Genomic DNA, 46000 nt, shown 5'->3' with positions numbered 1-46000 from the left:
CAAACGCCAGATGTACGGCCGCGGAAAGATCGATCTTCTCCAGGCGCGTCTGATCGGCGCGCAATGATCTCAAATGTCAGCGGGATTGCGTCAGACCCAATATTGCGCGCCGTTTGACACCGTCCCTCTGGGGAGAGCTCGGCGAGATCGCGGGTTATAAGGGGCGGCGAAAGCACCTCAACGACGCCTTCACCCCGATCATCGATCACCTCGAAGGAGCGAACCGTGCGCCCCTCGATGTCGTCGCTGGTGATGCGTTGTCGACTTTCGACAGCGATGGCGTGCATACGGTCTGGACCAAAGCCTTGGCGCGGCGAACAACGGATCCCGAGGGCGCGATCACCATGGCCCGAACTCTGCTGGAGACGGTCTGCAAGCGCGTGCTCGACGAGCGGAATGAGACCTATGACGATCGGGCGGATCTGCCGGATCTGTACAAGGCGGTGGCCACCTCACTAAATCTAGCGCCTGACCAGCACACTGAGGCACGAATCAAGGCGATCCTTGGCAGCGCCATGAATTTGGTCAACGGCCTCGGCACTCTGCGGAACAGGCTGTCGGATTCGCACGGCCGCGGCGGCAAGATTCCAGTGAAACCCTCGCAGCGCCATGCCAGCCTTGCAGTCAACATGGCCGGAGCCCTGGCGGCCTTCATCGTGGAGACGCATCAAGAAAAAGCAGCCACCTAAATCGGCGGCAGCCTGGATGCGAAGTAATCGAAGTCGGCTGCGGCTTTCTCAAGCTCCGACCTTGCATTGAGGCTCTTGAATTCCGCGAACGCCCGGGCCGGGCAGTTGACCTGCTTCTCGGGGTTGAACTCATGAACGTCCTGCTCGGCGGCATCCTCTGGATCCAAAGCGACCGATCGCATTCCGTATAGCGGGCCACGGCAATCGCTCGATCTGGGGAAGCGAGGCAGGGCGAGATGTTGATCTTTCCCGGAAGAGGAGAGGCGGGAACTGGCCAGCGCCTCATAGGCACCTATCGAGGTCCGCCTGACATTCCCCCGCCGGAGCCATCACCATCATCCGGTTCATCGTGGATATTGAGGTGATCTTCCAACCCCGCCACGAGCACATCCGGGCTTGGGAGTGCTCTCGCAATTTCCGGCGGCAGCACCGTGTACTCCGATACGGCCATCGGCTTGTTCACGCCCCGCAGTGCATATTCCACGACGAGGCCGTTCTTCCCCCGGCAAAGGATCAGCCCGATGCTGGGGCTATCGCCTTCGGTCCGCAGCTTGTCGTCGACCCCCGCCAGGTAAAAGTTCATCTTCCCGGCGAACTCCGGTTCGAACTCGCCCATCTTCAGGTCGATGACAACGTGGCTGTGAAGCTTGGTGTGGTAGAAAAGGAGATCGAGGTAGTAGTCCTGGCCTCCAATATCGAGATGATACTGGCTTCCCATGAAGGAGAAGCCCTTCCCGAGTTCGAGCAGAAGATCCTTGATGCGATCGATCAGTGTCTTCTCGAGATGTCGTTCGTGCGCATCGCCTGCAATCTCGACGAAGTCGAGAACGTAGGGATCCTTGAACAGATTGATCGGCATCGGCCGGGAGACGTCATGGTCGATGTGAAGTTCGTGATCGCGCGACCTTGGCGATCATAGAGCTTCGTTTCAATTTGGTGCTTAAGGATATTGCGGCTCCAGCCGTGCTCGACCGCCGCTCGTGCGTACCAGAGCCGCTGCGCTTCGTCGGGGACGCTGTCGAGAAGCAGAACGTTCTGGCCCCAAGGCAATTGTGCAACAACCTGTTGCACAATTGCGGAATCTCCCCATTCCTGGGCGAATTTCCTCATATATTTCAGATTTCTAGGGGAGAACCCTTTGACGTCCGGGAACTCCGAATGAAGATCGGCGAGTTGATCGATGACGCGGGCACCCCAGCCATGGGTGGCCTGGCGCTCGAGAATCTCTCGCCCAATCCGCCAGTAAAGCAGGATCAGTTCGCTGTTGACGGCGAGGGCAGCACGATGCCGGGCCTGCTGGATCTCGCCCTTCAGGTTGCGTAGCCATTCGAGGTATTCGGGCGGGGTCGTCTGGAGAGGCATGCTTCGCTTTCGCGCTATTTTCCGCGCCATCATGCCATCCGGTTCGGCATCAGACCACGGGTCTGACCGCTGCTGGAACCGCGCTGGCAGTCTCGTGGTCGGAAAACCGCTCCATTGGCCAACCCGAAATCAGGCACTGCCTCGGCAAAGCGCCGATGCGACCCGGATCAGACGCGGTTCACGCCGCGGTAGCGCGCGAAGCTTGTCCGGCCCGACGATCCGAACAGGACGACCTCGTAGCTGTCCGGCGCCTTGCCGACGACCTCCATGCCGGGAGAACCCATCGGCATTCCCCGAACGGCGAGGCCGCGAGCCTGCGGCTTCTCGGCCAGGAGGCGCTTGACGGCGTCAGCCGGCACATGACCCTCGACGACGTAACCGGACACCTCCGCCGTGTGACAGGAGGCAAGGTCGCCCGGCACGCCGAGGCGGAGCTTCACTTGGTCGACGTCGGAGGATGTGACGACCTCGACGGGGAAGCCGGCGGCCTTCATGTGCTCCACCCAGCCACCGCAGCAGCCGCAGTTCGGATCCTTGGTCACGATCACCTTCGGCAGGTTGGCCTGCGCAAAGGCTCGTCCGGCCATCATCGCGGCCCCAGAGGTTCCGAGAACGGCGAGGAAGCTGCGGCGGTTGAGCATGAGCATCTCCTTCAGGCTGCGACCGGGGTATAGCCGGCCTTGGCGACGAGAGCCTTGATGGATGCCAGGTCGCTGCTCCCGCGGACGGACACCAACTTGGAAGCCGGATCGGCTTCGACCTGCGTGCCGGGCAGGCCCGTCTCGATCGCGTTCTTGATCGTGCCAGCGCAGTGACCGCAGGTCATGTCCTCGACCCGCAAGGTCAGGGCATTCGGATCACGTTCGGCCGCCTGATCCGGCCGGGAGGAGTGGTTGTTGCATCCGCACATGGAATGATCTCCGTTTCTCATCGACGTTGAGAGCAGCCTGCACCTTCCCATTATGGCAAGGTCAAGCGGCGTTTCATCACGACGCGCCGATGTCGCGACGGCACGTACCTTTCGAGGATGCCCTTGCGAGGCGCCAACCCCGTGTCCGCCCGCTTTCATCGGTTCGGAGCAGGACCTCGTTGCGAGCCAGGCTCCATCCGGGGTGGCGTATCAATGCTTGTTCGCGGTGTCGTCGTCAGAGCCGTCGGATCCGGGCATCATGGCGCCGCCGGGTCCCATCATTCCCCGACCCATCATGCCTTGCCCCATCATGCCTCGGCTGCCCATCCGGACGAGTGCCGGCAGCCGCCGCTTTTGGGCCTCGTCGAGGGTCGCGTGGAGCGGCGCGGCAGCGTCCGCGAGCTTGCGCATGGCGTCGGATCCCTGGCTCATATGGTCGGCCATGGTGCGCAGCATGTTCACCGGATCGTTTGCCGTCATCCCTCCTGTCTGGCGCATGGCCTGCATATGGCTGAGGTGGAGGGTCGCCAGGTTCCGGAGCGCGGTTTCGACAGGGGGCCATAGCTTTTCCTGGTCGGCGGTCAGCCTCAGCCCGGCATGGATGGACGCGATATGGGCTTCGGCGAAGGCACTCATATCCTCCGCCGAGAATTGGCCCATCATCCCTTGGCTGCCGCCGAGCATGCCTTGACCCTGCATCATCTGGCCCATGGGCATCGGCATTCTGGATTGGCCGGGCATCGCCTGAGGTTTTCCCGGCGCCGTGGATTGGGCCTGCGCCTTGGGGGCTTTACCTGGATGGTGCGGGTCACTGGAAGTCGGCGCCTGGGCCAGCGCGGGCCCGGCAAGGGTAACCAGGACGGTCGCGAGAACGGACATCTTCATGGCGGTGTCTCCTTTGAGCGGTCAAAAAGGGCAAGAACGGCGTCGGCGCAGCTTTCGCGGAATGGCCGCAGGCAGCGCCGATCAGGTTTTCGTCGGGCGCAGCCATTGGTCCCGGGGCCGCAAGGGCCCCAATGTTCCCGGCCGGGCCGCAGACGGCCCGGCCTTGGGCGGTCACTCCCGCTTGTCGTGGTGGCCGTGGCCGCCGTGCATGAACAGATGCATCAGGGGGCAGGCCAGCAGCAGGAGGTAGGGCAGTGCGGTCACGATGTGGCCGCCGTGGTTCGCGAGGAGGTAGATGCCGAGAGCGGCCAACGCGAGCGAGCAGACCCAACCCAGGGGCGTGTTGATCAGCAGGGTCCGCCAGGTTCGTGGCGACTCGGGGGCAGGAGTCGGTGTGGTGGGCATGTCGATCTCTCCCGGTGCGGAGCGTGCCGATCTTGGACCTTGCTTGCGAATGGCGCCTTGAGCGAAATCAAGCGAGGTACCGGAAAGGCTCGTTCCGCCCACCCGGTCTGCTCCCGCTTCCTGACACCTAGCGGGCGGCGATGCCGTTCGGCCCCTTGCCCACCGGATAGGCCTTCCCGGCCGAGAGGCTGCCGAGATCGATCGCGGAGATGGTGTTGGCGTAGGTGTTCGTGACGTAGGCCGTGCGACCGTCGCGAGCGATGACGATGCCGTGCGCTCCCTTGCCGACCGTCACGTTCCGGATCAGCTTGCCGTCCTCGAGCGCGACGACCGACACCCGGTTGTCCGGCTTCGCCGCCGAGCCCTGGTTCGCGACCAGGGCGGCCTTGCCGTCCGGCGTAACGTAGACCTGCACGGGTCCGTTTCCGACGGAGGCCTTCCGCAGCACCTTGCGAGCGTCGACGTCGATGATGGCGACCTTGTCCTCGCCGTTGAGCGAGACCACGAGGATGCGGCCGCTCCGGTCGAACGCGACCTGGACCGGCCGCTTTCCGACGGAGATATGCATGGCCTTCTCCGGATTGCGCGTATCCACCAACGAGACCGTGTCGCTCTTCATGTTGGCGACCGCGAGCAGGTTGCCGTCCGGCGATAGGCGCAGTCCATGCGGGTAGTTCTGCACGGGGATGCGACCGGTTACCCTACGCCCCGGGATATCGACCACCACCACCGAGTTGGTTTCGGCGTCGGTCAGGTAGGCGAAATGCCCTTGTGCGTCGGGGACGACATGCGCCGGATGCCCTCCCACGGTCACGACCTGCGGCGCGCCGGGCGCGTCGCCAGCGACGTCCATGAGAATGAGCTGCCCGCCCGCGGAGCCGTGAGCCGCATGGCTGCCGGACTGTGCCGCAGGCATGCCGGTCGCCAGGATGAGGCGGCCATCGGCGGTGACGTCGACGTTGTGCGGCGAGATCGGAATCGCCGCCGTGGTGGTTTTCGAGGTCTGGGAGTCGATGATGGAGAGGCTCTGCCCGTTCTCGTTGGCGACGACGATCGTGTCGGCCCGGGCGCCGGCGGCACCAAGGGATGTGACGAGGGCGAGTGCAATCTGGGTTCTGCGTGCGAACATCGCATTGTCCTTCCGAAATTCGAATTGAACTGGGTCCCGGTGCCCACGCAGGCCGCGACATCACGGAAGCGGCGGGGTCGGGATTCGGTTGGGTTACGCGATGGATTTTGGCGGTTTGAATCGCACCTCCGGGATTGCCCCGGCCAGCATCAGGTCATTCCCGGGCTGGAGGCAGATGGGTTCGGGCCATCCCGGGAAAGGGGCACCGGCACGGATCATCGCCGGGGGCACGACGAGGCAGCTCGAGGAAGCGCCGAGACAGTCCTGGTCACAGGAAGGGCCGCCCGCCGTTCCCTCGGCGCTGTCTTGATCCGCGTTTCGGCCGTGATGGATGGAGGCCGCCGCCGGGTCGACGTGCCCATGCTCAATGACCAAGGACAGGTGCGTGGCAGGACCGGGCGCCGAAAAGGCAGGCGTCGCCATGCGACCGACCACGAGAACCATCGCGGCGACCGCGAGGAGCATGGCCATCAGCGGAGACAGAGCTTTTTTGCGACGCCTCTTCATTGCAGGAAGTCTACCCGGTTGGCGGACCGAAACCTTGCGCTGCATCAAACAGCCGGACGGACCGGGCGGCTCCCGATGGAACTGCCCGGCCCGGCAACTACAGTCGTACCGTGCGCAGGCGGATCGCGTTGCCGATCACGCTGACCGACGACAGGGCCATCGCGGCCGCCGCGATGATCGGCGACAGCAGGATGCCGAAGAACGGGAAGAGCACTCCCGCCGCCACCGGCACGCCGAGCGCGTTGTAGATGAAGGCGAAGAACAGGTTCTGACGGATGTTGCGCATCACGGCCTGCGACAGCCGTCGCGCCCGCACGATTCCGGTCAGGTCACCTTTCAGCAGGGTCACGCCCGCACTTTCCATCGCCACGTCGGTGCCCGTGCCCATGGCGATGCCGACATCCGCCGCCGCCAGCGCCGGCGCGTCGTTGACGCCGTCGCCCGCCATGGCGACCACCCTGCCGTCCGCCTTGTAACGCTGGACCACGGCACTCTTCTGGTCGGGCAGGACCTCGGCCTCGACCTCGTCGATTCCGAGCCGCCTGGCGACCGCCTTCGCGGTCGTCCAGTTGTCGCCGGTGAGCATCACGACCCAGATGCCTTCCGCCCTGAGCCCGGCGAGCGCCTCCGGCGTCGAAGTCTTGACCGGATCCGCAATGGCGATGGCACCCGCCGCCTTCCCGCCGATTCCGGCGAAGATCACCGTGGCGCCGTCCTCGCGCAACTTGTCCGCCTGGTCCGCCAGGCGAGCGGGATCGATGCCATGCTCGGTCAGGAAGGCCGCGTTGCCGAGCACGACGCGCCGTCCCTCGACGGTACCCAGCGCTCCCTTGCCGGTGGGCGAATCGAAATCGGCGACCGGCGCAGTGGCGATGCCTTGCTTGTCGGCGGCCGCGACGATGGCCAGCGCCAACGGATGTTCGCTCGCTCGCTCCACGCTGGCTGCCAGGCGCAGGATTTCGGCTTCGTCAAAGCCCGGAGCCGGAACCACGGCAGTCACGGATGGCTTGCCCTCCGTGAGGGTTCCGGTCTTGTCGACCACGAGGGTGTCGACCTTCTCCATGTGTTCCAAGGCCTCGGCATTCTTGATCAGAACGCCCGCCTGGGCGCCGCGGCCGACCCCCACCATGATCGACATCGGCGTGGCGAGACCAAGCGCGCATGGACAGGCGATGATGAGCACCGCCACGGCCGCAACGAGGCCGTAGGAAAACCGCGGCTCGGGACCCCAGAACGCCCATGCGATGAAGGCGAGTGCCGCAATGCCGATGACCGCGGGCACGAAGTAGCCCGAGACGTGATCGGCCAATCGCTGGATCGGGGCGCGGCTGCGCTGGGCCTCCGCCACCAGTTGGACGATCCGCGACAGCATCGTGTCGTGCCCAACCTTCTGCGCCTCGATCACGAGGCCGCCGGACTGGTTCATCGTGCCCCCGATGGCCGCGGCGCCGACTTCCTTGGTGACTGGCATCGACTCGCCAGTGACCATCGACTCGTCGACCGCGCTGCGCCCCTCGACGACGACACCATCGACGGGAACCTTCTCGCCCGGCCTCACCCGCAGGCGGTCGCCGACCTGCACGGTGTCGAGCTGGACCTCCTGCTCGGTGCCGTCGGGCATGATCCTGCGGGCCGTCTTGGGCGCGAGGTCGAGCAGGGCGCGAATGGCCCCGCTGGTGCTCTCCCGGGCCCGCAGTTCGAGCACCTGCCCGAGCAGGACGAGAACCGTGATGACGGAAGCCGCTTCGAAGTACACGGCCACCGAACCGTCATGGCCTCGGAACGCGGCCGGGAAGATCCCGGGCGCCAGCGTCGCCACCATGCTGTAGATCCAGGCCACGCCCGTGCCCATGGCGATGAGCGTGAACATGTTGAGGTTGCGCGAAACCAGCGACTGCCAGCCACGCTCGAAGAACGGCCAGCCTGCCCACAGCACGACAGGAGTCGCGAGCAGCATCTGGATCCAGTTCGAGGTCTGCTGGCCGACATAGTGGCCCAGACCCGTCAGGTGCCCGCCCATTTCCAACACGACCACGGGCAGGGAAAGCGCGAGTCCGATCCAGAACCGGCGCGTCATGTCGATCAGTTCGTGGCTGGGACCGGTCTCCGCCGTCGCGAGCACGGGTTCGAGCGCCATGCCGCAGATCGGGCAGGAACCCGGTCCCACCTGTCTGATCTGGGGATGCATCGGGCAGGTGTAGATCGTGCCTTCCGGCACGGGTTCAGCCTTCCGGGCCGCCGCCGGCTCGACGTATTTGGCGGGCTCAGCCATGAATTTCGACTGGCAGCCGGAGGAGCAGAAGTAATAGGGCTTGCCCTCGTACTGCGCCCGGTGCGTGGTCGCGTGCGGGTCGACCGTCATCCCGCAGACCGGGTCCTTCACCTGCCCGGCTGCTCCCTCATGCTCATGATGATGTCCCCCATGGAGGCCATGGTCATGATGATGGCCATGGTCCTTGCTGGTTGGGGTGTCGGTCATGACGGTTCTCCGGGCAGGCATCGATAAGCTGCGGCAAGGTTGGGGCTTCCCATGATGGGAAGGTCAAGCGCGTGCCTCCGGGGCTCCAGCCATCGACGCGATCGAGGCGGGTCTCGACCTCCGTGAACCACCTCAAGACTTGCCGCATCAAGGTGTCCCGAAGGGCCGATCCAGCGCAAGCAAACCGGTGAATGCCTGTGACCCGGATCGGCCGTTTAGGTCACTTCGCCTTTTGAAGCTTGGTGACCGTGATCTGGCCGTTGACGCGGTCTGCGTCGAACTTGATCTTGTCTCCGGCCTTCAGCCCTTTGAGCATGGCGGGATCGCCCGCGCGGAACACCATGGTCATGGCATCCATGTCGAGGTTCTTGATGGCGCCGTGGTTGATGGTGAGCTTGCCCTGGGCCTCGTCGACCTTGGTGACGGTGCCATTGACCGACTGGGCGGCAGCCGGCAGCGCGACCATCAGGAATGCGAGGGTGGCGGTGGTCTTCAGCATGGGATGATCCTTTCCTCTGACGCTTACTTGACGATGATCTTGCCGGTCATGCCCGCTTCGCGATGGCCGGGGATCAGGCAGGAGAAGTCGAACTCGCCCGCCTTGGTGAAGGCCCAGACGATCTCGCCCGTCTTCTTCGGCGCGAGCCGCTTGGCGTTCGGATCGTCGTGTTCCATGTCGGGATTCTTCTGCATCTCGATGGCATGCTTGAGGTTCTCCTCCAGCGTGGCCAGCACCAGCTCGTGGTCGAGTTCGCCGTTGGGGCGTCCTACAGCCGACCTCTTATCGCCTCCATCTGCTGGATCTCCTCGCGTTGTGCCTTCGTGATCGCCTCGCACAACCTCCTCAGATCCGGATTGGCGAGCTTCGCCTCACGACACATGAGGATCGCGCCGGAGTGATGCGGGATCATCGAGTCGACGAACTGGCGATCGTCGATCAGGGTCTGGCTTCGCGTTCCGTAAAACGATGCGACGGTGAGAAACGCAAGGGCGACGTAGTGAATGGTGTTGGCACTCTTGTTCGGGAACATGCCCGGCATCGTCGCCAGCATGAGGATGCCCATCGGCGCCCACATCGTGACCGCCATGTAGAACATGTTCAGATTGTTCCGGAAGTCGCGCCAGCCGTCGATCATCGAGAACATCACGACGTACATGACGATCAGGCCGAGGATCATGTTCAGCCAGAACATCAGATAAGATCTGCCATGCGAGCCGTGACCGCCTTGGGAAGGGCTGCCGTGGGCCCGGTGGTGGTTTTGCATATCCGTCTCCACTGGGCGTGAAAGCGGACGCCACACCCGTCGCGATGAGAACGAAGGTGGCCAGCGCCCGCAGGAAGCAGGGGCTACTGGCCCTTGGCTTTCAGCCATTGCTCGATCGTTTCGACCTCGCGCTGTTGACTGCTGACGATCTCACCCGCCAGCTTTTTGACCGATGGATCCTTGCCGTTCGCGAGTACGACCTTGGCCATCTCGATCGCGCCCTGGTGGTGAGCCTTCATCTGCGTCATGAAATCGACGTCGGCATCGCCCGTGAAGGTCGTCGGCATGGACTGCATCATGTGCATCATCGCCGCCTTGTATTCCTTGGTCGACGCGGAGTCCGAGGCATCCGGCATGATCATCTTCATGGGCATGTCGTGGCCCGTATCGGGCTTGGGAGCTGGCTGGGCGAATGCCACGGTCACGATCGATGCCGCAAGGCAGGCAATCACTGTGAGGTTTCTCATGTGAGTTCTCCCTAGGATAAGGAGGCGAGCGGCTATGCCGCCATCTTCCGGCAACTTTCGGCACACCGCCGACAGGCCCGGACGCAGTCGTCCATATCTCCGATCCGTTCGCATTCGTTGGCGCAGTCCTCGCAGATATCGGCGCACTCGGCGCAGAGATGCTTGTGATGCCGCGAGCCGATGATCATGACCTGGGCGCTGGCGCGACAAGTCTCGGCACAGGCGAGCATCAATTGGATGTGATCCAGGCTGGCATGGTCGCCACCGAGCTTGAGGCAATGGTTGGTGCTCATGCCCAGGCAGGCCTGGTAGCAGCGCAAACATTCGTCAATGCATGCCTGCATCTCGGGGGACGTTTGGTGCACGATCGTTCTCCCTGAAGCTGTTGCGGTTCCATTGAAGGGCTACTCGGGGAAGACGCGTGCGACTGTGAGGAGTTCCTGTCTGAAACAATCTGTAACAATGCGGCGCGGGACGCCCTCGACGGTTATTGACGAGCCGCAACGACGACGGTCGAAGGCCCTGCGATGACGAACTGTTGAAAGTTCCCTCCTTCCTCTGTTTTGGGCGCTGTGCCATTTTCGGTGTCATGAAGCTTCGGCTCGTTGCGCATTGTCTGATTCTGGCCCTGTTCGTCGCGGCCACCACGTTGGCTGCCTTCGTCAGCCCGGCGAGGGCCGGATTCGAGCGGGCCGATACCGTTGAAATGGCGATGCTGATGGACGGTGCCATGCCGTGCTGTCCGACGGATCACGACAAGGCCAAGGACTGCACGACCAACTGTCCGGCGCTGAGCTTCTGCCTGACCAAGTGCTTCGCCAGCGAGCCGACGTCGTTCGTCACGCTCGCCAGGGCGTTCGTCGCCGAGCTCGGCCTGACCGGAGACGAGGCCACGCGTCAGTCTCGTCCGTTCGAGCCACCCGCGCGACCTCCACGAAGCTGAGGCATCGCCGGCGCGAACCGCGCTGGCTTCGTCCGCACGGGACTTCCGGGCGGACGGTGAGCCGTGGCCAACGCCACGTCCGAGGCTGTGCGCCTGTGCGGCAGCCTGATGCACTCAGGACTACGAACATGACCCTCATCAACACGTTGCGCGTGCTTGCCGCAGCGCTTCCGCTCGCCGCCGTTTCGCTCCCGGCGCTCGCGGACATCAAGGATTACGAGTTCCGGCTCGTGCAGAACGAGATCAAGCAGGGCAACGGCGTCGTCGTCGCCGTGACGCTCATCGACAAGCGTTCGGGCAAGCCCGTCCCGGACGCGGTGATCTTCGCCCAGCGCATCGACATGGCACCCGACGGGATGGAGATGATGGCCTCGCCGATCGAGACGATGCCGTCGACCGAGTCGGGCACCTACCGCTTCAAGACGAACCTGACGATGGCCGGCGGTTGGCGGCTCTCGCTCGGCGCCAAGGTCCAGGGCGAAACCGGCACGCTCGAAAACAAGCTGATCCTCAAGGCCCTGCCATGAAACCCAACGCCCTCACGGGCCTCGCTCTCGCCGCCATGCTGGCGGCGGGAGGTGCGGGCTATTGGGCCGGACATCGCGGCCTTGCGGTCGGCTGGCGTGATTGGCTCGGCATCGAAGGTTCGCTCGCGGCAAACGAGCCTGCCGGAACCGGACCGATCATCTACTATCAGGATCCGGACCGGAAGCCGGTCTATTCGGCGCAGCCGCGCCAGACCGATGACGGCAGGCCCTTCACGGCCGTCCGCGCCAGCCAGGACGTCAGCTTCGAGGTGAAGCCTCCGAGCGAGGAGCGGATGGCGCAGGCCGACCCGAAGCGCGTTCTCTACTACCGCAATCCCATGGGGCTCCCGGATACGTCGCCGGTTCCGAAGAAGGACTCGATGGGGATGGACTATCTCCCCGTCTACGAAGGCGAGGGAAACGAGGACGGCGTCATCAAGCTCTCGCCCGGGCGCATCCAGCGCAGCGGCGTGCGCTCCGAACCCGTCCGGCGTCAGAACATCGTCCAGACGATTCACGTGCCCGGCGTGGTGCAACTCGACGAGCGACGGGTTTCGGTCGTGACGATCCGGGCGGATGCCTTCGTCCAGGAGGTCGCTCCGATCACGACCGGTGACCGCGTCACGAAGGGGACCAAACTGGCGCGGATCTATTCGCCGGAGATCAGCACCGCCGGCGCGCAGTTCATCACCGAGCTCAATGCCGCCGCGCGCGGCGTGCCCGAAGGCGGCGCAAGGCAGCGTCTCGAAAACCTCGGCGTCCCGCCGGAGGTCATCGCCGAGATCGAGCGCAGCCGAAAGGTGCCGCTGACGATCAACTGGTCGGCGCCGCGCGACGGCATCGTGCTGGAACGTTCGGTCAGTGACGGCATGAAGATGACGGCCGGCGGCAGTCTGTTCCGGCTCGCCGACATCTCGACGATCTGGGTTCTGGCCGATGTTCCGGAACGCCAACTGGCGGCCGTCGGCATCGGCGCGCCAGCCACGGTGCGATTGCGCGGCCGTCCGGGGAGTTCCTTCGAGGGACGCGTCAGCGTGATCTACCCGGAGATTGCCGAGGCGACGCGCACGGCAAAGGTCCGCATCGAGATCGGCAACCGCGACGGCATGCTGCTGCCGAACATGTATGCCGACGTCGATATCGGCTCCGATGACCCAGCTCCGCAGCTCGCGGTTACCGACAGCGCCGTGATCGACAGCGGCTCGCGCCGGGTCGTCATTCTTGATCTGGGCGAGGGTCGGTTCGAGCCGCGCGAGGTCAAGCTCGGCCGCCGCGGCGATGGCAGGGTCGCGATCACCGAGGGGGTCGCCGAGGGCGATCGCGTCGTCGTCTCGGCCAACTTCCTGATCGATGCCGAGAGCAACCTTAAGGCCGCCCTGGGCGGCTTCGCCCAGCCGGAGGCCAAGCCATGATCGCCCGCCTGATCGCCTGGTCGGCGCGCAACCTGATCCTCGTCTTCGTTGCCGCCGCCTTCGCTGTGGCGGCGGGTGTTTATGCGTTGAAGACCCTGCCGCTCGACGCGATCCCCGACCTCTCCGATGTCCAGGTCATCGTCTACACCGAGTACCCCGGCCAGGCACCTCAGGTGATCGAGGACCAGGTCACCTATCCGCTGACCACCTCGATGCTGACCGTGCCGAAGGCGCGCGTCGTGCGCGGCTTCTCCTTCTTCGGCGTCTCCTTCGTCTACGTCATCTTCGAGGACGGCACCGATCCCTATTGGGCGCGCTCGCGCGTGCTCGAATATCTCAATGCCGCCGCGCGGCGTCTCCCGACGGGCGTCTCGCCCACGCTCGGGCCCGATGCGACCGGCGTGGGCTGGGTCTACCAGTACGCGGTCCTCGCCAAGAACATGACCCTGGCGGAACTACGCTCGCTCCAGGACTGGGTCGTGCGCTTCGCGGCTTCTCGTGCCGAGGGGGTGGCCGAGGTCGCCAGCGTCGGCGGCTTCGTCAAGCAATACGCGATCATCGTCGATCCCGTGCGGCTGCGCGCCCAGGGCGTCTCGCTCGCGACGCTGCGCGAGGCGGTCCGCAGCAGCAATATGGACGTCGGCGGACGCACGGTCGAGCTTAGCGAGTTCGAGTTCATGGTTCGCGGCCGCGGCTACCTGAAGTCGATCGCCGATATCGAGAACATCGTCCTGAAGAGCGATCGGGGCGTGCCGCTGCGCCTCTCCGACGTCGCCCGTGTCGAACTCGGTCCGGATGAGCGGCGCGGCATCACCGAACTCAACGGCGAGGGGGAGGTCGCCAGCGGTATCATCCTGCAACGCTTCGGCGCCAACGCGCTCTCTGTGATCGAACACGCCAAGGCACGTCTTGCCGAGGTCGCGGCGAGCCTGCCGGGCGGGGCTGAGATCGTGCCGGTCTACGACCGCTCCGGGTTGATCGAGCGGGCGATCGAGACGCTGAAGGGCACGCTGATCGAGGAGAGCATCATCGTCGCGCTGGTCTGCATCGTCTTCCTACTGCATCTGCGCAGCGCCCTGGTCGCGATCATCATGCTGCCCGTCGGCATCCTGATGGCCTTCGCGGCGATGAAGGCTCTGGGGCTTGGCTCCAACATCATGAGCCTCGGCGGCATCGCCATCGCCGTCGGCGCGATGATCGACGCCGCCATCGTCATGATCGAGAACGCCCACAAGCACCTGGAACGGGCTCAGCCGGACAAGCCCCGCGTCGAGATCCTGATCGAGGCGGCGAGCGAGGTCGGCCCGGCGCTGTTCTTCAGCCTGCTCGTCATCACCGTCTCCTTCCTGCCGATCTTCACCCTGGAGGCCGAGGAAGGTCGCCTGTTCGGGCCGCTCGCCTACACCAAGACCTTCGCGATGGCGGCGGCCGCCTTCCTGTCGGTGACTTTGGTGCCGGCGCTGATGGTGGTCTTCATCCGGGGCAGGATCATCCCGGAGAGCCGGAACCCGATCAATCGCGGCCTGATCGCGCTCTACCGTCCGATGATCCGCGGCGTTCTCGGGGCCAAGACCCTGACGATCCTGCTGGCCATGGCGGTGCTGGCGCTCAGCCTCTGGCCCGCGCGGCAACTCGGCTCGGAATTCATGCCGACGCTGAACGAGGGCACGCTGATGTACATGCCCACGACCCTGCCGGGCATCTCCGTCACCAAGGCGGCCGAGCTGCTCCAGACGCAGAACCAGATCATCCGCTCCTTCCCGGAGGTCGCCTCGGTCTACGGCAAGGCCGGCCGCGCCCAGACCGCGACCGATCCGGCCCCGACCGAGATGTTCGAGACCATCATCAACCTGAAACCGAAGGCGGAATGGCGCGAAGGCGTCACGCTCGACAGCCTCAAGGCGGAGATGGACAAGGCGCTCCAGTTCCCCGGCGTCTCCAACGCCTGGACGCAGCCCATCCGCGCGCGCATCGACATGCTCGCGACCGGCATCCGCACCCCGATCGGCGTCAAGGTTTTTGGCGACGACCTGACCAAAATGGAAGGCGTCTCGCGCCAGATCGAGACCGTGCTCAAGAACGTGCCCGGCACCACCAGCGCCTATGCCGAGCGCGTCATCGGCGGCTACTTCCTCGACATCGTGCCGGACCGGATCGCGCTCGGACGCTACGGGCTCTCGGTCGGCGACGTGCAGGGCGCGGTCACGATGGCGCTGGGTGGCGAGACCGTCACCACGACGGTCGAGGGCCGCGAGCGCTACGGCGTCACCATCCGCTATCCGCGCGACCTGCGCTCGGATCCGCAGGCGATCGCGCGCGAGGTCCAGGTGACGATGCCGTCGGGCGGTTCGGTGCCGCTGGGCGAGGTCGCGACGATCGAGCGCAAGCGCGGCGCGACCACGATCCGCACCGAGAACGGCCAGCTCGCGATCTACATCTTCGTCGACATCGCCGGGCGCGATCTCGGCGGCTATGTCCGCGAGGCGCAAGGTGCGATCGCGCAGGCCGTCCAGCTTCCGGCCGGCTACCGCGTCGCCTGGAGCGGCCAGTTCGAATATCTCGAGCGGGCCGAGGCGCGGCTGAAGATCGTCGTTCCGGTGACGCTCGCGATCATCTTCCTGCTGCTCTACCTCAACTTCCGCCGGCTGACCGAGACGCTCATCGTCATGCTGTCGCTGCCCTTCGCGCTGGTCGGCGGAATCTGGCTGCTCTGGTGGCAGGGCTTCAACATGTCGGTGGCGGTCGCGGTCGGCTTCATCGCGCTCGCGGGCGTCGCGGCCGAGACCGGCGTGATCATGCTGATCTATCTCGACCAGGCCCTGAAGGAGGTGCGGGCGCGCTGCGCGGCGGAAGGACGAGCCTTCACCCGCGCCGATCTTCGCGACGCGATCATGCTCGGCGCGGTCGAGCGGCTTCGGCCAAAAATCATGACCGTGATCGCGATCATGGCGGGCCTGCTGCCGATCCTCTGGAACACCGGCACGGGCTCGGAGGTGATGCAGCGCATTGCCACCCCGATGATCGGCGGCATGGTCTCCTCGACCGTGCTGACGCTGTTGGTGATCCCGGCGATCTACGGGCTGGTCAAGGGCTGGGGGCTGCCGCCGGCGGCTGGGCTGTCCGGCCGTCATCCGACGGATGGCGGCGCCAATTCAGGCACGGTCGCCAGTTTGCCGATCGTGTCTGAGCCCGTCCAGTGAGCGATCAAGCGTCTTCAAGGCGGCGTCAGGCGACGACGCTTCGGGTCCGAGCATATCGAGCACGGGACATGGCGCGAGCGGCTCACTGGTGCAGCGCGCGACGGATGCGGCGAGGATACTCTCCAGCCTCGTCAGGTCTGCGAGCTTGCGACGCACCTCGGTGAGGTGCGTCGACGCGATGTCCTTGACCTCCGCGCAGGAGCCATGGCGGGGGTCGTTCAGGATCAGGAGGGCGCGAATCTCGTCGATGCTGAACCCCAGCTCGCGGCCTCGGCGAATGAAGGCCAGCCGCCTGACATGGGCGTCGTCGTAGACGCGATGGCCGCCCGACGTGCGCGGCGGCGCGGGCATCAGCCCGATAGTCTCATAGTAGCGGACCGTCTCGAGATTGACGCCTGCGGCTTGTGCAAGCTGTCCCGCGGCGATGCCTCGCGCCTTTGTGAGCATATGTGGCTTGATCCCGTAGTGGCTACGGGAGGCAGAGTGCCATGGATCGAAACGGAGCACCATTCATGTTCAGCGCGGAACTCGGAAAGTCGAGCACGACGGAGCCTCTCCCGGCGCCATCCACGCGCCTCCTGGCCGGGACGGGCGCGGTCGTTGGGATCGGCGCGCTGGTCGCATCCTCATGCTGCGTGCTGCCGATCGCGCTCGCGGGACTTGGAGCGACGGGGGCGGTCTTCAGCGGCCTTGCCTTCCTGGCCGATATCCGGCCGCTGCTTATTGCCGGCGCTGCGGGTATGCTGGCTCTCGGCTGGGCTTTTTTCTTCTGGCGAAGGCGCAGGCCGAGCTGTGATGGCGACACATGCGCCAAGCCAGGAACATCCCGCCGCACGATCGGACTGCTCGGCTTCGGCTCTCTGGTCGTCGGGCTGGCGCTCGTCTGGTCGCCCTATATCGAGCCGGCCCTGCTCAAGCTGACGCGGTGATCCTCATGCAGCTTGAATCGACTCTGACTTGTCCTCGCTGCGCCCATCAGGCGACTGAGACGATGCCGACGGACGCCTGCTGGTTTTTCTACGAATGCAAGAGCTGCGGAGTACTGCTGCGACCGCTTGAAGGCGATTGCTGCGTGTTCTGCTCTTATGGCGACGTGCCCTGTCCGCCGATTCAGGCCGCCAGCGATGGACAGCCGTCAGCGGCGGGCTGCTGTGCGCCTCGGATCGCGGCGCGAACCGGCTCCGGGGACGGATTTTAGGTCTGCGCCCAAGCGAGCTGTTTTCGGTTCGCGCCTGCCGGCCGACCCGCGTTCTCGCAGGCCGGCTGGAACCTCGTCAGCTCATGCGCTTGATCTCGGCATAGGCGCCTTTGGTGCGCAGGATGATGGTCACCGGCTTCGTGCCGCGGTTGCGCCAGAACCAGCCATGGCCGCCGTCGAATTCGGCGGTCAGCACGCCGGTATCGCCCGCTACCGCGCGGCCGGTCTTGTAGCTCTTCTCCTTGGCGCCGGGGCCGGGCGTGCCGTGCATGTCGTAGTTGACGACGCCGTCCTTGACGCTCCACTCGAAGGTGACCTTTGCGCCCTTGACCATGGTGAGCTTGTATTCGGTCCCCTTGGTCGGATCGAGCGTGATCACGGTCTCGTCGGTCTTCTCGGCCTGGGCGAGATCGAGCCGTTCGCCGGCCTGCGCAGGCGAGACGAGGAGCCCGGCCAGCGTGGTCAGCAGGCCGGAGCGCTGGTCCGGGGCCGGCGTCGCGGGGGCCGGTTGAATCGGCGTCGTGGAGAGGTCCTTCAGGCGGTCGGCCTCGGCTTCGGCTGCGAGCTGGGTCTTGATCTCGCCCATCTCGGTCAGCCTGAGCATGCGGCCGACGCCGGTGGGGTCGATCGCGTATTCGGCGGGCAGCACGATGGTCACGAGGATGCCGGCCGCCGCGACGATGGCGATGGCGGTCGAGCGCAGAAGCTGGGCGTTAGTCGGCAGTTCGGCGCGGGTCGGGATGTCGGTGTTGTACATGAGACGTGTGTCCTTGGGGTTCAGGAAACGAAATAGCCGGTGAGCTGGTAGCCGACGAGCACGAAGCCGGCGGTGAGCATCCAGACGTTTGCGGTGTAGGCATGACGCCAGAAGCTGGCCGTGCGCCGCCAGTAGCCCATGACGATCAGGATCATGCCGAGCGCCGTGAGCTGGCCGAGTTCGACGCCGACATTGAAGGCGAGCAGGTTCGGGATGAGCCCGTCCGGGGAGATCTGGTATTCCAGTATTTTGGTCGAGAGACCAAAACCATGGAACAGGCCGAAGATCAGCGTCGCCGCCTTGGTGTTCGGTTGGAAGCCAAGCCAGCGCTGGTAGGCGCCCATGTTGTCGAGCGCCTTGTAGACGACCGACAGCCCGATGATGGCGTCGATGAGGTAGCTGTTGATCCCGACGTTGAAATAGACGCCGAGCAGCATGGTCGTGGAGTGGCCGATCGCGAACAGGCTGACATAGAGCGCGATGTGCTTGAGGCGGTAGAGGAAGAAGATCACCCCGAACAGGAACAGGATGTGGTCGTAGCCCGTCACCATGTGCTTGGCGCCGAGATAGACGAACGGGAGCAGGTTCACCCCCGTGATCTCCTTGATGTAGCCCTTGTCGCCCTCGGCTACGGCGTGGGCCAGCGCCGCATCGATGCCCGGCATAACCAGGACGATCGCCAGTACGAGGGAAAGGAGCAGGCGCAAGGCTGCTTGTCGCAGCAGGCGCCGCCCTCCGGTGGAAGGTGGTTGCATGACTGATCCGATGGTTCGTCGTTGAAGGCTGCCGCGAGCGCGGCGCTGAGTTCAGGCGACGGCGGATCGAGGCGGGCGTTCCAGACCGCCGGGTCGCTCCGAGGCGGATCGCCGATGCTCGTGCCGGATCGGGGTCCGCACGAAGCGCGGCGTGCCGAGCTGGATCAGGCCGACGACATCCGCCGTCTCGTGGACATGGTCGGCGGTATTGTGCCCATGGACATGGCCTGGCAAGCGCTCGTCGGGCTCGCCCTCTTCATGGGCATGGCCGTGCTCGGCGATCGAAGCGGCGAGTTCCGCATGCCGTAAGACCTCGGCCTGCGCGATGGCGTAGGCGTTGTGCCCGGCAGAGACGTGCGCAGCCGAGAGCGTCATGCAGAGCGCCATCGCGAGGGCGATGACGAGGCTGAACCCGGCTCGAAGGCGGCGGCGCGACATGGGCAGAGCGTAGAGCCCTTCTTCTTGACGACAATTTGACCGGAGACGACGAACGACGAGTCACGTGACCGCATTGACGTATCCTACCCAGGAGGATACGGAAAGCCATGTCCGAGAGCCATCTCCACGCGACCCATCCCGCCATCGTCAAGCGGCTGAAGCGGGCCGACGGGCACCTGCGCAAGGTTATCGAGATGATCGAGGCCGGTCGTTCCTGCCTCGACATCGCCCAGCAATTGCAGGCTGTGGAGAGCGCGATCGGGCAGGCCAAGAAGACCCTGATCCAGGACCATCTCGACCACTGCCTCGACGAAGTCGTCGGGCCCTTGCCGCATAAGCAGCGCGAGGTGGTCGACGCCTTCAAGGCCATCGCGAAATACCTTTAGGGCCCACCCCATGCTGGCTATCCTCGCCAACCGGACCTATCGCCACCTCTTTCTCGCGCAGGTCATCGCGCTGGTCGGCACCGGCCTTGCGACGGTCGCGCTAGGTCTTCTCGCGTATGATCTCGCGGGTGCGAATGCGGGCATCGTGCTCGGCACAGCGCTGGCCATCAAGATGATCGCCTATGTCGGCGTCGCGCCGATCGCGTCCGCCTTCGCTGAGTGCCTGCCGCGCCGGAGCATGCTGGTGGGGCTCGATCTCGTTCGCGCGGCCGCGGCGCTGCTGCTGCCTTTCGTCACGGAGATCTGGCAGGTCTATATGCTGATCTTCGTGCTGCAGTCGGCCTCGGCCGCCTTCACGCCGACCTTCCAGGCGACGATTCCCGACATCCTGCCCGATGAGAAGGACTACACCCGGGCACTCTCGCTTTCGCGGCTGGCCTACGATCTGGAGAGCCTGCTGAGCCCGGCGCTAGCGGCGCTGCTGCTGACCGTGATCAGCTTCCACAACCTCTTCGCCGGCACGGTCATCGGCTTCATCGCCTCGGCCGCGCTGGTCGTGTCTGTCATTCTGCCGAACCCGAAGCCCGGCGAGCCGCGTGGCGTCTACGACCGCACCACGCGGGGCCTGCGGATTTACCTCGCGACGCCACGGCTGCGCGGGCTGCTGGCGCTGAGCCTCGCCGTCTCGGCGGCAGGCTCCATGGTCATCGTCAATACGGTGGTTCTGGTTCAGGCGACCTATGGCCTGACGCAGCAGGCGACCGCGCTCGCGCTGGCGATGTTCGGCGCGGGCTCGATGACGGCCGCCTTCGCGCTGCCGCGCCTGCTCGACCGCCTCGACGACCGCAGGCTGATGTTGATTGCCGGCGCTGCACTTCCGGTCCTATTGATGCTGGGCACGCTGGTTCCCGGCTTTTCCGTCCTGCTGCCGCTCTGGTTCGCGCTCGGCTTCTCCTACAGCCTGACCCAGACGCCGTCGGGTCGCCTTTTGCGGCGCTCTGCCCATCCGGAGGATCGGCCGGCGCTGTTCGCCGCCCAATTCGCCCTCTCGCATGCCTGCTGGCTGATAACCTACCCGGCGGCGGGCTGGCTGGGCGCGACGATCGGCTTGCCCGCGACATTCGTGGCGATGGCGATCATCGCCGGGCTGGCGCTGGCGATCGCCTTGCGTGTCTGGCCGGCGGGGGATCCCGACGAGATCGAACACGAGCATCCCGGCCTCGAAGCCGACCATCCGCATCTGGCGGGTGCGGGCAGGCGGCATCGGCATGCCTTCGTGATCGACCGAAATCATCTTGCCTGGCCGACGCGCGGCTGAGCGGCTTGAGCATGGGCCCGCTATCGGAAATCGTTCCTATTATCCGACATCTCGCCGCAGGCGAGACGCTGTTTGCGGCCGGGGACGAAACGCGCGGCTTCTTTATGGTGCGCACGGGACGCGTCAGGCTCGTGCGCTTCGGCGGCGATGGCCGTGAGACGGCGCTGTTCACCGCTGGGCCGGAAGAGCGCTTCGCCGAGGCCTCACTTTTCGCCGAGCGCTACCATTGCGACGCCATCGCCCTGAGTGAAGCCGTCGTCGCGTGCTTTCCCAAGGCCGCCAGCCTCGCGCTACTGGGCGATGATGCGACCGCACGGCTCGACCTGACGGCCGATCTCGCCCGGCAGGTGATGACGCTCCGCGCGCGGTTGACGGTGCGCGACATCCGCTCGGCGCGCGAGCGGGTGATCGCCTTCCTCGTCGCGGAAGCCAGCGAAGACGGACGCACGATCGCCTTTGACGGCTCGCTGCGGGACATCGCCGTCGCGATTGGCCTGACGCCCGGGGCGTTCTACCGGACGCTGGCCCGACTTGAGGCGCAGGGGACGATTTCACGGAAGACCGGCCACATCGTCCTGACATGATCTCGATCATGTCGCGATGTCACGATCTCCGGCAGGTTGGGCGCGAAGGAGAACCCCGATGAGCCGCCTCGCCTTGACCACCATACTCGTTTTGATCTCGGCAGGCCTCGCGTCGGCCGCGCCGGCATGGGGGCAGACGCACAGCTCCTATGCCGGCGAGCAGAGCCGGGCGATCAAGGCGCTGTCGCCCAAGGAGTTCGACGATCTCGCGCAAGGCCGCGGCATGGGCCTCGCCAAGGCAGCCGAACTCAACCGCTATCCCGGGCCGATGCACGCGCTCGAGCTTGCGGACCTGCTCAGCCTGTCAAGCCGTCAGCGACAAGCGTTGGAGTCGATCAAGGCGCGGATGAACGTCGAGGCGAAGGCGGTTGGCGGAGAGCTTCTGGGCCTCGAACGCGAACTGGACGCAGGCTTCGCCGCCCGCAAGATCGACGCGCAGCGCCTCAAGGCGCTGACGGAACGGATCGGCGTCAGGCAGGGAGCCCTGAGGGCGGTCCATCTCGTCGCCCATATCGAGACTGCGGCGGTGATGTCGGCGGAGCAGATCGCGCGATACGATCACCTGCGCGGCTATGGCGGCAATCGAATCGCGCCGATGCCGGAGTCAGGGCATGGCGGCCACGGTGCGCCCAAGCACTGACCGTCGATCGACCAAGCTCCGCGTCAACCGCTTGCAACGATGTCGTTCAAGGCGTCCACGAACAGGTCGATCTCATCCTCGGAATTGTAATAGTGCGGCGACACGCGCAGAACGGTCGGGAGATTCCGGGCGCTGGCGTCGAGAAGCGTGCTGTTCGGCTTCGAGACGCTGACGTTAATCGCCCGTTGAGTCAGCTCCGACCGGATCGCTTCCGAGGCAAGACCGCGGACCGCGAAGCTTACGATCGCAGCGCGATCACGTCCGAGATCGTGCAGTGTCACCCGTGGCAAGCGTTCGAGTTCCGCTTTTACATGGTCGGTGAGGTGCAGGCAGCGAGCCCTGATGGCGTCGAGGCCGAGACCGAGCGCGTAATCGACCGCGGCGCCCAGTCCAAGCCTTGCGGCGTAGTTCTTCTCCCATGTCTCGAACCGGCGCGCATCCGGCCTCAGCGCATAGCGGTCGGCGCCAACCCAGGGCGCGCCGAAGTGGTCGATCATCGCCGGTTCGAGTGTCTCGAGCATCGCCCGTCGGACGTAGAGGAACCCCGTGCCGCGCGGACCGCGCAGGAACTTGCGTCCCGTTGCGGCGAGCAGATCGCAACCGATCTCTTCGACATCGATCGGGAGCTGACCGACCGCCTGGCAGGCGTCAAGGAGGTAGGTCACGCCATGACGGCGCGCGATCTTCCCGACCGCAGCAGCAGGATTGATCAGCCCGCCATTTGTAGGGATCCAAGTGATGGCGATGAGCTTGACCCGCTCGTCCATCATCGCTGCGAGAGCATCCGGATCGAGAGCACCCGTCTCGTCGTCGGGCACGACCTCGATCGTGACGCCGGTTCGGCGCGCCATCTGGAGGAAAGCAACATAATTTGCAGCGTACTCGGCGCGAGCGGTCAGGATCCGATCGCCCGCCTGGAAGCGCTGCGCATAGAATGCCATCTGCCATGCGACGGTCGCGTTTTCCGTCAGCGCGATCTCGTCATCGCCGGCATTGATCAGCCTGGCGACGGAGGCATAGACGGCCGAGACGGCCTCTGCCCTCATGTCGGCGGCCTCGTAGCCGCCACGCATCGCTTCAAGATCGAGGTGATCCTTCATGGCCGCGATGACCGGCGCTGGCATGAGGCTGGCGCCGGCGTTGTTGAGATGGATGCGATGAGCGGTGCCGGGTGTGTCCGCGCGCAAGCTGGCGATATCCAGTCGGTTGATCTGATTCACGTGTCGATCGCCTTGCCGGTCAATGCCGGCTGCTGAACGTGTCGCCCTCGTCGCATGTGCAGTCGGCGTGTGTTTTCGCCTTGCCGCGCTTTTTCTCAGCAGGCGGTTGGCGGGCGTCGGGAAGTGCGAGATCGGCCAGGATCGGGCATTCGGGCCGGTCGTCGCCGTGGCAGGTCTGGGCCAGATGCCGGAGCGTCCGTGACATGGCCTGAAGCTCGTCGATCTTGGTCTCTAGATCGCGGACATGCTTCATCGCGAACGTCTTCACGTCGGCGCTGGCCCGGCTCTTGTCGCGCCACAGCGCCAGAAGTTCGCGGGCCTCCTCGATCGAGAAGCCCAGCGTGCGGGCCCGCTTGATGAAGCGAAGCTCGTGGATCTCCTCGGCCGTGTAGACCCGGTACCCAGCCTGGGTGCGGATTGGCGGCTCGATCAGGCCGATGCTCTCGTAGTAGCGGATCATCTTCGCGGTGACGCCCGATGCCGTCGCCGCCTGGCCGATGTTCATGTCGATAGCTCCTGGTTCTGCAACAGATTCATTCGGCGGGCGCGAGCTGCGCCGGGCGGGAGGGCTCCGGTTCGACCCGGGCCCGCCGGCCGAAGCGCTTCAGCCGCAGCGCATTCGCCAGCACGCTCACGCTGGAGAGCGCCATGGCGAGGCCGGCGAACATCGGCGACATCAGCACGCCGAAGGCCGGATACAGCGCACCGGCTGCAACGGGGATGAGCACGACGTTGTATCCGAAGGCCCAGACGAGGTTCTGGCGGATGTTGGCGATCGTGGCCTGCGACAGCGCGATGGCCGTGGCGACGCCGGAGAGATCGCCGGACATGAGCACGACGTCGGCGCTCTCGATCGCGATGTCAGTGCCGGTGCCGATCGCGATGCCGACATCGGCCTGCGCCAGCGCCGGCGCATCGTTGATCCCGTCACCGACGAAGGCGACGCGGACACCGCCGACCTGCAGCAACTTGACTACCTCGGCCTTGCCGGTGGGCAGCACCTCGGCCACGACCTCGTCGATTCCAAGCCGGGCCGCGATCGCCTTGGCCGTGCGCTCGTTGTCGCCGGTGATCATGACGACGCGCAGGCCGAGGCCATGCAGCGCGGCGATGGCGGCGGGCGTCGTCTCCTTCACGGGATCAGCGACCGCGATGATGGCCGCGAGCCGGCCGTCGATCGCAGCAAAGAGCGGCGTCTTGCCGGCGTCGCCAAGTTGCGCGGCCTGCTTGGCGAAGGGCGAAAGATCGAGACCAAGACGACGCATCAGCCGATCGGCGCCGACCTCGACGCGACGGCCATCGACACGCGCCGCCGCCCCGAATCCGGGCTCGCTGGAGAAGTCCGTCGGCTCGGCCAGCATCAGTCCGCGCTGCCTCGCACCGGCGACGATCGCCTCGGCCACGGGATGCTCCGAGAGGGTTTCAACCGTGGCCACGAGGCGCAGCACCTCGTCCTCCGCGAACCCGTCCGTCACCGCGATGTCGGTCAGTTCCGGCCGGCCCTTCGTCAGCGTGCCCGTCTTGTCGAGCGCGATGACCTTTGAGTCCTTGAGGCTCTGCAGCGCTTGCCCCTGCCGAAACAGGATGCCGAGCTCGGCGCCCTTGCCGGTGCCGACCATGATCGAGGTCGGCGTCGCCAGGCCCATCGCGCATGGGCAGGCGATGATCAGCACGGCGACAGCGTTAACGAGCGCGTAGGACAGCGCCGGGCTCGGGCCGAAGATCAGCCAGATCGCGAAGGTGAGCAGAGAAAGCCCGATCACGGCGGGCACGAACCACATCGTCACCCTGTCAACGACCGCCTGGATCGGCAGCTTTGCGCCCTGCGCCGCCTCGACGGTCGCGACGATCTGCGCGAGCAAAGTGTCGGCCCCGACCTTGCGAGCGCTGAAGCGGAACGAGCCCGTGCCGTTGACCGTCCCGCCGGTGACGGCAGAGCCAGCCTGCTTGCGGGCCGGGATCGGCTCGCCGGTGATCATCGCCTCGTCGACATAAGACGATCCGGAGACGACCTCGCCATCGACGGGGATGCGTTCGCCCGGCCGCACGATGACGACGTCGCCGACGATCACCGTCTCGATAGCCACGTCGGCCTCGCTGCCGTCGCGCAGCACGCGCGCCGTCTTGGCCTGGAGCGACATCAGCCGGCGGATCGCCTCGCTCGTCGAACCCTTGGCGCGCGCCTCGATCCAGCGCCCGATCAGGATCAGGGTCACGATCACCGCGCTCGCCTCGAAATAGGTGTATTCGGTCCCGTCCGGCAACAGGCCGGGCATGAAGGTCGCTACGCTCGAATAGAGGAAGGCCGCGGTCGTGCCGAGCGCCACCAGCGAGTTCATGTCCGGAGCGCCACGCAGCAGCGCCGGCCACCCCTTGCGGATGAAGCGCTGGCCGGGCACCGCCATCACGAAGCCGGCGAGCAGGAACGACAGCACCTTGATGTTGAACTCGCCGATCCGGCCGGCAAGAAAATGGTGCAGCGTCTCGGACATGTGCATGCCCATCTCGAAGACGAGCAGCGGCAGGGTGGCGATCGCCGCCAGGACGACGTCACGGCGCAACCCCGAGAGTTCGGTTTCCCGGGCCTGACGTTCGCGGTCGGCGGTATCGACCGCATTCCGGATCGGTTCGGCCTCGTAGCCGGCGGCGGAGACTGCCTCGACGAGCGAGGGCGCCATCTCCGGCCCGCCCAGCACGCGCACGGATGCACGCGAGGTCGCCAGATTGACGGCTGCGTCGAGGACGCCTGGCACCGCCTTGAGCGCACGCTCGACTCGCCCGACGCAGGAGGCGCAGGTCATGCCGGAGACACTCAACTCGACGACGCTCTCCCTCGGCTCGTAGCCCACCTTGCGGATGGCCGCGTCAATGGCCGCCGTCTCGACCCTGCCGGACGAGAGGGCGACGTGCGCCCGCTGCGTCGCCAGGTTCACCGAGACGCCACCGACGCCCTCGACCCCTGCGATCGCCCGCTCCACGCGGCCGACGCATGAGGCGCAGCTCATTCCTTCGACAGGAAAATCCAACTGAATGCCGTGTGAGGCCGGGTTTCTGGCCATCGTTGCAGTCGACATGACGTGTCTCCGAACTGTGATGGCAAGGGATATGGTGCTTCCCATAATGGTAAGGTCAAGCGCTATCGGAGCGTTCGAAGAAAAATTCTTCGGACGCGCCGAGGCGGCGAAAAAAGCCTCTTGACCTTACCACTGTGGAAAGCCGCAGCCTCCTTCTCACCCGCACATCAACAGGAGGCTTTAGCCATGTGCTCGTGCCAGCAACATTCCAATTCCACATCCGAAACCGTCGCTACCCCATCGGCGGGCGGGCTCAATTTCCGCGTAGACGACATGACCTGTGGCCATTGCGCCGGCACGATCAAGAAGGCGATCGAGACGACCCTGCCCGGCACGACCGTCGATGCCGATCCCGCCTCCAGGCTCGTGAATGTCGTGGGCTTCGGCGACTACGCGGCGATCAAGGCGATCGTGACCGGCGCCGGCTACACGCCAAGCGCCTCTCCCGTCGCAGCCTGAACGAAATCGAGGGGGCAGAAAGCGGCAGAAGGCAGCATCGACCGTCTGACCTACGCAAGCCGCTCGCCCCGTAACAGAGGGGATTGTCATGAAGAGCATCATTCTGGCCGCGCTTGCTCTTGCCAGCGCGGCCGCCCTCCCGGCGGAAGCCGCGGAGGGCGACACCGTCAAGGCCATCAGGGCCCGAGGCGAGCTGCTCTGCGGCGTCTCGACCGGCGTCTCGACGGGCATGTCGACACTGGACAACCAAGGCAACTGGAAGGGAATGGAGGTCGAATTCTGCCGGGGCCTGGCTGCTGCGATCCTCGGTGACGCCAGCAAGGTGAAGTTCGTCCCACTCGAATTCCGGGTCGCCTTCACGACGCTGCAGTCCGGCGCCGCCGACATCCTGACGCGCACGGCGACATGGAGCTACTCGCGCGACGCCTCGCTCAACCTCGATTGGGGCGGCGTCTACATGTATGACGGCCAGGGTTTCATGGTCGCGAAGAAGCTCGGCGCCAAGAGCGGCAAGGACCTGAACGGCGCGTCGATCTGCGTCTCGGCCGGCACGACGTCGGAGCTGAACCTCGCCGACTACTTCCGCTCCAACGGCATGAAGTACACCGTCATCACCGGTTCGACGCGTGAACAGAACCAGCAGAGTCTGGAGTCGGGCCGGTGCGACGCCTATTCCAACGAGCGCGGCGGCCTTGCGGCGAGCCGAACGGCGATGAAGAACCCCGATGACTGGGTGATCCTGCCGGACGTCTTCTCGAAGGAGCCGCTCGGGCCGACGCTCCGGCAGGATGACGCGCGCTTCCGCGACATCGTGGCCTGGACCCTCAACATCATCATCGCCGCCGAGGAATTCGGCGTGACGAAGGCGAATGTCGCCGAGCAGGCGGCGAGTTCGACCAACCCGGAAGTCCAGCGCATGCTCGGAAAAACGGGCGAATTCGGCAAGATGCTCGGGATGGAGCAGGACTGGGCCGTCAAGGTCATCGCGGCAACGGGCAATTATGGCGAGCTCTACGAGCGCAACCTCGGGTCGGGCAGCCCGATCAAGCTCGATCGCGGCCTGAACTCGCTCTGGAGCAAGGGCGGGCTGCTCTACAGCCCGCCTTTCCGGTGAACGAAGTGCGGCGGCTCAGCCCGCCGCACCTCCTCATGGAGCATCGGTCATGACATCGACCGGCTTGAGTGCGCCGAAGATCGCGACACGGCAGGTGACGCTCGGTCGAAATCTTACGGGTCGGCAGCGCCGCCATATCCTCTACCAAGCCGCGTTCCTGCTCGTGCTTTGCGCCTTGCTGTGGCTTGCCTGGCGCAACGTGGAGGCCAACCTCGCCGTGCGCAAGCTCGCGCTGGGCTTCTCCTTCCTGCGGCAGGAGGCCGGCTTCGGCATTTCCTTCAGCATCATCCCCTATGCGGAAACCGATACCTATTTGCGGGTTTTCCTCGTCGGCCTGTCGAACACGCTCCTCGTTGCCTTGCTCGGTATCATCGCGGCGACGCTTCTTGGCTTCGCGATCGGCATCGCGCGCCTCTCGCCGAACTGGGCGGTGGCGAAGGCTGCGCTTGTCTATGTCGAGACGGTCCGCAACCTGCCCCTCCTTCTGCATGTCCTGATCTGGTACAACGTCGTGATCAGGTCGCTGCCGCCCTCCCGGCAAGCCGTCAACCTGCTCGACGCCGTCTTCTTGAGCAACCGCGGCATCTTTGTCCCGTCGCTGGAAACGAGCCTGGGTTGGGAGACGTTCGCGCTGTTGGTAGGCGGAGCGGTTGCCGCGATCGCAGGCATCGTTCGCCGCGCCCGACGCTGGCGCGAGGAGACCGGACAGCCGACGCGTGTGGTGATCCCGATCGTCTTTATCTTCGCCGGCGCACTGCTCCTTGTCGCTGGATGGGGCCAACTCCGCGTGAGCTGGCCGGCGCTGCAGGGGTTCAACTTTTCCGGCGGCATGGCGTTGTCGCCAGAGCTAGCGGCGCTGGTCGTGGCGCTGGCCGTCTACAACGCCTCCTTCATTGCGGAACTGGTGCGCGGCTCGATCGAGGCCATCGGCAAGGGCCAGCGCGAAGCGGCCGCGGCGCTGGGGCTCGACCGCGGCAGGATTTTGAAGCTGGTGATCATCCCACAGGCGATGCGCGTGCTCGTCCCACCGCTGACGAACCAGTATCTGCATCTCGTTAAGGCGTCGTCGCTGGCGACCGTCATCGGCTATCCGGACCTCGTCAACGTCTTCGTTGGCACGAGCCTGAACCAGACCGGGCGGGCGATCGAGATCATGGCGATGACAATGGCCGTATACCTCGTGCTCAGTCTGGCCATCACGGGACTTAGCAACTTGCAGTCCCGCCGCCTGAGGCTCGTGGAGCGATGACTGCGCTGGTGAACTCAAGCCGCGTCGAGCAGAGCCCGGCTTCTGCGCTGAGAAGCCAACTCGCCTGGGCGCGCGCCAATCTGTTCGCTCGGCCGATCGACGTGCTGCTGACATCGACGATCGCCGCAGCCGCTGTCGCGCTGATCTGGGCGATCGTCCCATGGGCGTTCATCGACGCGGTCTGGATCGGCGAGAACCGCGCCGCCTGCCGGCCGGATGCCGCCTGCTGGGCCTTCATCGTCAACCGTGGCGGCCAGTTCCTCTATGGCTTCTACCCTCAGCCGGAACGCTGGCGCGTGAACGCCGTATTTTTGATCTTCGCAGTATCAGTCTTCTTGCTGCTGCGGCGCGACACCCCAGGCAAGCGGGTCGTTGCCTTCTTTCTCCTCCTTGTGTTCCCCATCCTGGGCTATGTCCTGCTCCACGGCGGCGTGGCGGGGCTGTCGCGCGTGACGACCGATAAATGGGGCGGGCTTTCGCTAACGCTTCTTCTCGGCGTCGCCGGAATCGTCGTGTCGTTCCCAATCGCGATCGTGCTGGCGCTGGGTCGGCAGAGCGAAATGCCGCTGTTTCGCTGGGCGAGCATCGCCTACATCGAGATCTGCCGCGGACTGCCGCTCATCGCCGTGCTGTTCATGGCGCGGATCCTCCTACCTTACGCCTTTCCGGTTGGCTCCGAGTTCGATCCCCTCGCGCTCGCGGTCACCGGCATCATCCTGTTCGAAAGCGCCTATCTCGCGGAAGTGTTCCGAGGAGGCTTCCAAGCGATCCCGAAGGGTCAGGCCGAAGCGGCCGCCGCGATCGGGTTCGGCTACTGGCGGACCGCGATCTACGTCACGCTGCCGCAGATGTTGCGCGTCGTGGTTCCCGGCGTCGTCAACAACGCTATCGCGCTGGTGAAGAACACGACGTTGGTCGTGATTCTGGGGCTCTTCGAGGTCCTGAACATCGTCGCTGCCGGCGCCGCCGATCCCGACTGGCTGGGGCTCCACGCGGAGGGCTACGTCTTCGTCGGGCTGGTCTTCTGGGGGCTCTGTTTCGCCATGTCGCGCTACAGTCAGAGCCTCGAACGCGAGCTCAAGGCGGCGGAACGGCAATGATGTCATCGTCCAGCCGCCCGCTTCTCGAGGTCTCCGGGCTGAACAAATGGTTCGGCGCTATGCACGCTCTGCGCGACGTCGATCTGACCGTCGGGGTCGGAGAGCGCATCGTGGTCTGCGGTCCGTCCGGTTCGGGCAAGTCGACGATGGTCCGATGCATCAATGCCCTTGAACGCTACCAGAATGGCCTGATCCGATTGGAGGGGGAGGCCATCAACGCCGATTGCGACAGCGTCTTCGGGGCGAGGCGCGCGATCGGGATGGTGTTCCAGTCGTTCAACCTCTTTCCGCATCTTAGCGTCCTCGACAACATCACGCTCGGCCCGCGCAAGCTGCTCCGGTTGCCGCGGCCCGATGCCGAGAGCGCGGCGATGATGCTGCTCTCCCAGGTCCGGATGGAGGATCAGGCGCGCAAGATGCCGTCGCAGCTCTCGGGCGGCCAGCAGCAGCGGGCCGCGATCGCGCGCGCATTGGCCATGAACCCCAAACTGATGCTGTTCGACGAGCCGACCTCGGCCTTGGACCCCGAAATGGTCAAGGAGGTTCTCGATGTCATGACGGCCTTGGCGGAAGCCGGGACGACGATGATCTGCGTGACCCACGAGATGGGCTTCGCCAAGGCCGTTGCGGACCGGATCGTGTTCATGGACCAAGGGAAGATCGTCGAGACCGCTGATCCCGCTGCGTTCTTTGCCGGCGACTGCTGCGATCGGGCACGGAGTTTTGTTAGCACCACCACCGGTCGGTCAGGCCTAGCGTCATCTTCGTGATCTGATCGGGATTAGAAACAGATGAGCAAGAAACTTCATCGACTTTCAATGCCGGTCGGCGCGCAAAAAAGTCCGCGAAAGCGGAAGGTCAACAAGACGATTCTGAGGGGGTCTCTAGCAAGTTTCAAGAAACTTATCTTGTTTATGTCGTTAGCAATACTGGTATTTATTGTCTTAACAAATAGATGAAAATCTAGCGCATGCCGAAGCTCATCCAGGCTGCCATGGCGACCATCATGAGATTCTCGGTCAACGACACGAAGCCGAGTGGAACTCTGCTGCTGCCCCCGACGCACGCGCACTTGATCTGGCGACGGTCGATGTAGACGGCCTTGACCACCGACGCAGCGCCGATGGTGCCGATGAAGGCCGCGACCGGAACGGAGAGCCAGGTCAGGGCTCCGGCGATCATCAGCACACCAGCCATCAGCTCGGCATACGGATAAACATAGGAGTAAGGCACCCAGCGCCGCGCCAGAAGGTCGTAGCCGAGGAACATGGTCGAGAAGCTCTCGACGTCCTGAAGCTTGAGCAGCGCCAGGATGCACATGCTGAAAGCGATAAACCACTCCAGCGAGTGCAAATCGAGAAGACGACCCGAGCTAGCCCAGTTGGCCGCGAGCGCCATCAGTGCCGCGACGGCAAAGACCCAGATAACGGGCGTATAGCTGGTCGCCCCAGGATCGGCGACGCTCAGCCCAAAGAAGCGACGCAGATCGTCGTAGCCGCCGACGCGTTGTCCGTCGATGAAGGTCTGCGGCGTGGTCTTGACGTCATGCTCGGACTTGAAGGCGTCGGTCTCAGCCCTCGAGGTAAGCCAGCGATCTTCGACGGTGTAGCCGCGGCGGCTCAGCAGGTCCCGCGCTTTCAGTCCGAACGGGCATTCATGTTCCGGCGTCACCATCCGGTAGATGGTGGCCTGACGCGCTTCACTGGTCGTCACCGCTACGTCTCCAGTGCTTTCGAGCAAGTCGGTCACTGCCGGGCCAGAAGGGCTTCCATCTGGGCGATCTCCTTGCGCTGGCTGGCGACGATGTCGCCGCACAGCGCCTTGATCTCCGGATCCGTGAGCGTCGCCTGCTCGCACATCAGGATGGCACCCGAATGATGCGGGATCATGGCCCGAAGGAACTCGGCGTTTCCGATGCCGGCCTGCGTGCGCATGCCGACAAAGCTGACTGCGAACACCAAGATGGCGGCCGCGCCGACCGCCAGGTTGATGCGCCGCGACGGGAACATCGAGCGCATCGAGACCAGCATGATCACCGTCATCGGCGCCACCATCATGAGGGTCATGTAGACGTTGTTCAGGTTAAAACGGAAATGGGCCACCGTCGCGATCATCGTGTACATGACGAAGTACATCACGATGAAATCGAGGACGATCTCGACTGCGAGGCCGCGGTAGTGGCCTTGCTTCATGTCACCGTGCTGCTCCATATTCCCAACTCCCTCATCGCGGCTTTGGTCGGCTGTCCAATGAGCGCGACGCTACTTACCCTTGGTCTTCAGCCACGCGTCGATCGTGGCGATTTCCTTCTCCTGAGCGGTGACGATCTCCTGCGCCAGCTTCTTGGCTTCGGCGTCCTTGCCGTTCGCCAGCTCGACCTTGGCCATGTCAATCGCCGCCTGATGATGCCCCTTCATCTGCTTCATAAAATCGACATCGGCGTCGCCCGTGTAGGCCGGCATTCCGCTCATCATCGTCATCATCGACTGCTTGTAGCCCTTGGTGGCCGTCGAATCGGAGTTCATCGGCATCATCATCTTCATGTGCATGCCGGGGTCCATCGCCCGCTTCGACGCGGACTGCTGGGCTGAGGCTGCAGAGATGGCGAGAGCGGATGAGAGCGCAATGAGGCTGAGACGTGTCATGGTTCTGGTTCCTTCGTTCATGTGAGCTTGCCGGGCGCACGCATCGGCGCCGGTGAATTTGCTACGCCGCCATCTTCCGGCAGCTTTCGGCACATTCGCGGCAAGCCTGGACGCAAGCGTCCATATCGCCGAGGCGCTCGCATTCGCTGCCGCAGTCCGCACAGATATCGGCGCATTCGGCGCAAAGATGCTTGTGATGGGGAGAGCCGACGATGATGACATGCGCAGTGGCGCGGCATGTCTCGGAACAGGCGAGCATCAGCTTGATGTGACTAGGTTGAGCGTGTTCGCCGCCGGCTTCGAGGCAATGGCCAGTGATCATGCCGAGGCAGGTTTGGTAGCACCGTAGGCAAGCATCGATGCAGCGCTGCATTTCAGGGTCGATGTGATGCATGAACAGCCTCCTGATAGGGACGGAGGTGCTCCGACCATGCAACGGAGACGCACTGCTCTGACGGACGTTCCCGACCGTAACAATTTGTAACATTCAGTTTCGGCAGTGATCGACGCTTGCCGAGCCATTGACTGGTAGTGGAGCTGATCTGGCGCAAGGCCCAGCGTGTCAGCAGGCGCGCCCTAGCTCTTGTCGCTGTTCGCCCAATTTGCCAGCTTACGCGTCACGGGCGGCGGTAACCTTCGCACCGCAGCTTTCAGCCACGGGCGCCAGAAACCCGGGCTGAATAGAGATGCGATGCGCCCTCTTGCCGTCAGCGGCAACAGATAGTCATCGATGATCACGCTTCCGTCTGCATGATCGCGCTTATATGGGTCGGCTGGGGCAAGAAGATCGAACTTCGCGCTGCCGCGGGCATACGCGCTGGCGAAGCTGTGATGAATTAGTAATCCGCCAACGCCTCCGCGCTCGTAATCGGGGTGGATCGCAATAACATGGCCGAACGTCACGCCCTTGCAGTCGAGGGCGAGGTCGATGCCAACCGTTTCGCCGGCGCAGTGGATCGTCGCAACCCGCAACGGGGATGCACCCGCAGCATCTGCGGCGAGTTCGCCGAAGAACGCTGCAAACCGTGGATCAGAGATCGTGGGTGCGATCACATCATGGCGGCGTAGCGTCGCTCGCTTCATCGCGACTGCCGCCAGAGCAAGATCTCTAGCCTCGGGGCCGGGCGCGACCATGCCGAGTACTACCCTCCCTCGTTCAGAGAGCCGCCGAAGCCTGCGGCGGTGGTTGGAGCGCTCGCGGGCGGGATATGCAGTGCTGGGCCCGTTATCTGGTCCGACACGCCTCAAGAGATCGGCGAAAACTGCCTCCTGCTCGTCGGTTTTCCATGCGCGGGTAAGTATCTCGGATCGCGCCAGTGTCGAATCAGCTCTGACTTTGCGCATCTCGAACAGATCGACGCCATGTTCTCGCAGCGCCGCTCGGCCCGCGGCGACCATAGCCGGGAGCTCCGGCCCCGGTTCGGCTACAATATCACCGAATTGGGCTACCGGGCATCCCATGAGCTCTACGATGCCGATGCCGAACCGGCGCCGGGCAACTAACGGCCATACCATACTCAGTCGTTCGTCGCGGCGCGCGGTGACGATGAGCGGACAGTGCTGCTTGTCTAGATAGTGGTCCATCCAGTGCTGAAGCACGACATGACTTTGAAACACCTGTTGCGGTGTTGCTGCTCGTGCGAACAGTGCGTCCCATTCGGCGCGCAGCTCGAGAAAAGCCTTCCGGCCTTCAACGATTGCGAGGCTCACACCCTTGAGGTCCGATACTGCGGGCGTCAAGCGCATCGGCGGAGCGTCGGCCGGCGCAGATACGTTGCGCTCTAGCAGCGTCATGGCTTGAGCCCACCGTGCGCATGGGCGAAAAGCCGCTTTGTTCCAGCTAGCGGAAAGCGTAGTAGATAGGGAGCCAACAGCAGCAAGTGGCGCGCGGCGAAGGGCGCGTCCTGTTCTACCATATGGCGGATCGCCAATACGGGAAGCGGCGCGCGCAGCGGCCTAAATGCCGGGTTCCAAAGTCCTGGTGCCTCAGAAGCTGGGTACATCAACCCTATCATCCGGTTCCTAGCGAGCGAATAGAATTTATGGCCGTCCTGCACTCGCCTGAGCATCTTTATGCCCTCTTCCTCGGCGCAATGCGGAAATCCGATAACAACTGTCCGAAAGTGTTCCATGCCGGCTTTCGCAGGGATGTTGTCCAGCATTTTGAAACTCGCGCGTATCAGCTTGTAGACAGCGGCTTCGTCGCTCGCCTCGGCCCTGCAAACAGCAATCCTTGCCGTATCGATGCGGGCCGCCTGCCGCGTAAAAGGACAAACTGCCCCAGCCCGGCCCAGGTCGTCGTTGGATGTCATCAAATAGGTCTCGATCCAGCCGACCAACTTGGCCAGCGCATCCGCGGGACCGGCATTTAGTGCGTCACTCTTGGCCTTGGAGAACGTCAAAAATTCCTGGGCAACTATGGCCATGAGGCGTCGCTCCGAATCGCACGTGTTTGCAGTTTAGCGGAACGGATTTACGGAAGCGTTCTACTAAGTCGCAAAATGCAGCCGATAGATCATGAGGTTGAAACAAACGCTTAGCGTGGTGAATAGCGCGGAGTTTTGGATTCTGCCATAGTCCGGAACGGCGGCATCGGCGTTGGCCGCTGCCTGCGCTATCTGACGACAGACGGAGCTTGCGCCACGCTGCCTGGCCCAGGTGTCGATGCCCTCGGGCGGTTCCGTGCCGCTCGGCGAGGTCGCCGCTATCGAGCGCAAACGCGGCGCGACGACGATCCGAACCGAGAACGGCCAGCTCGCGATCTACATCTTCGTCGACATCGCCGGGCGCGATCTCGGCGGCTATGTCCGCGAGGCGCAAGGCGCGATCGCCCAGGCGGTGCAGCTCCCAACCGGCTACCGCGTCGCCTGGAGCGGCCAGTTCGAGTATCTCGAACGGGCCGAAGCGCGGCTGAAGGTCGTCGTGCCGCTGACGCTGGCGATCATATTCCTGCTGCTTTACCTCAATTTCCGCCGGCTGACCGAAACGTTCATCGTCATGCTGTCGCTGCCCTTCGCGCTGGTCGGCGGCGTCTGGCTGCTTTGGTGGCAGGGGTTCAACATGTCGGTGGCGGTCGCGGTCGGCTTCATCGCGCTGGCGGGAGTCGCGGCCGAGACCGGCGTGATCATGCTGATCTATCTCGACCACGCCTTGAAGGAGGTGCAGGCGCGCTGCGCGGCGGAAGGGCGAGCCTTCACCCGCGCCGACCTGCGCGAGGCGATCATGCTGGGCGCCATCGAGCGCGTGCGACCCAAGATCATGACCGTGATCGCGATCATGGCCGGCCTGCTGCCGATCCTGTGGAACACCGGCACGGGCTCGGAAGTGATGCAGCGCATCGCCACGCCGATGATCGGCGGCATGGTATCCTCGACCGTGCTGACCCTGCTGATGATCCCGGCGATCTACGGGCTGGTCAAGGGCTGGGGGCTGCCGAAGGCGGCCAGTCCGGCCTGCCATCGGCCAAAACTACGATCTGCACAGACCCGGCTGATTGATGGTGGCGCAGGAGGACCCCTGCATTGATGCCAGCACAGGTTGCAGCAACCTGGGCCGATGACCTCGCGGAAGAAGAGCGCCCCAAGGCTCGTCCAAAACGCGATCGTCCAAGCGATAAGGAAACAGAGCCGCAGTCATTTTCGCCAGGGGCGACACGTCGCCGATCATCTGTGCGACGGACTATTACCCGATTTTTGCGAGGAAGGGGAAGGTTTCGAGAAGCCAGAAGGCCATGGTCGAGAGTTGGCCCGCCATCATGGCGAAGCCCATGGCGATCATGGTGATCCCGGCCACGATCTGCAGGCCGCGCCCGACGCCGCGCAGGCGGCGCAGTCTCGCCGTGATGCCATCGGCGAACAGCGCCGTCAGGAGGAACGGGATCGCAAGCCCGAGCGAGTAGACGCTGAGCAGCGCGACCCCGCTCGACGCCGACGGCGACGTCGCGCTGACCGTCAGGATTGCGCCGAGAACCGGGCCGATGCAGGGCGTCCAGCCAAAGGCGAAGGCAAGGCCTAGAAGATAGGCGCCTGACGGCCGGCCGCTGGCGATCGGCGCCTGGAACCGGAGTTCGCGCTCCATCCAGGACAAGCGCGCAAGCCCGGTGGTGAAGACGCCGAAGACGAGGATGATCGCGCCGCCGACGATGCCGGCCTCATAGCGATAGGCGAGCAGCAGGCCGCTGAGCGCGCTCGCGCCCGCGCCGAGCAGCACGAAGACCGTCGAGAAGCCGAGCACGAACCAGAAGCTCATCCCGACCGCGTTCAGTCGCGAGGACGTTCGCGACTGCCCTTCGGCTCCCGCTGTCGACCCGCCTGCGATGTAGGAGACGTAGCCCGGGACGAGCGGCAGGACGCACGGCGACAGGAAGGAGACCGCGCCGGCCGCAAGCGCTGCCCAGACGCCGATGTTGGCGATCTCCATCAGCGGGCGTCCGTTTTTTTGTAGACCGCGAGCAGGGCGGCGATCTCGTCCGCCATAGGCTTCTGGTCCCAGGCCTTGACGCCGTACCAGCGCGCCCTCTCGGACCCGTCGGGGCCAAGCAGGATCGTGGTCGGCAGCCCCGAGATCGCCAGCCGGGCGACCGACGCGCCTGTCGGATCGAGATAGACCGGCAGGTCCTTGACTTTGAGTTGCTCGAGTAGCGGCTCGACGATTTCGGCGCCGTCGCGATCGACCGAGAGCGCGACGACGGCAGGAGGCCGTCCGTCCAGCGCGCGATGAAATCGTGCCAAAGCCGGCAATTCTTCGCGGCAGGACCAACACCATGTCGCCCAGATGGTCAGAAGAACGGCTTGCCCGCGGAAGCTGGCGAGATCGGCCGGGCCTCCGTCGAGCCGCTGGAACGCCAGCGCGGCGGCGTTTCCCGGTCGCTGCGTCCTGTCGGTCAGCACGACATAGACCGCGACCATGGCCAGCGCCGTTAAAGCGACCGCCGACAGCACAAGCCGTCTAGATTTGAGCACTGGTCCGATCAACCTCGGGCCTCGAAAACGAAGTGGTCTTGTCGCTCGGGTTCGGCTTGGCGAGCATGCATGCTCGACGCAGGCGTCACCGAGCCCGGCAGGGAGGCCTGCGCGCAATGGCGCGGCGGGCCTCGCGAAGGCTCACCCTTCAGCTGCGGCGCGGCGGACCGGTGGCCTGTGGCGGCCCCTGCGGACTGGTCGTAGAAGATGCAACCTCGCCTTGCACGAGGATCGTCTCGGCCGGCTCGGCGCGTTCGGGAATCGGCGAGGCCGAGGGAGGAGGCGTCAGCGGCGCGAGAGCGACCGATTTCGCCCAGAAGCAGCAGGCGTTCACCCCCTCGACATGAGTGGTCCGATCACGCTTCGAACTCGGCGTAGCGCCGCAGATCTCGACGAGCCCGACTTCACCTGCGTCGAATTTAACGGCGACATGGGTGCTGCCCGCGAGCGCGCTCGCCATCAGCTGGAGCAGGAGCACGAGACTGCAGGCGACGGCCAAGAGGCCGCGCCCCGGAGCGCCCGATATGCCTGCCAACATCATAGCCGAAGGATAGCTGAAGCGATTGGCGCCCAGCAACCGCGAAGCGGCCGCCTCGCGCTCTGTTGACCTGTTCCGGCTGCGAGAGACCGCGATCATCGGAGCTTCTGCCTGGCTTTCGATATGTGCTCGTCGATCTCAGCCACCGCCGACGGCTCGTCCCATTCTCGCGCACCCGGCCAGCGCGCAACCTCGCGGCCGTCGGGATCGACCAGAAGCGTCGTCGGCAGTCCGGTGATTCTCAGGGCCGACATGCTCCTGGCCTCGCGATCGAGATAGATCGCAAGGTTGGCGAGACCCGTCCGCTCGAAGAACGGCTTCACAACCTCCAACCCCTGCCGATCGATCGACAGGGCCACAACCTCGAACGTGTTGCCGCCCTTCATCGCCTGAAGCCGGTCCAGGGACGGCATTTCCTTGATGCAGGGCGGACACCAAGTCGCCCAGATGTTCAAGAGCACGAAGCGGCCGCGAAACGCTTCTCCCGAAATCTGACGCCCGTCGAGGGTCTGGAACGACAGCGCGGGCAGAACCGGGGCCGCGAGCTGCCCTCGTCGCGTGGCGACGAGAAGGCCGGATGCTGCTCCGATCAGAATCGCGGCCAGCGTCGCGGCGACGACGAACCGACGACCCATCAGAGCACCATGCGGATCTTCGCGAGCGCGGAAGCCTCCTCCTCATGGTAGTCGATCATCGTGCGGAAGCTGCCGTCGGCCTTCATCAGGTAGACCGAGGCCGAGTGGTCCATGGTGTAACCGTTGTCGGTCGGGATCTTTTTGGCATAGGCCTTGTAGGCGGCGAGCGCCGCGGCGATCTGTTCGCGGGAGCCGGTCAAGCCAACCACGCGAGGATCGAAGGACTGTAGGTAGAGCGCGAGCTGCTCCGGCGTATCGCGCTCGGGATCGACCGTGACCAGCAGGATCTGCAGACGGTCCGCCGCAGCGCCGATCTTGCTGGTCAAGTTGGCCATCTGCACCAGGGTGGTCGGGCAGACCTCCGGACAGTGCGTGAAGCCGAAGAATACGGCCATCGGTTTGCCGCGGAAGTCGGCGTCGGTGACGAGCTTGCCTGTGTGATCGACCAGCGTGAACGGTCCGCCGATCGTAGGCATGCCCTGAACGGAGGCGCGGCCTGCCTGCAAGCGGCCGGGACCATCGACCTTCCACCAACCCAGCAGGACGGCGGCTCCGAGGAAGGCGACCAGGCCGACGCCGATCCAGGCCGCGTAACGTATCCATTGGAGAAATGACATGGCGCGCCTCAATGGCCAATGTGGTCAGCGGGCGCCGGCGACGGCGCGCCGACGCCTTGAACCTGAAGCTCGACCGCGACCGCGCCTGCGCCCTCGAAGACCAGAGGGGCCTTGACCTTGTCGCCTTGCTTGAGCGGAGCTTTGAGGTCGACGAGCATCAGGTGCAGTCCGCTCGGCTTAACTCCACCTTCTGGCCCGGGGAACGATGAAACCGTTCGCCTTCCCGCAGATCCTCACGATGCCGTCGGCACGAATGCTTTCATGAATTCTGATGCAGGCGACGGCTTCTGTCGAACCTCCGACCAGCCGGGCCTGCGTCGGGCCAGTGTTCTCAATGCTCAGGTAGCCTCCGCCAAGTACTGGCGATAGGCTTCCCAATGCGACATGGCGGATACGCTCAATCAAGCGGCGGATCATAACCCATCTTCTCCGATGAGGCCGTGCCCATGAAAAAAAATGCGTCGGTTTGACGCTCACTGCTTGGCAAGCGATCTTGTGATCATCGCCCAAGCGCTGTCGTCGCCCGCGAACGGGTCAGCTAGCGCCGCATCGGGCCGGCTAATCTCGACCTTGCCAGCGACCATGGGTTGCATCCGTTCCGGCCCGAGATTCTTGAGCATCGCCCGGAAGCTCGTGTGCATCCCACCGTCGAGGTAGGCGTAGCTCATGGCAGGAGCGCCGGCGCTCACCAGCTCGGCGAAACGAGCCTGGTCGCGATCCTGCCGCTGCGAGACGAGCGGCTGAACCTGCGGGTCGAGCTCGATCACCGGACAGGGCGCGCCGGGCGTCATCGACGCAGACCCATCCTTAGCGTTGAAAACGTAGCGGCGGCCGCAGACGGCGAGCTTTGGCGGCTGCTTCGTCGCCTCGAAATGGTCTGAGCCTTCCTTGAGGTTCTGCCAGAACGCAAAATGCGCATTGTTGCGGTGACGCGCCATGTTCTCGGGCGTCATCCGGAACGGCAGCGCCTGAACCTGGAAGCTGCGCTGGCCTCCGGCGAATGCCTCACGCGCCAAGCCGTAGATTTCAGTCACGCCCTCGTCGGTCATCGCGAAGCAGCCAGACGAGGTGCAGGCGCCGTGAACCATTAGCGCCGAGCCGGTAGCGCCCTGCGACTTTTCCAAGGAATTAGGGTAGCCGAGGTTGAACGAAAGGTGGAACTGCGAGCGTGGGTTCATCAAATCAGCGGTGACCGCGTAGAAGCCTTCCGGAGCCTGGCGGTCGCCCTCACGCTTTTTAGGCCCGAGCTGACCCGACCAGCGGCACATTGGATAGGTCTTCAGCAGGGCGTATTGGCCGCTCCGATCTCGCTTCCAGACCTCGAGTTCGCTTTCCTTCTTGAAGATGCGTACGAGGATCGGATCGCTCTGGCTCATGCCCTTGCCGGACATCTCCGAAATCAGCCGCGCCGGGAGCGGCTGGAGATGGCGTTCGTCGCCCTCGCCGGTGACGCAGCCGGAGAGGGCGAACGTCCCGAGCAGGAGCGCGAAGGCGACGTGCAGGGTCGAGAAACGGAGCTGTTTGAGCATGCGAGAATGTTTGCGTGAACAGAGCTGACAAAGCGTCAACAAGGACGGTTAACCGCTCTCTACAACCTCATGCCACTTGAGGTTCAAGGAAAAAATTGCCGGCGGTCCTCACGCTTGCTCGCCGAACATGCTGGCGCCTAAAGGGGACCAGGCGGAAGAGAATGAGACCCGCCATCTCAACAATTCACTGATCGCCGGCGAGCATGCATCGCAAAGCAACGGGCCGGGGGTCGATCCGGCCCGTCGTTGTTGACGGCCCCTTTTTACTTCGCCTCGGCCCGCAGGCCCGCCTTCTCGACCCAGCCGGTGGCGTGCGCCATGACGTGGAAGACGAACTGCTGCTCGACCACGCCCTGGAACAGATGCGCCCAGGGGCCGGCCGCGAAGATGGCGACATCCTCGCCGCCATGGGTCTCGCTCTCCATCGGCACCAGCGCCTGCTGCTTGTAGCCGAGCGCGCCAGTGTTCTCGTTGCGCGGGTCCGGTCGATCCGCGTTCATCTTCACCGCGCCAGGACCATTGGCGTAGCTCAGCGTGGTGTAGGCCTTGCCGTCCGAACCCAGCGTCGGCTTGCCGTCGGCCTGGACGATGCCGAGGATCGGGTTGTTGCGCTCGGGATAGCCGGCGATCGAGAACACGTGGCTGTGGTCGGCGGTGACGATCACCAGCGTCTCCTCGAGATCGACCTTGGCGAGCGCGACTTTCAGCGCCGCGTCCATCGCGACCGCGTCGAGCAGCGCGCGCTGCGCCTCGCCGTCATGATGGCCGTGATCGATGCGCCCGCCCTCGACCATCAGGAAGAAGCCGTTCGGGTTCTGCGACAGGATGTCGATGGCCTTGGTCGTCATCTCGGCGATCGACGGCTCGCCGCCCTTGTCGCCGGCGCGATCGGCCTCGTACTTCATGTGCGAGCGCTCGAACAGGCCTAGCAGGCGCGGTGTGGTCTTCGCGTCGATGGCATCGAACTGGGCCTTGTTCCAGACATAGGAGCCGCTGTTGGAATAGCGCGACAGCCATTCCTTGGTCAGGTCGCGGCCGTCGCGGCGGCTGCCGGTGCGGCCGGCGTCCTCGGGATCGGCCATGGTGGTCGGCAGAAAGCGGTCGCGACCGCCTCCGAGCGCGACTTCGAGCCCGTCGCCGTGCGGCCAAGCCACGAGTTGGGACGCGATGTCCTTACAGCCGGCGGCGATGTCGGGCGCCTGCATATTGGCGTCGCCTTCCCAGTCGCGATGCGGCGTATGCGCATACATGGCGGCCGGCGTCGCATGGGTGATGCGCGCGGTCGAGACGATGCCGGTCGCCAGGCCAGCGCGTTCGGCGATGCCGGCCAGCGACATGACGTCCTTGCCGGTCGCGCTGGCGCAGTCGCGCAGCTTGGTCTCGCTGTTGACGCCGATGACGCCGTTAATGGTCTTGACGCCGGCGACCAGCGCGGTGGCGGTCGGCGCGGAATCGGCGACCTGCGCGTCGTGCGTGTAGGTCTTGGAGAGGGCGGCGTAAGGGAGCTGCTCCATGGCGAGCCGGTTCGATTCGCCGTCGACGCCCTTGAGCTGACCATCGAGAATACGCGCGGCGGTGACGGTCGAAATGCCCATCCCGTCGCCGACGAAGAGGATGACGTTCTTGGCGCGCTTGGTGTTGGGCGTCAGCTTCAGCTTCTCGGCCAGCGTCGTGCGGCCGACCGCGAAATAAGGGTCGTTGATCTGAGGTAGGGCCTGGGCCATCGCGGCGGACGAAGCTGCGGTCAGAAGGGCGACGGCGAGGAAACGGGTCAGGGCATGATGGTTCATGGGAAGCCTCCGGTTGACCGGCTGCGATAGGCAACGCGCGTGAACCTGCCGTGACGGAAGCGTTGGTGCCAAGCGTAGCCGTCGCCGTAAATCGCGAGTGGGAAACTGTGAGAAAGTGCGGCCTCCATAGAGAAGCTGCTTGAACCTCAAGTGGCTTCAGGTGCGACGGTGTTTGAAACGAGGGAGAATTTCATGCTGAACCGCCGTTCGCTCCTGTGTCTGTCGATCGGTCTGCTCAGCAGCGGTCTCTCGGCGCACCCGGCGCTACCTCAGACCGCTTTGGCGTCGAAGCTGCTGGAGCCTGGTCCGCTGCCGGAGAAGGTCTTCGGCGCAGCCGATGCGCCGGTCACGGTGATCGAATACGCCTCGCTCACCTGCCATCACTGCATGAACTTCCACATGGCCACTTGGCCGGCCTTGAAGGCCAAGTATGTCGATACGGCCAAGGTCCGCTTCATCGCGCGCGAATTCCCGCTTGATCCGCTCTCCACGGCCGGCTTCATGCTGGCGCGCTGCGCCGACGATACGAAATGGTATCCGATCATCGATATGCTCTATCGGACGCGGGAAGGCTGGGCGCATTCGCCCAAGCCGCTCGATGCCCTGACGCAGACGATGAAGCAGGCCGGCTTCACGCAGGAGACGGTCGAGGCCTGCCTGAGGCGCGAGGATTTGTTCCAGGGCGTCAGGCAGGTGCAGGAACGCGGTTCGAAGGAGTTTGGTGTCAACTCGACGCCGACCTTCTTCATCAACGGCGAGAAGAAGGTCGGGGCACTGACGATCAGCGACTTCGATAAGATCTTGGCACCATTGCTGTCTGCTTTTGCAAAATAAAGGCACGAATTCGAGCGCTCCGCACGACGGGATTATAGCGATGCGCGCACTACTCTCACTATCTTCAACCATTGACCGCCTGAACGCTGTTGTTGCAAGCATAGTATGCTGGGGTTTGCTTGCGAATGCTATACTGATCGCGATCAACGCAATCGTTCGCAAGCTGTTCTCGATCGCTTGGCCGCTCGCCTTCGACATGCAGTGGCACTTCTTCGCGGCTGTCGTGCTGCTGATGGCAGCCTACACCTTCCAGCGCGACCAGCATGTGCGGATCGACATACTGGCCAACCGCCTTGGTGAGCGCGGCCTCGCCTGGCTCGACCTTTTCGGCATCGCGTTCGTGTTGCTGCCGATTTGCGCAGCGATGATTTGGGTGAGTTGGCCCCAGTTCGTCACCTCGCTCCTCGCCAACGAGAGCCGGGCCAGCCGGGAAAGCCTGAGCTCGCTGCCGGCCTGGATCATCAAGGGCTTTATCCCAGCCGGTTTTTTCCTGCTGGCGCTACAGGGCGTCGCCGAATCCATCCGGTGCATGGCGGCGTTAATGGGGATCGAAAAACGGCCGCTGCAGCGCTTCCAGTTGATGGAGAGGACGGAGTGATCGCTGATTTGCTCGCGCCGGCCATGCTGGTTTCGCTCGTCGTGGTGCTTCTTGTCGGATTTCCCGTGGCGTTCTCACTGGCCGCCGTAGCAGGAGCATTCGGCGGCCTGGCCATCGCCTCCGGCGCGTTCCCGCCCGTTTTCCTCACGGCCATGTTTTTCCGAATTCTGGGCATGTTCAACAATGACAATCTGTTGGCGATTCCCTTGCTCGTCCTGATGGGACTGATTCTCGAAAGGACCGGAATCGCCGAGGATATGCTGATGGCGCTGAACCGCCTCTTCCGCCGGCTGCCGGGCGGTCTGGCCTACGCAGTCATTATTGTCGGCGCCGTGCTGTCGCCGATCGTCGGCTTCGTGTCTGCGTCCGTGATCGCGCTCGGCCTGATTTCGATGCCAGTGATGATGCGTGCCGGCTACGACGCTCGGCTTTCGACAGGCGTTGTCGCCGCCTCCGGCACATTGGCGCAGGTCGTCCCACCAAGCTTGGTGCTGATCGTTCTCGCAGAGCAGTTAGAGGTCTCTCTTGTCGATATATACCGGGGAGCGCTGCTGCCCAGCGGCATTCTCGTCGCATTTTATCTGGTCTTTGTATTTGTCTTGACGTTGTGGAAACCGCAACTGGCGCCGCCGATCCTCGGTGAAGAGTCGTCTAGCAAGGCCGACTGGCGCTTCCGAGCAAAACTGGTCCTCGACGGCGCGTTGCCGATCGGCTTGGTGCTCTGCGTGCTGGCGTCGATAGCTTTTGGCGTGGCCACGCCGAGCGAGGGCGGTGCCATCGGTGTCAGTGCGGCGCTTCTGCTCGCCTGGGCTAAGAAGAGGCTCGCGCTGGATCGATTGAAACAGGCGACGATGGCGGCGGGCGTGCTGTGTTCTGGCGTCATTTTCCTGCTGATCGGCGCCTCGTTCTTCACCCTTGTCTTCCGCGGGCTTAATGGGCAGCAGATGATCGAGGCCCTGTTTCAGTACATCCCGGCGGGTCCAACCGGTTTCGTGGTCGCAGTGAACGCGGCCGTGTTCGGCCTCGCCTTCTTTCTTGATTTTTTCGAGATCGCCTTCATCGTTCTTCCTCTGATCGCTCCGATCGCGCACAAGGTCGGCGTCGATGTGATTTGGCTCGCCGTTCTGCTGGCGATCAATCTCCAGACGTCGTTCATGCATCCGCCGTTCGGTATCGCGCTCTACAATCTAAGGAGCGTCACCCCGACATCGATCAGGACGCAACAGATCTACTGGGGTGCCGTGCCCTTCGTGCTGATACAGATCCTGATGGTCGCCGTCGGTAAGCGCCGCGCCAGCACCCTATGGATTAGGGATTGAGGATTTCCGGAAGCGCCACGGCATGAGATCTTCGACGCCGCTTTGCGGGTGGCCGTTGATGA

Annotated in this window: 54 protein-coding genes and 3 pseudogenes; 21 read left to right on the top strand and 36 right to left on the bottom strand. The window is 64.5% G+C overall.

Annotated features, from left to right (window positions below; all coding sequences use genetic code 11):
• The first annotated feature begins 113 nt into the window (after positions 1–113).
• Entirely contained in the window at positions 114–689 is a 576-nt protein-coding gene (locus ACFPOB_RS25770; protein WP_377801173.1) for an abortive infection family protein, read from the top strand.
• Here the strand turns inward: ACFPOB_RS25770 and ACFPOB_RS25765 are convergent.
• The 15 genes and pseudogenes from ACFPOB_RS25765 to ACFPOB_RS25695 form a co-directional block, all read right to left on the bottom strand.
• Positions 686–871, bottom strand: a complete 186-nt coding sequence (locus ACFPOB_RS25765; protein ID WP_047579392.1) for a DarT1-associated NADAR antitoxin family protein — start codon at positions 869–871, stop codon at positions 686–688. The two genes, ACFPOB_RS25770 and ACFPOB_RS25765, sit on opposite strands and share 4 nt — an antisense overlap.
• A 110-nt stretch (positions 872–981) precedes the next feature.
• A complete protein-coding gene (locus ACFPOB_RS25760; RefSeq protein ID WP_197064358.1) occupies positions 982–1548 on the bottom strand; it encodes a DUF1016 domain-containing protein in 567 nt (188 codons plus the stop codon).
• Positions 1458–2051: a DUF1016 N-terminal domain-containing protein gene (locus ACFPOB_RS25755; RefSeq protein ID WP_377801172.1), complete on the bottom strand. Its 594-nt coding sequence runs from the start codon at positions 2049–2051 to the stop codon at positions 1458–1460. The genes ACFPOB_RS25760 and ACFPOB_RS25755 overlap by 91 nt, the downstream gene beginning before the upstream one ends.
• Before the next feature lie 167 nt (positions 2052–2218).
• Positions 2219–2698, bottom strand: coding sequence for a DUF411 domain-containing protein (locus ACFPOB_RS25750; RefSeq protein ID WP_047579394.1), 480 nt, complete (start codon positions 2696–2698; stop codon positions 2219–2221).
• Between the two features lie 5 nt (positions 2699–2703).
• A complete protein-coding gene (locus ACFPOB_RS25745; RefSeq protein ID WP_047579395.1) occupies positions 2704–2961 on the bottom strand; it encodes a heavy-metal-associated domain-containing protein in 258 nt (85 codons plus the stop codon).
• A 210-nt stretch (positions 2962–3171) separates the two neighbouring features.
• The gene (locus ACFPOB_RS25740) at positions 3172–3846 is read right to left on the bottom strand and encodes a Spy/CpxP family protein refolding chaperone (protein ID WP_377801171.1); all 675 of its coding nucleotides are present in this window, start codon (positions 3844–3846) and stop codon (positions 3172–3174) included.
• Positions 3847–4017: 171 nt separating this feature from the next.
• Positions 4018–4251 carry a DUF2933 domain-containing protein gene (locus ACFPOB_RS25735; protein WP_067255018.1) on the bottom strand — a complete coding sequence of 78 codons (234 nt, stop codon included), beginning with the start codon at positions 4249–4251 and terminating at the stop codon, positions 4018–4020.
• A 127-nt stretch (positions 4252–4378) separates the two neighbouring features.
• Positions 4379–5380: a YVTN family beta-propeller repeat protein gene (locus ACFPOB_RS25730; RefSeq protein ID WP_054207537.1), complete on the bottom strand. Its 1002-nt coding sequence runs from the start codon at positions 5378–5380 to the stop codon at positions 4379–4381.
• A 93-nt stretch (positions 5381–5473) separates the two neighbouring features.
• Positions 5474–5851 carry a hypothetical protein gene (locus tag ACFPOB_RS25725; RefSeq protein ID WP_377801170.1) on the bottom strand — a complete coding sequence of 126 codons (378 nt, stop codon included), beginning with the start codon at positions 5849–5851 and terminating at the stop codon, positions 5474–5476.
• A gap of 133 nt (positions 5852–5984) precedes the next feature.
• The gene (locus tag ACFPOB_RS25720; RefSeq protein WP_377801169.1) at positions 5985–8366 is read right to left on the bottom strand and encodes a heavy metal translocating P-type ATPase; all 2382 of its coding nucleotides are present in this window, start codon (positions 8364–8366) and stop codon (positions 5985–5987) included.
• Positions 8367–8586: 220 nt separating this feature from the next.
• On the bottom strand, positions 8587–8865 hold the full coding sequence (locus ACFPOB_RS25715) for a copper-binding protein (protein ID WP_054207535.1): 279 nt from the start codon (positions 8863–8865) through the stop codon (positions 8587–8589).
• Between the two features lie 23 nt (positions 8866–8888).
• Positions 8889–9131, bottom strand: a pseudogene (locus ACFPOB_RS25710) (cupredoxin domain-containing protein); the annotation flags it as partial.
• A gap of 2 nt (positions 9132–9133) precedes the next feature.
• Entirely contained in the window at positions 9134–9631 is a 498-nt protein-coding gene (locus ACFPOB_RS25705) for a DUF305 domain-containing protein (RefSeq protein ID WP_054207534.1), read from the bottom strand.
• 83 nt (positions 9632–9714) lie between these two features.
• A complete protein-coding gene (copM, locus tag ACFPOB_RS25700; RefSeq protein ID WP_158673275.1) occupies positions 9715–10050 on the bottom strand; it encodes a CopM family metallochaperone in 336 nt (111 codons plus the stop codon).
• A gap of 80 nt (positions 10051–10130) precedes the next feature.
• On the bottom strand, positions 10131–10463 hold the full coding sequence (locus tag ACFPOB_RS25695) for a four-helix bundle copper-binding protein (protein WP_377801168.1): 333 nt from the start codon (positions 10461–10463) through the stop codon (positions 10131–10133).
• A gap of 125 nt (positions 10464–10588) precedes the next feature.
• Here ACFPOB_RS25695 and ACFPOB_RS25690 point away from each other — a divergent pair, with 125 nt between their 5' ends.
• From ACFPOB_RS25690 to ACFPOB_RS25675, 4 genes are all read left to right on the top strand, one after another.
• Positions 10589–11041, top strand: a complete 453-nt coding sequence (locus ACFPOB_RS25690; protein WP_156450861.1) for a hypothetical protein — start codon at positions 10589–10591, stop codon at positions 11039–11041.
• Between the two features lie 128 nt (positions 11042–11169).
• Positions 11170–11568: a FixH family protein gene (locus tag ACFPOB_RS25685; protein WP_054207530.1), complete on the top strand. Its 399-nt coding sequence runs from the start codon at positions 11170–11172 to the stop codon at positions 11566–11568.
• On the top strand, positions 11565–12980 hold the full coding sequence (locus ACFPOB_RS25680; RefSeq protein ID WP_377801167.1) for an efflux RND transporter periplasmic adaptor subunit: 1416 nt from the start codon (positions 11565–11567) through the stop codon (positions 12978–12980). Before ACFPOB_RS25685 ends, ACFPOB_RS25680 begins: the two co-directional genes overlap by 4 nt.
• Positions 12977–16180: an efflux RND transporter permease subunit gene (locus tag ACFPOB_RS25675; RefSeq protein ID WP_377801166.1), complete on the top strand. Its 3204-nt coding sequence runs from the start codon at positions 12977–12979 to the stop codon at positions 16178–16180. Before ACFPOB_RS25680 ends, ACFPOB_RS25675 begins: the two co-directional genes overlap by 4 nt.
• On the opposite strand, the gene ACFPOB_RS25670 is transcribed toward ACFPOB_RS25675, so the two are convergent.
• Positions 16133–16627, bottom strand: coding sequence for a MerR family transcriptional regulator (locus tag ACFPOB_RS25670; RefSeq protein WP_377801165.1), 495 nt, complete (start codon positions 16625–16627; stop codon positions 16133–16135). The genes ACFPOB_RS25675 and ACFPOB_RS25670 overlap by 48 nt on opposite strands.
• 65 nt (positions 16628–16692) lie before the next feature.
• On the opposite strand from ACFPOB_RS25670, the gene ACFPOB_RS25665 reads away from it, so the two are divergent.
• The gene (locus tag ACFPOB_RS25665; protein WP_054211124.1) at positions 16693–17109 is read left to right on the top strand and encodes a mercuric transporter MerT family protein; all 417 of its coding nucleotides are present in this window, start codon (positions 16693–16695) and stop codon (positions 17107–17109) included.
• Positions 17110–17114: 5 nt separating this feature from the next.
• Positions 17115–17378, top strand: a complete 264-nt coding sequence (locus ACFPOB_RS25660; protein ID WP_082365457.1) for a GDCCVxC domain-containing (seleno)protein — start codon at positions 17115–17117, stop codon at positions 17376–17378.
• Between the two features lie 76 nt (positions 17379–17454).
• Here ACFPOB_RS25660 and ACFPOB_RS25655 read toward each other — a convergent pair whose 3' ends face one another.
• The 3 genes from ACFPOB_RS25655 to ACFPOB_RS25645 are packed head-to-tail and all read right to left on the bottom strand — an operon-like array spanning position 17455 to position 19328.
• Positions 17455–18135, bottom strand: a complete 681-nt coding sequence (locus ACFPOB_RS25655) for a hypothetical protein (RefSeq protein ID WP_054211123.1) — start codon at positions 18133–18135, stop codon at positions 17455–17457.
• Positions 18136–18155: 20 nt separating this feature from the next.
• Complete coding sequence (locus tag ACFPOB_RS25650) at positions 18156–18890, bottom strand: HupE/UreJ family protein (protein ID WP_054211122.1); 735 nt, start codon at positions 18888–18890, stop codon at positions 18156–18158.
• A 51-nt stretch (positions 18891–18941) separates the two neighbouring features.
• Positions 18942–19328, bottom strand: a complete 387-nt coding sequence (locus ACFPOB_RS25645) for a hypothetical protein (protein ID WP_054211121.1) — start codon at positions 19326–19328, stop codon at positions 18942–18944.
• Between the two features lie 107 nt (positions 19329–19435).
• Here ACFPOB_RS25645 and ACFPOB_RS25640 point away from each other — a divergent pair, with 107 nt between their 5' ends.
• Genes ACFPOB_RS25640 through ACFPOB_RS25625 form a run of 4 tightly spaced genes read left to right on the top strand, consistent with a single transcriptional unit; the run spans position 19436 to position 22256 of the window.
• Positions 19436–19714: a metal-sensing transcriptional repressor gene (locus tag ACFPOB_RS25640; RefSeq protein ID WP_054211120.1), complete on the top strand. Its 279-nt coding sequence runs from the start codon at positions 19436–19438 to the stop codon at positions 19712–19714.
• Between the two features lie 10 nt (positions 19715–19724).
• Positions 19725–21032, top strand: a complete 1308-nt coding sequence (locus ACFPOB_RS25635) for an MFS transporter (protein WP_054211119.1) — start codon at positions 19725–19727, stop codon at positions 21030–21032.
• 11 nt (positions 21033–21043) lie between these two features.
• The gene (locus ACFPOB_RS25630) at positions 21044–21616 is read left to right on the top strand and encodes a Crp/Fnr family transcriptional regulator (protein WP_377801164.1); all 573 of its coding nucleotides are present in this window, start codon (positions 21044–21046) and stop codon (positions 21614–21616) included.
• A 58-nt stretch (positions 21617–21674) separates the two neighbouring features.
• Positions 21675–22256: a hypothetical protein gene (locus tag ACFPOB_RS25625; protein WP_054211118.1), complete on the top strand. Its 582-nt coding sequence runs from the start codon at positions 21675–21677 to the stop codon at positions 22254–22256.
• A 23-nt stretch (positions 22257–22279) separates the two neighbouring features.
• Here ACFPOB_RS25625 and ACFPOB_RS25620 read toward each other — a convergent pair whose 3' ends face one another.
• Genes ACFPOB_RS25620 through ACFPOB_RS25610 form a run of 3 tightly spaced genes read right to left on the bottom strand, consistent with a single transcriptional unit; the run spans position 22280 to position 26550 of the window.
• Positions 22280–23476 (bottom strand): aminotransferase class V-fold PLP-dependent enzyme, encoded by a 1197-nt coding sequence (locus ACFPOB_RS25620; protein ID WP_068072678.1) that lies wholly within the window; start codon positions 23474–23476, stop codon positions 22280–22282.
• 19 nt (positions 23477–23495) lie between these two features.
• The gene (gene cueR / locus ACFPOB_RS25615; RefSeq protein ID WP_082735493.1) at positions 23496–23981 is read right to left on the bottom strand and encodes a Cu(I)-responsive transcriptional regulator; all 486 of its coding nucleotides are present in this window, start codon (positions 23979–23981) and stop codon (positions 23496–23498) included.
• A gap of 28 nt (positions 23982–24009) precedes the next feature.
• Positions 24010–26550 (bottom strand): heavy metal translocating P-type ATPase, encoded by a 2541-nt coding sequence (locus tag ACFPOB_RS25610; protein ID WP_052231999.1) that lies wholly within the window; start codon positions 26548–26550, stop codon positions 24010–24012.
• Between the two features lie 186 nt (positions 26551–26736).
• On the opposite strand from ACFPOB_RS25610, the gene ACFPOB_RS25605 reads away from it, so the two are divergent.
• The 5 genes from ACFPOB_RS25605 to ACFPOB_RS25585 all read left to right on the top strand — a co-directional run bounded on the left by ACFPOB_RS25605 (position 26737) and on the right by ACFPOB_RS25585 (position 31242).
• Positions 26737–27009, top strand: coding sequence for a heavy-metal-associated domain-containing protein (locus ACFPOB_RS25605; protein ID WP_047575049.1), 273 nt, complete (start codon positions 26737–26739; stop codon positions 27007–27009).
• 88 nt (positions 27010–27097) lie between these two features.
• Positions 27098–28123: an amino acid ABC transporter substrate-binding protein gene (locus ACFPOB_RS25600; RefSeq protein ID WP_377801163.1), complete on the top strand. Its 1026-nt coding sequence runs from the start codon at positions 27098–27100 to the stop codon at positions 28121–28123.
• A gap of 217 nt (positions 28124–28340) precedes the next feature.
• Complete coding sequence (locus tag ACFPOB_RS25595) at positions 28341–29372, top strand: amino acid ABC transporter permease (protein WP_377801162.1); 1032 nt, start codon at positions 28341–28343, stop codon at positions 29370–29372.
• Positions 29369–30472, top strand: coding sequence for an amino acid ABC transporter permease (locus ACFPOB_RS25590; protein ID WP_377801161.1), 1104 nt, complete (start codon positions 29369–29371; stop codon positions 30470–30472). The genes ACFPOB_RS25595 and ACFPOB_RS25590 overlap by 4 nt, the downstream gene beginning before the upstream one ends.
• The gene (locus ACFPOB_RS25585) at positions 30469–31242 is read left to right on the top strand and encodes an amino acid ABC transporter ATP-binding protein (RefSeq protein WP_377801160.1); all 774 of its coding nucleotides are present in this window, start codon (positions 30469–30471) and stop codon (positions 31240–31242) included. The genes ACFPOB_RS25590 and ACFPOB_RS25585 overlap by 4 nt, the downstream gene beginning before the upstream one ends.
• Positions 31243–31435: 193 nt before the next feature.
• Here ACFPOB_RS25585 and ACFPOB_RS25580 read toward each other — a convergent pair whose 3' ends face one another.
• From ACFPOB_RS25580 to ACFPOB_RS25555, 6 genes are all read right to left on the bottom strand, one after another.
• Positions 31436–32146: a glutaredoxin family protein gene (locus tag ACFPOB_RS25580; RefSeq protein WP_052232425.1), complete on the bottom strand. Its 711-nt coding sequence runs from the start codon at positions 32144–32146 to the stop codon at positions 31436–31438.
• A 71-nt stretch (positions 32147–32217) separates the two neighbouring features.
• Positions 32218–32595 carry a DUF305 domain-containing protein gene (locus ACFPOB_RS25575; RefSeq protein ID WP_377801159.1) on the bottom strand — a complete coding sequence of 126 codons (378 nt, stop codon included), beginning with the start codon at positions 32593–32595 and terminating at the stop codon, positions 32218–32220.
• A 138-nt stretch (positions 32596–32733) separates the two neighbouring features.
• Positions 32734–33138: a DUF305 domain-containing protein gene (locus ACFPOB_RS25570; RefSeq protein ID WP_377801158.1), complete on the bottom strand. Its 405-nt coding sequence runs from the start codon at positions 33136–33138 to the stop codon at positions 32734–32736.
• A 40-nt stretch (positions 33139–33178) separates the two neighbouring features.
• On the bottom strand, positions 33179–33511 hold the full coding sequence (locus tag ACFPOB_RS25565; RefSeq protein ID WP_068176052.1) for a four-helix bundle copper-binding protein: 333 nt from the start codon (positions 33509–33511) through the stop codon (positions 33179–33181).
• Between the two features lie 182 nt (positions 33512–33693).
• Positions 33694–34911 carry a GNAT family N-acetyltransferase gene (locus ACFPOB_RS25560; protein WP_377801156.1) on the bottom strand — a complete coding sequence of 406 codons (1218 nt, stop codon included), beginning with the start codon at positions 34909–34911 and terminating at the stop codon, positions 33694–33696.
• Positions 34908–35543 (bottom strand): DUF6875 domain-containing protein, encoded by a 636-nt coding sequence (locus tag ACFPOB_RS25555; RefSeq protein WP_377801155.1) that lies wholly within the window; start codon positions 35541–35543, stop codon positions 34908–34910. The genes ACFPOB_RS25560 and ACFPOB_RS25555 overlap by 4 nt, the downstream gene beginning before the upstream one ends.
• A gap of 229 nt (positions 35544–35772) precedes the next feature.
• Between ACFPOB_RS25555 and ACFPOB_RS25550 the strand changes: the two are divergent.
• Positions 35773–36642 (top strand): annotated as a pseudogene (locus ACFPOB_RS25550) (efflux RND transporter permease subunit); the annotation flags it as partial.
• Between the two features lie 156 nt (positions 36643–36798).
• Here the strand turns inward: ACFPOB_RS25550 and ACFPOB_RS25545 are convergent.
• The 7 genes and pseudogenes from ACFPOB_RS25545 to ACFPOB_RS25515 form a co-directional block, all read right to left on the bottom strand.
• Positions 36799–37536, bottom strand: coding sequence for a cytochrome c biogenesis CcdA family protein (locus ACFPOB_RS25545; protein WP_377801154.1), 738 nt, complete (start codon positions 37534–37536; stop codon positions 36799–36801).
• Entirely contained in the window at positions 37536–38078 is a 543-nt protein-coding gene (locus tag ACFPOB_RS25540) for a TlpA disulfide reductase family protein (RefSeq protein WP_377801153.1), read from the bottom strand. Before ACFPOB_RS25540 ends, ACFPOB_RS25545 begins: the two co-directional genes overlap by 1 nt.
• 148 nt (positions 38079–38226) lie before the next feature.
• Positions 38227–38577: a hypothetical protein gene (locus ACFPOB_RS25535; RefSeq protein WP_377801152.1), complete on the bottom strand. Its 351-nt coding sequence runs from the start codon at positions 38575–38577 to the stop codon at positions 38227–38229.
• 134 nt (positions 38578–38711) lie between these two features.
• On the bottom strand, positions 38712–39251 hold the full coding sequence (locus tag ACFPOB_RS25530; RefSeq protein WP_377801151.1) for a TlpA family protein disulfide reductase: 540 nt from the start codon (positions 39249–39251) through the stop codon (positions 38712–38714).
• The gene (locus ACFPOB_RS25525) at positions 39251–39868 is read right to left on the bottom strand and encodes an SCO family protein (protein WP_377801150.1); all 618 of its coding nucleotides are present in this window, start codon (positions 39866–39868) and stop codon (positions 39251–39253) included. The genes ACFPOB_RS25530 and ACFPOB_RS25525 overlap by 1 nt, the downstream gene beginning before the upstream one ends.
• Positions 39869–39876: 8 nt before the next feature.
• A pseudogene (locus tag ACFPOB_RS25520) lies at positions 39877–40074 on the bottom strand (copper chaperone PCu(A)C domain-containing protein); the annotation flags it as partial.
• A gap of 267 nt (positions 40075–40341) precedes the next feature.
• On the bottom strand, positions 40342–41259 hold the full coding sequence (locus tag ACFPOB_RS25515) for a L,D-transpeptidase family protein (protein ID WP_377801149.1): 918 nt from the start codon (positions 41257–41259) through the stop codon (positions 40342–40344).
• Between the two features lie 33 nt (positions 41260–41292).
• Between ACFPOB_RS25515 and ACFPOB_RS25510 the strand changes: the two genes are divergently transcribed.
• The gene (locus ACFPOB_RS25510) at positions 41293–41415 is read left to right on the top strand and encodes a hypothetical protein (protein ID WP_377801148.1); all 123 of its coding nucleotides are present in this window, start codon (positions 41293–41295) and stop codon (positions 41413–41415) included.
• Between the two features lie 245 nt (positions 41416–41660).
• On the opposite strand, the gene ACFPOB_RS25505 is transcribed toward ACFPOB_RS25510, so the two are convergent.
• Positions 41661–43187 (bottom strand): alkaline phosphatase, encoded by a 1527-nt coding sequence (locus ACFPOB_RS25505; protein WP_377801147.1) that lies wholly within the window; start codon positions 43185–43187, stop codon positions 41661–41663.
• Between the two features lie 192 nt (positions 43188–43379).
• Here ACFPOB_RS25505 and ACFPOB_RS25500 point away from each other — a divergent pair, with 192 nt between their 5' ends.
• Genes ACFPOB_RS25500 through ACFPOB_RS25490 form a run of 3 tightly spaced genes read left to right on the top strand, consistent with a single transcriptional unit; the run spans position 43380 to position 45938 of the window.
• A complete protein-coding gene (locus ACFPOB_RS25500) occupies positions 43380–44021 on the top strand; it encodes a DsbA family protein (protein WP_377801145.1) in 642 nt (213 codons plus the stop codon).
• A 40-nt stretch (positions 44022–44061) separates the two neighbouring features.
• Positions 44062–44619 (top strand): TRAP transporter small permease subunit, encoded by a 558-nt coding sequence (locus tag ACFPOB_RS25495; protein WP_377801144.1) that lies wholly within the window; start codon positions 44062–44064, stop codon positions 44617–44619.
• Complete coding sequence (locus ACFPOB_RS25490) at positions 44616–45938, top strand: TRAP transporter large permease (protein ID WP_377801143.1); 1323 nt, start codon at positions 44616–44618, stop codon at positions 45936–45938. The genes ACFPOB_RS25495 and ACFPOB_RS25490 overlap by 4 nt, the downstream gene beginning before the upstream one ends.
• Positions 45939–46000 lie beyond the last annotated feature (62 nt).

Origin of the sequence: Allobosea eneae (assembly GCF_042657265.1) — a bacterium.
In the GTDB taxonomy this organism is placed as follows: Bacteria; Pseudomonadota; Alphaproteobacteria; order Rhizobiales; family Beijerinckiaceae; genus Allobosea; species Allobosea eneae.
The sequence above is the reverse complement of the archived record's forward strand: the minus strand, read 5'-3'. Positions and strand labels throughout refer to the sequence as shown.

Coding starts and splice junctions, on each gene's coding strand:
- ACFPOB_RS25760 (WP_197064358.1), bottom strand. CDS start 1,548: ATGCCGATCAATCTGTTCAAGGATCCCTACGTTCTCGACTTCGTCGAG.
- ACFPOB_RS25600 (WP_377801163.1), top strand. CDS start 27,098: ATGAAGAGCATCATTCTGGCCGCGCTTGCTCTTGCCAGCGCGGCCGCC.
- ACFPOB_RS25570 (WP_377801158.1), bottom strand. CDS start 33,138: ATGAACGAAGGAACCAGAACCATGACACGTCTCAGCCTCATTGCGCTC.
- ACFPOB_RS25735 (WP_067255018.1), bottom strand. CDS start 4,251: ATGCCCACCACACCGACTCCTGCCCCCGAGTCGCCACGAACCTGGCGG.
- ACFPOB_RS25585 (WP_377801160.1), top strand. CDS start 30,469: ATGATGTCATCGTCCAGCCGCCCGCTTCTCGAGGTCTCCGGGCTGAAC.
- ACFPOB_RS25660 (WP_082365457.1), top strand. CDS start 17,115: ATGCAGCTTGAATCGACTCTGACTTGTCCTCGCTGCGCCCATCAGGCG.
- ACFPOB_RS25745 (WP_047579395.1), bottom strand. CDS start 2,961: ATGTGCGGATGCAACAACCACTCCTCCCGGCCGGATCAGGCGGCCGAA.
- ACFPOB_RS25630 (WP_377801164.1), top strand. CDS start 21,044: ATGGGCCCGCTATCGGAAATCGTTCCTATTATCCGACATCTCGCCGCA.
- cueR (WP_082735493.1), bottom strand. CDS start 23,981: ATGAACATCGGCCAGGCGGCGACGGCATCGGGCGTCACCGCGAAGATG.
- ACFPOB_RS25625 (WP_054211118.1), top strand. CDS start 21,675: ATGAGCCGCCTCGCCTTGACCACCATACTCGTTTTGATCTCGGCAGGC.
- ACFPOB_RS25500 (WP_377801145.1), top strand. CDS start 43,380: ATGCTGAACCGCCGTTCGCTCCTGTGTCTGTCGATCGGTCTGCTCAGC.
- ACFPOB_RS25565 (WP_068176052.1), bottom strand. CDS start 33,511: ATGCATCACATCGACCCTGAAATGCAGCGCTGCATCGATGCTTGCCTA.
- ACFPOB_RS25635 (WP_054211119.1), top strand. CDS start 19,725: ATGCTGGCTATCCTCGCCAACCGGACCTATCGCCACCTCTTTCTCGCG.
- ACFPOB_RS25730 (WP_054207537.1), bottom strand. CDS start 5,380: ATGTTCGCACGCAGAACCCAGATTGCACTCGCCCTCGTCACATCCCTT.
- ACFPOB_RS25685 (WP_054207530.1), top strand. CDS start 11,170: ATGACCCTCATCAACACGTTGCGCGTGCTTGCCGCAGCGCTTCCGCTC.
- ACFPOB_RS25505 (WP_377801147.1), bottom strand. CDS start 43,187: ATGAACCATCATGCCCTGACCCGTTTCCTCGCCGTCGCCCTTCTGACC.
- ACFPOB_RS25590 (WP_377801161.1), top strand. CDS start 29,369: ATGACTGCGCTGGTGAACTCAAGCCGCGTCGAGCAGAGCCCGGCTTCT.
- ACFPOB_RS25640 (WP_054211120.1), top strand. CDS start 19,436: ATGTCCGAGAGCCATCTCCACGCGACCCATCCCGCCATCGTCAAGCGG.
- ACFPOB_RS25655 (WP_054211123.1), bottom strand. CDS start 18,135: ATGTACAACACCGACATCCCGACCCGCGCCGAACTGCCGACTAACGCC.
- ACFPOB_RS25575 (WP_377801159.1), bottom strand. CDS start 32,595: ATGTACACGATGATCGCGACGGTGGCCCATTTCCGTTTTAACCTGAAC.
- ACFPOB_RS25675 (WP_377801166.1), top strand. CDS start 12,977: ATGATCGCCCGCCTGATCGCCTGGTCGGCGCGCAACCTGATCCTCGTC.
- ACFPOB_RS25525 (WP_377801150.1), bottom strand. CDS start 39,868: ATGTCATTTCTCCAATGGATACGTTACGCGGCCTGGATCGGCGTCGGC.
- ACFPOB_RS25515 (WP_377801149.1), bottom strand. CDS start 41,259: ATGTCCGGCAAGGGCATGAGCCAGAGCGATCCGATCCTCGTACGCATC.
- ACFPOB_RS25645 (WP_054211121.1), bottom strand. CDS start 19,328: ATGTCGCGCCGCCGCCTTCGAGCCGGGTTCAGCCTCGTCATCGCCCTC.
- ACFPOB_RS25680 (WP_377801167.1), top strand. CDS start 11,565: ATGAAACCCAACGCCCTCACGGGCCTCGCTCTCGCCGCCATGCTGGCG.
- ACFPOB_RS25495 (WP_377801144.1), top strand. CDS start 44,062: ATGCGCGCACTACTCTCACTATCTTCAACCATTGACCGCCTGAACGCT.
- ACFPOB_RS25555 (WP_377801155.1), bottom strand. CDS start 35,543: ATGGCCATAGTTGCCCAGGAATTTTTGACGTTCTCCAAGGCCAAGAGT.
- ACFPOB_RS25725 (WP_377801170.1), bottom strand. CDS start 5,851: ATGGCCATGCTCCTCGCGGTCGCCGCGATGGTTCTCGTGGTCGGTCGC.
- ACFPOB_RS25530 (WP_377801151.1), bottom strand. CDS start 39,251: ATGGGTCGTCGGTTCGTCGTCGCCGCGACGCTGGCCGCGATTCTGATC.
- ACFPOB_RS25715 (WP_054207535.1), bottom strand. CDS start 8,865: ATGCTGAAGACCACCGCCACCCTCGCATTCCTGATGGTCGCGCTGCCG.
- ACFPOB_RS25755 (WP_377801172.1), bottom strand. CDS start 2,051: ATGCCTCTCCAGACGACCCCGCCCGAATACCTCGAATGGCTACGCAAC.
- ACFPOB_RS25665 (WP_054211124.1), top strand. CDS start 16,693: ATGTTCAGCGCGGAACTCGGAAAGTCGAGCACGACGGAGCCTCTCCCG.
- ACFPOB_RS25750 (WP_047579394.1), bottom strand. CDS start 2,698: ATGCTCATGCTCAACCGCCGCAGCTTCCTCGCCGTTCTCGGAACCTCT.
- ACFPOB_RS25510 (WP_377801148.1), top strand. CDS start 41,293: ATGGCGTTCGTCGCCCTCGCCGGTGACGCAGCCGGAGAGGGCGAACGT.
- ACFPOB_RS25605 (WP_047575049.1), top strand. CDS start 26,737: ATGTGCTCGTGCCAGCAACATTCCAATTCCACATCCGAAACCGTCGCT.
- ACFPOB_RS25610 (WP_052231999.1), bottom strand. CDS start 26,550: ATGTCGACTGCAACGATGGCCAGAAACCCGGCCTCACACGGCATTCAG.
- ACFPOB_RS25720 (WP_377801169.1), bottom strand. CDS start 8,366: ATGACCGACACCCCAACCAGCAAGGACCATGGCCATCATCATGACCAT.
- ACFPOB_RS25580 (WP_052232425.1), bottom strand. CDS start 32,146: ATGGTGACGCCGGAACATGAATGCCCGTTCGGACTGAAAGCGCGGGAC.
- ACFPOB_RS25670 (WP_377801165.1), bottom strand. CDS start 16,627: ATGCTCACAAAGGCGCGAGGCATCGCCGCGGGACAGCTTGCACAAGCC.
- ACFPOB_RS25560 (WP_377801156.1), bottom strand. CDS start 34,911: ATGACGCTGCTAGAGCGCAACGTATCTGCGCCGGCCGACGCTCCGCCG.
- ACFPOB_RS25765 (WP_047579392.1), bottom strand. CDS start 871: ATGCGATCGGTCGCTTTGGATCCAGAGGATGCCGCCGAGCAGGACGTT.
- ACFPOB_RS25705 (WP_054207534.1), bottom strand. CDS start 9,631: ATGCAAAACCACCACCGGGCCCACGGCAGCCCTTCCCAAGGCGGTCAC.
- ACFPOB_RS25740 (WP_377801171.1), bottom strand. CDS start 3,846: ATGAAGATGTCCGTTCTCGCGACCGTCCTGGTTACCCTTGCCGGGCCC.
- ACFPOB_RS25545 (WP_377801154.1), bottom strand. CDS start 37,536: ATGGAGATCGCCAACATCGGCGTCTGGGCAGCGCTTGCGGCCGGCGCG.
- ACFPOB_RS25650 (WP_054211122.1), bottom strand. CDS start 18,890: ATGCAACCACCTTCCACCGGAGGGCGGCGCCTGCTGCGACAAGCAGCC.